Raw genomic sequence first — 56,836 nt, forward strand, 5'->3', positions numbered from 1 at the left:
CCACAAGCGTGAGCAGGGCCACCGCAGTGGCGGCCAGCGGCACCAGGAAGCCGGAGCTGGCGCCGAAGGAGTCGGCGAGTCGACCTGCCACGGTCACGGCCAGCGCCTGCCCGAAGGCGACGGCGCCGGTCAGCCAGGTGAAGGCCTCGGTCCGCGCGGTGGCCGGCACCAACTTCTCCACCAGCGTGTAGCCGGTGATCAGCGCCGGTGCGATGCACAGGCCGACCAGCAGGCCGAGTCCGCCCAGGAGCGGCGCCGAGTGCACGGCCCACAGCCCCGAGGCGGCCAACGTGAGCCCGGTGTACCCGAGGAGGAGACGCCGGCGGGGGCCGACCTTCCACGCGATGGCGCCACAGGCGATGCCGGCGAGCATGTTGCCGGCCGCGAAGACGCCGTAGAGCAGGCCGTTGACGCCGGGGTTGCCGATCTCCTCGGAGAAGGCGGTCAGCGAGACCTGCATGCCGCCGAAGACGGCGCCGATGCCGAGGAAGGCGACGATCAGGACGCGCACGCCGGGTACGGAGAGCGCGGAGGACCGCTTCTCGGCGGTGCTTCCGCGGCCGTGCGGCTTGGGCTGGGTGGTGCGCTGCGCGGCGAAGAGCAGGCCGCCCGCCAGGGTCAGGGCAGCTTCGGCGACGAGGCCGGCGGCCGGGTGCACCGAGGTGCAGAGGAAGGTCGCGAGCACCGGGCCGACGACGAAGGTGAACTCGTCGGTGACCGACTCGAAGGCCGCTGCCGTCTGCATCAGCGGGGAGCCTTCGAGGCGGGCTGCCCAGCGGGCCCGCACCATGGGGCCCACCTGCGGGACGGAGGCGCCGGCGGGGATCGCAGCGGCTGCCAGCGCCCACAGCGGGGCGTCGAGGAGGGCGAGCGCGGTCAGGGCGCTCACGGCCGCGGAGTGGGTCAGGACCACCGGGACCAGCACGGCGCTCTGGCCGAAGCGGTCGGCGAGCTTGCCCATCTGCGGGGCGAAGACCGCCATGGAGATGCCGGTGACGGCGGCGACCAGACCGGCGCTACCGAAGGAACCGGTGGTGTGCTGGACGAGCAGCACGATGCCGATGGTCAGCATCGCGAAGGGCTGGCGTGCGGCGAAGCCGGGGATCAGGAAGCTGAGTGCGCCAGGTGTGCGCAGCAGTTGTCCGTAGCCGGGGCGGGACTGCTTCTCGGTCGTGACCGCGGATGTCACGGCCTTGCCTTTCCGCTGCCTGGTAGTGCTCCCCGGCGGACGGGCGCCGGCTTCGTGGGCCGGGCCCGTTGGTGGGAGCCCCGAGAGCTGTCCTCATGCGCAGAACCGGGGTAGATACCTGGGCCATCCACTGCGGAAGGGGGCCACGGCCGCCGGGCGGTCGCGCCAGCTCTGCGTCAGACAGAGTTGGTCATCGATATGTGTGCCTTCATGGTACAGGCAATCCTCGAAGCCGGTCCTGTGATTCCACCTACAGGTCTCGTCTTCACCTGTGATTGGCGGGCGGTCGGCCTGATCAACCCCGACTTCTGGTGCTGCCGCCGTGGTTGCCGGTGCCGAGCCATCCGGCCAGCTTTCCGCCGTGCGCCACCGCACGCAGCCGGGCCTCGGCGGCGTCCCGCACCGGGTCGGTGCTGACCACCAGCAGTTCGTCCCGGCGCCGTAGCACCGTGGAGGGCAGGGGCACGAAGCTCCTCCCGTCCCGCACCACCAGGGTCACCGCCGCTCCGGCCGGCAGCCGGAGTTCGCTGACCTCGACTCCGTGCATGCGGGAGGACTCCGGGACGGAGAAGGACAGCAGGTGCCCGCGCAGCCGTTCCAGTGGGGCCGATTCGATGCCGAGGTCGGTGGTTCCCGCGTCGGGGCCGCCGAGCTTCAGCTTCCGCGCCACCCAGGGCAGGGTGGGGCCCTGGATGAGCGTGTAGACCACCACGAGCACGAAGACGATGTTGAAGACCCGGTCGCTGCCCTCGATCCCGTACACCATGGGGATGGTCGCCAGGATGATGGGGACGGCGCCGCGCAGGCCGGCCCAGGACATCAAGGCCTTCTCCCGCCAGGGCACCCGGAAGGGCAACAGGCTGAGGAAGACCTCCAGGGGGCGGGCCACCATGGTCAGCACCAGGCCGATGATCACGGCCGGCCAGAAGTCGTTGACCAGGTCAGACGGGGTCACCAGCAGTCCGAGGATGACGAACATGCCGATCTGCGCGATCCAGCCGAGGCCGTCTGCGAATCCGCGGGTGGCGGGCCAGTGCGGCAGTTTGGCGTTGCCGAGCACCATGGCGGCCAGGTACACCGCCAGGAAGCCGCTGCCGTGCACCAGGGCGCCGGCGGCGTAGGCGCTGACCGCGATGGCCATGACGGCGATCGGGTAGAGGCCGGAGGCAGGGAGCGCCACGTGGCGCAGGCCGAAGGCGCCGAGCCAGCCGACAGCCAGGCCGACGGCGGCACCGATCGCGAGCTCCAGCATGATCTTGCCGACGAGTACGTACCACTCGTCTACCGGGCCGACGGTGGAGAAGGCGACCACGAGGATCACCACGGGGGCGTCGTTGAAGCCCGACTCGGCTTCCAGGACGCCCGTCACGCGGGCCGGCAGCGGCACCTTGCGCAGCACAGAGAACACCGCTGCGGCGTCCGTTGAGGAGACCACCGCGCCGATGATCAGGGCCTGCCGCCACTCCAGTCCCACGAGGTAGTGGGCGCCGGCGGCGGTCACTCCCACGCTGATCGCCACACCCACCAAAGAGAGCACGACGGCAGCCGGCAGGGCGGGTCTGATCTCTTTCCACTTGGTGCCCAGCCCACCCTCGGCGAGGATCACGACCAGTGCTGCATAGCCGATGACCTGCGTGAGTTCGGCGTTGTCGAAGCCGACGTTGCCGATGCCGTCCTGACCGATCGCGACCCCGATGCCCAGGTAGATGAGCAGGCTGGGGAGGCCGCTGCGCGAGGAGATGCGCACCGCCGCGACGGCGATGAGCAGCACGACCGAGCAGATCAGTAGGAGCTCGTTGAGTTGGTGGACAGTCAGTGGGCGGCCCTTCCCTCGGATTGCCCGTCGGATCGTTACTCCGACGGACGGTACTTCGTTACCTTACCTAATCTTTGATGGGTTCTTAACGCTGCCCTTCTCAACCTAGACGCGTGTTCGAGGCAGTCCCTGACACCGCGTCCGAGCGCGGTGGACGCTGCGCCTATGGTTGCTCCCAGCACTCCAGGACCACCCTGCCCCTCGAAGGACAGCGATGCCCGCGAACGAATCCGTCCCTTCCCCCAAGAAGAAGGGGCGACGTGCCCGTCTGATCGTGCTCCTCCTGGTCCTGGCGCTCGTAGCGGGCCTCGGCTACGGCGTGTACTGGAGCGTCGACAGCGTGCGGGCCTCCGCTCCCCAGACGACGGGTGAGATCCAGCTCGCCGGGCTCAGCGGCCCCGTCGAGGTCAAAAGGGACGCCAAGGGCATCCCGCAGTTGTACGCGGACAGTGACGTAGATCTCTTTCGCGCACAGGGTTTCGTGCACGCGCAGGACCGCTTCTGGGAGATGGACGTCCGTCGCCACCTGACCTCCGGCCGCTTGTCGGAGATGTTCGGCAGCGGCCAGGTGGAGACCGACGCCTTCCTGCGTACCCTCGGCTGGCACCGGGTCGCGCAGGCCGAGTACGACTCCAAGCTCTCCCCGGAGACCAAGAAGTACCTCCAGGCCTACGCCGACGGGGTCAACGCCTACCTGAAGGACCGCTCGGGCAAGCAGCTGTCCGTGGAGCACGCGGCGCTGGACCTGGACAGCAACTACCGGCCCGAGAAGTGGACCCCGATCGATTCGGTGGCCTGGCTCAAGGCGATGGCCTGGGATCTGCGCGGCAACATCCAGGACGAGATCGACCGCTCCTTGATGTCCGAACGGCTCTCCTCGAAGCAGATCGACGAGCTCTACCCGCCCTACCCCTTCAACCGGAACCGGCCGATCGTGGTCGGCGGCTCGGTGGACTCCGCCACCGAGGAGTTCCAGCCGGACGGGGCGGAGTCTTCGGGTTCCTCCGGTGGTGGTTTCGACGGCGCCGCCGGGTCCGGCACGGCCGGCACGACCGTCCAGGGCGCCGCGCAGGGGGTCAGCGCCCAGCTCGGCGCCCTGGCCAAGACCCTCGACCAGATCCCGGCGCTGCTCGGCCCCAACGGCAGTGGCATCGGCTCGAACTCGTGGGTGGTCTCCGGCAAACACACCACCACCGGCAAGCCGCTGCTCGCCAATGATCCGCACCTGGCTCCGATGCTGCCCTCGCTCTGGTACCAGATGGGCCTGCACTGCCGCACGGCCTCTGCGCAGTGTCGCTACGACGTATCCGGTTTCACCTTCTCCGGCATGCCCGGCGTGATCATCGGCCACAACCAGGACATCGCCTGGGGCTTCACCAACAACGGGGCCGACGTCACCGACCTCTACCTGGAGCAGGTGTCGCCGGAGGGCTACCGCCTCGATGGCAAGACCGTGCCCTTCACCACCCGCGAAGAGGTCATCAAGGTGGCCGGCGGAGCCAGCAAGAAGATCACCGTCCGGTCCACCGGCAACGGTCCCCTGGTCTCCGACCGCAGCGACTCCCTGACTGCCGTCGGAGCCCGCGCGCCCGTCTCCAGTTCCGCTCCCGACCGCGGCGCCGGTTACGCCGTGGCGCTGCGCTGGACCGCACTGGACCCGGGCAACTCCATGGACGCCGTCTTCAAGATCAATCGCGCCACGGACTTCGAGTCCTTCCGCAAGGCCGCCCGGGACTTCGAGGTGCCCTCGCAGAACTTGGTCTATGCCGACGCCAAGGGCGCACAGGGCCACATCGGGTACCAGATGCCGGGCAAGGTGCCGGTCCGCGGCGCCGGTGACGGCCGGATGCCGGTGCCCGGCTGGGACCCCAAGTACAAGTGGAAGGGCTACATCCCCTTCGCTGAACTGCCGTACGCCCAAGACCCCGAGCGCGGTTTCATCGTCACCGCCAATCAGGCGGCGATCGAGGCCGGAGACGGCAAGTACCCGCACGTGCTGACCACCGACTGGGGCTATGGCGTGCGCAGCCAGCGCATCAACGACCTCCTGGAAGCGAAGATCGCGGACGGTGGCAAGGTCTCCACCGACGACATGCGCACCATGCAGATGGACAACAGCAGCGAGATCGCGACGCTGCTCGCCCCCATCCTCGCCAAACTCGACGTCGCGGATCCCGAGGTCCGCGAGGCCCAGCGGCTGCTCGACGGCTGGAACTACACCCAGGAGCCGGACTCCGCTGCCGCCGCGTACTTCAATGCGGTCTGGCGCAACATCCTCAAACTCGCCTTCGGGGACAAACTGCCCAAGGAGCTCAGGGTCGAGGACAGCTGTCTGAACGTACGGGCCTCCGGAACCGGCCCCGCCGACGACCTCGCCGAGGTGGTCCGCGAGTGCGGCGAGCGGTCCGCGGACAGTGCCCAGCCCGACGGCGGGGACCGCTGGTTCGAGGTGGTGCGCAAGCTGATCAAGAACGAGGACTCCGCCTGGTGGCAGTCTCCGCGCACCCGCCTGGATCCGGCTACCAAGACCCGCGACGAGCTCTTCGCCCGTGCCATGAAGGACGCCCGGTGGGAGCTGACGGCCAAGCTCGGCAAGGACATCAACACCTGGAGCTGGGGCCGACTGCACCGGCTGATGCTGAACAACCAGACCCTGGGCACCGAGGGCCCCGGCTTCCTCCAGTGGCTCCTCAACCGCGGCCCCTGGAACCTGGGCGGTGGTGAGGCGGCAGTCAACGCCACGGGCTGGAACGCGGCGTCCGGCTACGAGGTCAGCTGGGTCCCGTCGATGCGGATGGTCGTCAGCCTGGGCGCCCTGGACAAGTCCCGCTGGATCAACCTCAGTGGCGCCTCCGGGCACGCCTATGACGACCACTACACCGACCAGACACAGATGTGGGTCAAGGGTGAGCTACTGGACTGGGCGTTCACCAAGGAGGCCGTCGACAAGACGACCGTGGACACCTTGACGCTCAAGCCCTGAGGCCCTACGGCGCGAAGCGCCGGACTCCTGAGGGGGTCACCACCGCGTGCACGGGGTGGTCGTGCGGTTCCTGCGGGACCCGGGCGACCACCTCGTGGTCGTAGAGGAGCACCACCAGTGCCGGATGTGCGCCCGCCCGCTCCAGCCGCGCCAGTACCCGGTCGTAGGAACCACCGCCGCGCCCCAACCTCATCCCGCGGCCGTCCACGGCCAAGCCCGGCAACAACACGGCGTCGGCCTCCACCACCGCCTGCGGGCCCAGTGGCGTGGCGGACGGCTCCAGCAGGCGCATCTTGCCCGGGTGCCCGACGTTCATCAGTCGGCCCGCCCCTTCGTACACGGCCCAGTCGAGGTCGTTGTCCGGGAGCAGGAGGGGGAGCAGTACCCGGGTGCCACGCTCACGCAAGGCGTCGAGCAGCGACCGCGTCCCCGGTTCGGTCCCCACCGAGACGTAGGCGGCGACGGTACCCGCCCCGGCCAGCTCGGGAAGTTCCAGCGCGCGCCTGGCCAGCGAGTGGCCGGTGGCTGAGGCCTGGTCCGGGGTGAGTTGTCGCCGGGCGGCGAGCAGCTCGCGCCGGATGCCCGCCTTGTCGGTTCCGCCGGGGCCAACTGCTGTGCTCACGTGCTCCCCAAACCCTTCAAATCATCAGATTTTTATCTGAAAGCCAAATTTCATTGCAGGTGGTGCGGATATGGTGCCGCCATGACTGAGTCTGGAGCAGTGATCAGCAAGGCTGTCATTCCCGCGGCGGGCCTCGGCACGCGCTTCCTGCCGGCTACCAAGGCCACGCCCAAGGAGATGCTCCCCGTCGTGGACAAGCCGGCCATCCAGTATGTGGTGGAGGAAGCGGTCGCCGCGGGGCTTTCCGACGTACTCATGGTCACGGGGCGCAACAAGCGGCCCCTGGAGGACCACTTCGACCGCAACTACGAGCTGGAATCGGCCCTGGAGACCAAGGGCGACGAAGCGCGCCTGCAGCGAGTCCAGGAGTCCAGCGACCTCGCCACCATGCACTACGTCCGTCAGGGCGACCCGCGGGGGCTCGGCCACGCGGTGCTGTGCGCGGCGCCGCACGTGGGTGACCAGCCCTTCGCCGTACTGCTGGGCGACGACCTCATCGACCCGCGCGACCCGCTGCTCGCCCGCATGGTGCAGACCCGGGCCGAGCGCGGCGGCAGCGTGATCGCACTGATGGAGGTCGCGCCCGAGCAGATCCACCTGTACGGCTGCGCTGCGGTCAAGCCGGTCGAAGGCGGCGACGGTGACCTCGTGCGGGTCACCGACCTGGTGGAGAAGCCGGATCCAGCCGAGGCACCCAGCAACTACGCGATCATCGGCCGGTACGTCCTGGACCCCGCGGTCTTCGGCATACTGCGGGAGACCGAGCCGGGCCGCGGTGGGGAGATCCAGCTCACCGACGCCCTGCAGAAGCTGGCTGCCGACGAGAAGGTCGGTGGCCCGGTGTTCGGGGTGATCTTCAGGGGTCGCCGCTACGACACCGGCGACCGCGGGGACTATCTGCGGGCCATCGTCAGACTCGCGTGCGAACGTGAAGACCTGGGCCCGGAGTTCCGGGACTGGCTTCGCAGTTACGTCGACGAGGAGATGTAGCACGTTGAGCAGCACCGCAGTACCGGACACCGGCGAGGACGCCCAGCGACTGTGGTCGGTGGACGAGCACCTCGCCGACGTCCTCGAAGCCGTCCGCCCGCTGGAACCCATCGAACTCCAGCTGCTCGATGCCCAGGGCTGCGTCCTGGTCGAGGACGTGACCGTCCCCGTCGCCCTGCCTCCCTTCGACAACAGTTCGATGGACGGCTACGCAGTGCGCACGGCCGACGTGACGGGTGCGACCGAGGAGTTCCCCGCGGTGCTGAACGTCATCGGCGACATCGCCGCTGGAAGCGGTCCCCTGCCCACCGTGGGTCCCGGCGAATGCGCCCGGATCATGACCGGCGCGCCGCTGCCGCCGGGAGCGGAAGCCGTCGTGCCGGTCGAGTGGACCGACGGCGGCACCGGGGCGGGCACCGCCACTGGCATGACCGCCGCCAGCGCCGCCCCCGAGGGCGCCGGCGGCGAGGTTCGGGTCTACCGGTCCGCCCAGGCCCGAGCCCACGTACGGGCTCGCGGCAGCGATGTCGAGGCGGGCGACCTCGCACTCGCCGCCGGCACGGTTCTCGGCCCCCCTCAGATCGCGCTCCTCGCCGCGATCGGGCGGGGCACCGTGCGGGTGCGGCCACGCCCCAGGGTGGTGGTGCTCTCCACCGGTAGCGAACTCGTCCAACCCGGCGAACCGTTGACCGAAGGCCGGATCTACGATTCCAACAGCTTCGCGCTGGCCGCCGCGGCCCGGGACGCGGGAGCACTCGCCTACCGGGTCGGGGCGGTCGCGGACGAGGCCGACATCCTGCGCGCGACCATCGAGGACCAGCTGATCAGGGCCGATCTCGTGGTGACCACCGGAGGGGTGAGCGTGGGCGCCTACGACGTGGTCAAGGAGGCGCTGTCCTCAGTGGGTGACGCGGACGAGGAGGGTTCCGGGATCGACTTCCGCAAGTTGGCCATGCAGCCCGGAAAACCACAGGGGTTCGGTTCCATCGGTCCCGACCACACCCCGCTGATGGCCCTGCCGGGCAATCCGGTCTCCTGCTACGTGTCCTTCGAACTCTTTGTGCGGCCCGCTATCCGGGCGCTGATGGGACTCGCCGATCTGCATCGCCCTTCGGTGAGGGCCGTCGTGCGAGTCGATCAGGCGCTGAAGTCCCCGGCCGGGCGGCGCCAGTTCCTGCGCGGCAGCTATGAGCAGACGAGCGGCACCGTCACCCCGGTGGGTGGCTCCGGCTCGCACCTGATCGCCGCACTGGCTCACGCCGACTCGCTGATCGTCGTGCCCGAGGAGCTCACCTCGGTGGAGTCCGGCACCGAGCTGGAGGTGGTCCTGCTCGGCTGATCCACGTTCCGGCCGGGTACCGTGTGCCCCTACGCAGGCCCCGTGCAGATCCCCTGCGGGGCCCGGACCGGGAGCGGTACGTGAGCACGAACGACAAGCTGACCCACATCGACGAGGCCGGCGCTGCCCGGATGGTCGATGTGTCGGGGAAGGACGTCACCACCCGCACGGCCCGCGCCAGCGGCCGGGTGCGGGTGGCGCCGCGGGTGATCGAGCTGCTGCGCGGCGAGGGAGTGCCGAAGGGCGACGCACTCGCCACCGCGCGGATCGCCGGCATCATGGGCGCGAAGAAGACCCCTGAGCTGATCCCGCTGTGCCACCCGCTGGCCGTCTCCGGCGTCAAGGTCGACCTGACGGTGGTCGACGACGCCGTCGAGATCCGTGCCACCGTGAAGACCTCCGACCGCACCGGAGTGGAGATGGAGGCTCTCACGGCCGTCGCGGTCGCCGGGCTGACCGTGATCGACATGGTCAAGGCCGTGGACAAGGGCGCGGTGATCACGGACGTACGGGTGGAGGAGAAGACGGGCGGCAAGTCGGGCGACTGGAGCCGCTCATGAGCCCCTCTCCACGCGGCGGCGAGGCCCACAGCCACAGTCGGCCCGTCGAACCGGCCGAGGCGACCTCTCCGGTCGCATCCGGCGGCGAAGCCCCCCGCGCCTTGGTGGTGACCGCCTCCAACCGGGCCTCCGCCGGCGTGTACGCCGATCGCGGTGGACCGCTGCTCGCCGAGGCCCTCACCGGCCTGGGGTTCCTCGTGGACGGCCCCCGGGTGGTTCCGGATGGTGACCCGGTGGAGCAGGCGCTGCGCGAGGGCGTCGGCGCCGGCTACGCGGTCATCCTGACCACGGGCGGTACGGGCATCTCACCGACGGACCGCACTCCCGAGGCCACGGCCCGGGTGCTGGACTACCCGGTTCCGGGCATCCCGGAGGCGATCCGGGCCGAGGGGCTGGCCAAGGTCCCCACGGCAGCGCTCTCGCGCGGCCTCGCGGGAGTCGCCGGCCGCACCCTGATCGTCAACTTGCCCGGCTCCACGGGCGGGGTGCGCGACGGGATCGTGGTCCTCCGCCGCCTCCTCCTGCACGCCGTGGACCAGATCCGGGGTGGCGACCACCCCAGCCCCACGGGGGGCCCGAGCTGAACACCCGTTCCTGGCCCGTGGTCCTGGCGGACGGTCCGGTGCTCCTCCGCCCGATAAGGCTGCGCGACCAGAGCACGTGGCGTGAGGTGAACCGGCGCAACAGGGAATGGCTGCGGCCTTGGGAGGCGACCGTTCCGCCCCCAGGGCCGGGCGGACCGGCGACCCGGCGCCCGACCTACCGTCAAATGGTGCGCCATCTCAGGGCGGAGGCCGTCGCGGGCCGCATGCTCCCGTTCGTCATCGAGTACGAGGGTCGGCTGGTTGGCCAGCTCACGGTGGCGGGCATCACCTGGGGCTCGATGTGCGCGGGGCACATCGGCTACTGGGTGGACAGCCAGGTGGCCGGTCGTGGCGTGATGCCGACGGCGGTGGCCCTGGCCGTGGACCACTGCTTCCGGACGGTGGGGCTGCACCGAATCGAGGTGTGTATCCGCCCCGAGAACGGCCCGAGCCGACGGGTGGTGGAGAAGCTCGGATTCCGTGAGGAGGGGCTTCGGCCCCGATATCTGCACATCGACGGTGCTTGGCGTGACCATCTGGTGTTCGCGCTCACGGAGGAGGAGGTGCCTGAAGGAATGCTCCAGCGATGGCACCAGGTCAGACACTGAGCGCTCGCTTATCAAAGAAATAAAATAAGTGTTCGAATAAAGTGCTCATTTGGTCGTCTGCTGAGCCAATCAATCACAAAAAAACTCCGTGATATGAGCCAGATCGTGCGACACACCGGGCCAATTGGCGTATGCCCTCGCGCTGACCCCTCTACGGTGTGTTGTGTGAGCAGCAGCGGCCTCATCTATGCAGTCATCGTCGGGGCCTGGGCCGCCTACCTGGTGCCCATGTGGCTCCGGAGGCAGGACGAGCTGAACGAAGCCCGTCCGACGGAACGCTTCTCCACCGCCATCCGGCTGCTGTCCGGGCGGGCGGCCATGGAGCGCCGTTATGCCAAGGAGTTGCGAGAGCGCGGCAACGAGGAGGCCGGACCCCGAGCCGACCCGGACGCGAAGACGGAAGCGATCAGCCCCGTCGACGTCCGGGCCTCCAGCGCGCCCCGAGTCAAGAGTGAACAGCGGCCGGTAGACCCCTTGGCGAGAGCCGCAGAGGAGCGAGCCCGGCGCGCCAAACGTTCCAAGGTCCTGGCGCGGCGCCGGCGTACCACCGTCGTCCTCTTCCTCGCCTTCACCCTCGGCGCCGTCGTCGCCGCGGTCGGCGGCCTGCACTTCCTGTGGGCTCCTTCGATCCCGGCGGTGATGCTGAGCGCCTACATCGTGCACCTGAGGGTCCAAGAGCGTCGGCGCTTCGTGTTCACCATGGACCGCCGCCGGGCCGAAGTGGCCGCGCAGCAGTTGCGCGAGAGCCGACCGCGTCAGCGCCGCGAAGCGCCCCCGGTCGCCGAGACGAACTCGGAGCCCGAACCGGCTCCGCCGCTCTCTCCGCAGGAGGCGGGGCGCCGGGCCCTCGTCGAACAGACCGATCACGCCGAGTGGGTGGACCAGCAGCGAGACCGGGGCCCGACCCGCGGTGAGAGTTGGGAGCCGGTGCCCGTGCCGTTGCCGACCTATGTGACCGCGCCGGTCGCGCCCCGGGCCACCGGAGCCACCTCGGACGGCTGGAGCGCGTCGCGATCGAGCACCGCGGACACCAACCCCAAGCTCCGTACCACCCCCGCGGCTGCCGAGGGCGCCTCCCGGGCCGAGCCGACCGCGGACGGCGCTCGCCGCCAGCGCCCCGGTCAGCAGCGCCGTCCGCGGGAGCGGGGGCGTACACCGCTCTTCGACCAGTACGAGGGCGAGGACCGGCCGCGCGCGGCGAACGAGTGAGGCGTGACCTGCGGGGAGCGGATTTTTAGATCCTCCGACGGGGATGCTAATGTTTCACACGTCGCAGGGGCCTGTGGCGCAGTCTGGTAGCGCACCTCGTTCGCATCGAGGGGGTCTGGGGTTCAAATCCCCACAGGTCCACAGACGACTGTTCTTGAGTAGCTCTCAGGAACGTTGACGAGATCCCGTCCGATCGCACGATCGGGCGGGATCTTCGTCGTGTAGGGGGTCGATCGATGCCCGTCCGGGGTGGTGGAACGGCTGGTCAAGCCGGGGACGGCCATCTCCACGCAGGCGGTCACACCCCGTGCCGTCGTCGACGGGATCAAGTAGCTGCCCGCCCGGGCCCGGTGACCTCGTAGCCGCCCCGGGCCGGCCCGTCACGGGGCGGCTCCGGGCGGCTTGGTGAGGGCGGCTGGTTATCGCTCCTGGTTCGAGGGGGCCGGAGAATTTTCCGGTCCCCGCCCTGTACTTCCCACGCCCAAGGTGCTGGCATGTGCGCGTCAAGGAGAGTTACCCTCCGGTACTTGCTCCCGTTCCAACGGCCCACCCGTGAACGGATGTCCGCGGGTCCGGGAGTCGCACACCGGCCGGGTGCCTCCGATAGTCAGCGCGCACCGGTCGGTTGCCCGTGAACACCCGGGCCGGCCCGTGCATCCCCAGCGGTGTCCAAGGAGGAACGTCATGCGAGTGAAAGCTCTCGGCTCACGCGTCCCGACGGTGGTGGTGGCGAGCCTGGCCCTGGTCGGCCTCGCCCTGGGGCCGGCGTCGGCTGCCGAAACCCCGGTGGACTTCGACTGTCAGGCCAAACCGCCGATCGGCTCCGCCCAGACCCTGACGCTCGGTGCCGGGGTGGACGCGTCGGCGCCCGAAACGGTCGCGGCCGGCGGTTCCTTCGATGTCACCCTGTCCGCGGCGCCCATGACGGTGCCGGGATCCGTGGGCGGCTACACCGTGAAAACGATCAAGAACATCAAGCTCAGCGCCCCCGTCCCCGCCCATGCCACGTTGACGGGGCAGAGCCTGTCCGGCGGTTCCGGCATCGGATCGGGGACACCCAGCGTCAACGTGGTCGGTGACTCGATTGTGATGACGGTGCCCGGCCCGATCAGTGGAGGGCGCACCTTCACCCTGCCCACGCTCCGACTGGGCCTGCGGGCCGGTGCGGCCGGCGACACCGTACAGACCCGGCTGGCGGGATCCAGCTACGGCGACCCGGGTCTCACCTTCACCGCCACCGTGCCGATCGTCTTCGTCACCGTCAACGTGCCGACCTCCTGCTACCCGGATCCCAGCCCCGTTCTCAGCTCCACCAGCATCACCTGAGCGACGAGTCGTCCCACGCCCTTTGAGAGGGCGTCGCTTCCCGTTTCCCGGTGTGGGAGGCGACGGGTGATGTGCTTGCCCCATGCGACGTCTCCACCCACTTGCCCGGCTGCGCCGTCGGGCAGCCGCTCTGATCGCGGCCATCGCCGAGGCGCTGCGGGTTGCGAGCGGTGCGTCCCGAGCCGGTGGGGGCCCTTTGGGGGTCGGGGCGCCCGTCGGAGGGCGGGCGCCCCGACCGGGCGGCCTTCGCAGCGTCCCGCGGCGGCTACCCGAGAGGGTTCCTCAGCCTCGCTCGGCGCCGAGCGTCTTGGCGTAGCAGCGGCTGGAGTCGTAGTCCCGGTAGTGCCCGAACTTGGCGCAGGGGGTGTAGCCCGCAGAGCGGTACAGGGCGATCGCCTCGGGCTGCTTATCGCCCGTTTCCAAGGCCATGCGGATGCGGCCCGCATCCCTCGCGCTCGCTTCCAGTTCCGTCAGGAGCAGACGCGCCAGGCCCAGGCCCCGGGCCTCGGGCACCACGTACATGCGCTTGAGCTCCGCGTCGCCGTCCGTGTGCCCCAGCGGATTGTGGTCCATGGCCCGCCAGCCACCGCTGGCGACGGGTACGCCGGCGGCGTCGTAGACGAGCAGGTAGGTGCCGTTCGGTGGGGCGAACATGGCGGGATCCAGTGGAGTCGCGTCGCCGTCGCCTTCGTAGCGCTGGACGTATTCCAACTGCACCTGGTCGTTGAGTTTGACCGCGTCCGGGTGGTCGTACGGTGTTGTGCGGATCTCGAACCCGTTCAGCATTCGAACAGCCTACAAGCGCCCCGGTGGGCGCGTCGGCGGTGGCGGGGTGCGGGCGGGTATGGTGCCGGGATGCTCACCGTGACCTCCGTGAACGTGAACGGCCTGCGTGCCGCGGCCAAGAAGGGGTTCGTGCCCTGGCTGGCGGCCACCGAAGCCGATGTGATCTGCCTCCAGGAAGTGCGCGCCGAGCCCGGCCAGCTGCCCGAGGAGGTCCGCGAGCCCGACGGCTGGCACGTCGTGCACGCACCGGCCGCCACCAAGGGGCGGGCGGGTGTCTCGCTGTATGCGCGCCGCGCTCCCGAGCGGGTGCAGATCGGCTTCGGGAGTGCCGAGTTCGACGGCAGCGGTCGCTACCTGGAAGTCGACCTGCCCGGGGTGACGGTCGCCAGCCTGTACCTGCCCTCGGGTGAGGCGGGGACCGCCAAGCAGGACGAGAAGATGCGTTTCATGGGGGAGTTCCTGCCGTACCTGGCGCGGCTCAGGGAGCGGGCCGCGGCCGATGGTCGAGAGGTGCTGGTCTGCGGGGACTGGAACATCTGCCACCAGGAGGCGGACCTCAAGAACTGGAAGACCAACCGCAAGAGCGCCGGTTTCCTGCCCGAGGAGCGTGCCTGGCTCTCCCAGGTCTACGAGGAGGCGGGCTATGTGGACGTCGTCCGGGCGCAGCATCCGGAGCAGGCCGGGCCGTACTCGTGGTGGTCCTACCGGGGGCGGGCCTTCGACAACGACGCGGGGTGGCGCATCGATCTGCACGTGGCCACGCCGGGCTTGGCGCAGCGGGCCGTGAAGGCGTACGTGGAGCGGGCCGTGACCCATCCCGAGCGGTGGTCCGACCACGCTCCGGTGACGGTCCAGTACCTGTGAGGGGAGCGCGGCAGAAGGCGCCGTGCCGGGTCGTCCCCGTCGCTCAGGGCCCGCGCAGTTCGCGGTCCAGGGCCATCGACAGCTCGGCTTCCACCACGCTCTTCGCCAGCGGGCGTAGCCGGTCCACGGCGGCCGGGAGCCCGATGGCGTCCGGGTCGGTGTGGGTGCGGATGAGCTCGGTGAACAGGGCGGCCATGGCTTGTGCGTGCTCGCGGACCTGGCGGCCGGCCTGGAGGACCGCGGCCAGCGGGACGCCTTCGCGGACCAGTGCCGATGACGCCTCCAACAGGCGGCTGCTGACGTGGACGATCTCTTCGCCGTCAGTGGCGACGTAGCCCAGGGCCAGCGAGGCGGCGAGGTTCTCCGGGGTCACCTCGCCCTCGAAGTAGTCGGCGAGGGCCTGCGGGGTGAGGCGGACCGGCACTTCCTCCGACCAGCCGCGCCGCGGGGCACTGCCGTCCGGGGCCGTGGTGTTCTCGTCGAGGCCCAGCAGGGCGGCCACGTCCCGGCCGTTCTCCCGGCCGTCCTCGAAGGCGGCGGTGAGGTCGGCGATGCCGCCGAGGGTGTGGCCGCGTTCCAGGAGCGCCGCGATGGTGCGCAGCCGGGCGAGGTGGCGGTCGTCGTACCAGGCGATCCTGCCCTCGCGCCGCGGTGGTGGCAGGAGTCCGCGTTCGCGGTAGTAGCGCAGGGTGCGCAGCGGGATGCCGGCCTCCCCGGCCAGCTCCGCCATCCGGTACTCGCGTACGGTGCCCTTCCCGGGCCGTTCTTCCGCCGTTGGCTGCGATGGTTCCGACACAGGGCGCAGCCTATGCGCATCGGCGCGGGCCGGGGTGCGGGGAGTCGGGTCGGGATACCGCCGGTAACTTTCCGCGCGTGACCCCTACCCATGAGTACGGCACTGCTCTACTCTCCGAACCGTGCCAGTGATTGCTGGCAGAGTCGTGGGACTGTGGGAGGCGGCGGCATGGCCGAGCGCAAGCACGGACAGGGGCGCGGGCAAGGACGCAAGGAGCGGCCCGGGAACGGCGAACACGTGCGGGTCGCCGTGATCGGTTCCGGCTTCGGCGGGCTCGGAGCGGCCGTCCGGCTGCGGCGTGAGGGGATCACCGACTTCGTCGTGCTCGAACGGGCCGACTCCGTGGGCGGCACCTGGCGCGACAACAGTTACCCCGGGTGCGCCTGCGACGTGCCTTCACATCTGTACTCGTTCTCCTTCCACCCGCACCCCGACTGGCCGAGGACCTTCTCCGGCCAGGAACACATCCGTGCCTACCTGGAGCACGTGGCCGACACCTTCGGGCTGCGTCCCCACATCCGTCTGAACGCCGAAGTGCAAATGACGCGTTGGAACGCGGAGGAACTGCACTGGGAACTGGAGACGGCCGCCGGCAGGTTCACCGCCGACGTGGTGGTATCGGCCACCGGGCCGCTGTCCGACCCGAAGATGCCGCAGATCCCGGGGCTGGAGCAGTTTCCCGGCAAGGTCTTCCACTCGGCCCGCTGGGAGCACGATTGCGACGTGCGGGGCAAACGCGTCGCCGTGATCGGGACCGGGGCCTCGGCCATCCAGATCGTGCCCGCGATCGCCCCCGAGGTCGGTCGGCTCACCCTCTTCCAGCGGACCCCGCCGTGGGTGATGCCCCGCACGGACCGGGCCATCAGCCGGTTGGAGCGTTGGCTGCACCGCCAGCTCCCCGTCACCCAGGTCGCTCGACGGGGGCTGCTCTGGGGCATCCGGGAACTCCAGGTGGGTGCCTTCACCAAACACCCGAACCGACTGGGCCTGATCGAGTCCCTGGCCAAGGCCAACATGGCCCGCTCCATCAAGGACCCCGCGCTGCGCGCCAAGCTGACCCCCTCCTACCGCATCGGCTGCAAGCGCATCCTGCTGTCCAGTGAGTACTACCCGGCGTTGGCCCGGCCCGACGTCGACCTGGTCGCCTCCGGTCTCGCCGAGGTCCGCGGGTCGACGCTGGTGGCGGCGGACGGCACCGAGACCGAAGCCGACGTGATCATCTTCGGTACGGGCTTCCATGTGACCGACATGCCGATCGCCGACCGGGTGGTGGGCGCGGCCGGCACCACCCTCGCCGAGGAGTGGAAGGACGGCATGCAGGCGCTGCGCGGTGCCAGCGCGGCCGGGTTCCCCAACTGGATGACGATCATCGGCCCGAACACCGGTCTCGGAAACAGCTCGATGATCCTGATGATCGAGTCCCAGTTGAACTACATGGCCGACTATCTGCGCCAACTGGACCTGCTGGGCGGCCGGGTGGCGCTGGCCGCACGCCCCTCGGCCGTGGGTGCCTGGAACCGGCGGGTGCAGGACCGGATGAAGCGGACCGTGTGGAACACCGGCGGCTGCACCAGTTGGTACCTCGACGCCAGTGGCCGCAACACGACCGTCTGGCCGGGCACGACAGGGGAGTTCCGGCGAGAGACGCGGCAGGTCGACCTCACCGAGTACGAGGTGATCCGCCTGCGCGAACGGCCGACGGGGTCCGTGGTGGCCCAGCCCACCGCCGAGCGGGCCGAGGAGGCCCGCGCATGAGCCGCCCCGGGCGCCCCGCAGGGCGCCACGTCCCGCCCACGGCCCGCCATGAGTTGACCGCCGTATCCTCCGACGGCACCCGGATCCACGTCGAGGTGCACGGGCGCGAGGGAGCCCCGGTCGTGGTCCTCGCCCACGGATGGACCTGCTCGACGGCCTTCTGGGCCGAGCAGATCCGAGCCCTTGCCCCGACGCACCGCGTCATCGCCTACGACCAGCGCGGCCACGGCCGCAGCACGGCTCCGACCGGCCCGGACGGCTACAGCACCGGCGCCCTGTGCGAGGACCTCCTCGCAGTGCTGGCCCTCACCATGGAGCCCGGTGAGCGGGCCGTGTTCGGGGGCCATTCCATGGGCGGGATGACGTTGATGGCGGCTGCCGGGCGTAGTGAGTTCGCCGCCAGGGCGGCAGCCGTCCTGCTGTGCAGTACCGGCAGCTCGCGCCTGGTCGACGAAGCCCGGGTGGTGCCGCTGCGCGCCGGGCGCGCGCGTGCCCGCCTGACGCGGGCCCTGCTCGGCTCTCGTCTTCCGCTGGGGCCCATCACGCCGCCCGCCCGCCAGGTACTGAAGTACGCGACGATGGGCCCGGCTACCGACCCCTGCCTCGTGGAGGCCTGCGCCCGGATCGTGCACGCCTGTCCGCCCCGGGTGCGGCACGGCTGGTCCCGGGTGCTGGAGGGCCTCGACCTCGGCGCCGGGGTGCGGGCGTTGGACGTGCCGACCAGGGTGATCGGTGGAACCGTGGACCGTCTGACCCCGATCGTGCAGGCTCGCCACCTCGCGGCGACGCTTCCGCGGTGCGTGGGGCTCATCGAGCTGCCGGGAATGGGCCACATGACGCCGATGGAAGCCCCGGAGGCGATCAGTTCCGCCCTCGCCGACCTCGTCGAGGAGTACCTGAGTCCGTCCCCGCCCGCGGAGCCGTCCACCGGGGCGCAGCCCGCATCCGTACCCGCCGAGGAAGGTAGGACGCCGTGAACACGCACCGCAGCAACCTGGAGGGCCGGGTGGCCGTCGTGACCGGAGCCGCCCGTGGGGTGGGCGAGTTGCTGGCGCGCAAGCTCTCCGCCAGGGGGGCGCGTATCGCGCTGGTCGGTCTGGAACCGGATGCGATGAAGGCGGTTTCCGGGCGACTGCACACCGATAGCGAGGTCTGGCACGCGGATGTGAGCGATCACGCCGCGATGGGCTCCGTCGCCGAGGAGGTCGGGCAGCGGTTCGGGCAGGTGGACGTCGTGGTCGCCAACGCCGGGGTCGCCGCGGGCGGTCCCTTCGTCGACTCCGACCCGGACGCCTGGCGTCGGGTCATCGAGGTCAACCTCATCGGCGGTGCGGTCACCGCCCGAGCATTCCTCCCCCAACTCCTCTCCTCCCGTGGCTACTTCCTCCAGATCGCCTCGCTCGCCGCGATGACCCCGGCGCCGATGATGAGTGCCTACTGCGCCTCAAAGTCCGGAGTGGAGGCCTTCGCGCACAGCCTGCGTGCCGAGGTGGCGCACCGAGGGGTTGGAGTCGGTGTCGGCTATCTGTCTTGGACCGATACCGACATGGTGCGCGGAGCCGACCAGGACGAGGTCATGCGGGAGCTACGTCAGCGGCTGCCGTGGCCGGCGAACCGCACCTACCCGCTGGGCCCGGCCGTGGACCGGATCGTGGCGGGCGTGGAGCGACGTTCGCCACATGTCTACGCGCAGTGGTGGTTGCGCGGGATGCAGTCGGTGCGCGGATACCTGCCGGGGGCGATCGCAACCGTCGGACAGCGGGAGATGAAGCGGTTCGCCCCGCGGTTGGGCCGGGTTCCGACGGGGCTGGTGGGGGCCGGTGGGGCCGCGGACGAGAAGCAGCGTTCCCCAGGTGGGCACTCAGAGTAGTTGACCGAAATGCGCAGAGTGTCCTCCCGTGCCAATCTGGTCGAGGCCCGACCAACCACACCCCACGAGGAGTGAACAGCATGGGCATCAAGGACCAGTTCCAGAACAAGGCCGACGAGCTCAAGGAGCGCACGCAGGCCGCCATGGGCAGCGCGAAGGAGCAGGCTTCGGAGCGTGCCCCGCAGTCGAGCCGGCAGGCCAAGCAGCGCCCGCAGACCCCGCGGAGCAACGACCGCTCCCGGGAGGAGTTCGACCAGGACCTCGACGTCTGACGTCAGGTCCGCACGTCCGGCCTGACTGGACGGGGCGCGCGGTGCGCCCAAGGGGTGGGTCCGTTCCGGAACGGACCCACCCCTTTCACCTGTCCCGGCCCGGCGTCCGATCGCTGGCCGGGGAGAGGCCTCAGGATTCGCGTGGGGGGAGCTTCGGGCGGCGCCGGTCGGGCGCGTCCTCGTAGCCGGGCGGCCCCGAAGCGGGGCGCTGCCCGAGGAGGTCCAGGGCCAGCTCCACCGCGTCGACGAGCTGGGCGTGCCGTCCCTCGGCCCAGTCCAGCGGGGTGCGTTGGACGGCGAGGTCCGGTTCCACGCCGTGGTTCTCCACCGACCATCCGTACTCGTCGAACCAAGCCGCGTTCATCGGCACGGTGATGACCGTGCCGTCGCCCAGAGTGTGGCGCCCGGTCATGCCGACCACGCCGCCCCACGTGCGCTGCCCCACCACCGGTCCCAGCCCCAGCAGTTTGAAGGCCGCCGTGATCATGTCCCCGTCTGAAGAGGTGGCTTCGTCCGCCAGCGCGACGACCGGCCCGCGGGGTGCGCTGGAGGCATAGCTGACCGGCTGGGCGTCGCGCGTGAGGTCCCACCCCAGGATCCTCCGGGTCAGTTTCTCCACCACCAGCTCGCTGATGTGCCCGCCCGCATTGCCCCGCACGTCGACGATCAGAGCCGGTCGGGAGACCTCAAGGCGCAGGTCGCGGTTGAACTGCGCCCAGCCGGAGCCGCCCATGTCGGGGATGTGGAGGTAGCCGCACCGACCGCCGCTGGCCTCGCGCACCACCTCACGGCGTTTGGCCACCCAGTCCTGGTAGCGCAGGGGGCGTTCGTCGACGAGCGGCACCACGGCGACCCGGCGGGCGCGGCCCTCGCCGTCGGCCGGTTGGAAGGTGAGTTCCACCGTGGTTCCACCGGCGGCGGCGAGTAGCGGGTAGGGGCCGGTGACGGGATCGACGGGCCGGCCGTCCACATGGCTGAGTACAGCGCCCTCTCGGATGCCGGCCCCGGCCAGTGGGGAGCGGGCCTTGGAGTCTGAGGACTCGCCGGGCAGGATCCGCTTCACCACCCAACGCCCTTCCCGTAGGGCCAAGTTGGTGCCGAGTAGCCCCATGGGGCGCTGGTAGTGGGCCGGCCCTTCGTTGCGTCGTGCCGGGGCGACGTAGGCGTGGGAGGTGCCGAGTTCACCCAGCACTTCCCGCATCAGGTCGGCGAACTCGTCGGGTGAGGCGACCCGTTCGACCAGGGGGCGGTACTGGTCGAGCACGCCGTCCCAGTCGATGCCGCACATCCGGGGTTCCCAGAAGTACGCGCGGATCAGCCGGCCGGCCTCCTCGTACGCCTGGCGCCATTCGGCGGCGGGGTCCACTTCGTGCAGGATCCGTCGGAGGTCCAGGTAGACGGTCGAGTCTGTGTCCCCGGACTCGGTGGCGGGCACGGCGCGCAGTTCCCCGTCGTCGACCACCACCAGCCGGCTGCCGTCGCCGCTGACGGCGAAGGAGTCCAGGTCCGAGGCGAGCACGCTCTTGCGGGCCTTGGAGATGTCGAAGTACTCCAGGGTCGGTTTTCCTGAGGTGTCGGCGGGGTTGACGAAGGTCTCCCCGAGGGCGCCGGAGATCGGCCAGCGCAGCCAGACCAGCCCACCACCGCTGACCGGGTGCAGGGCCGAGTACTTCGAGGCGGTCACCGGAAAGGGGGTGACCCGACTCTCCAGGCCCTCCAGCTCGACCATGACCGCCGAGTCCCCCGAGCCGCCCTGGGTCGGGTCGAGACCCCCGGCGGCGGGGCGCCCGTCCGGGGAGAAGGCGAAGGGGGAGGGCGTGGCGGACGACAGCGGCACCAGGTAGGGCCGGCACCCGAGGGGGAACGACAGGTCGCCGGTGTGCACGTCGTACACCGGGTCGAAGCCGCGCCAGGAGAGGAACGCCAGGTAGCGGCCGTCTCGGGTGAACACCGGATTCTCGTCCTCGAAGCGCCCGTTGGTGACGTCGAAGATGATGCGCGGCCCGGAGATCCGGGCCATTTTGATCTTTCGCAGGGAGCGGCCGATGCCGGGGTGGGACCAGGTGAGCCAGTCGCCGTCGGGGGAGAAAGCGAGGTCGCGCACCGGGCCGTTGATCGACTGGATGAGTTCGGTGACCTCCCCGCTATCGGACCCGTCGCCCTCCTCGGCCGGCTCGGTGACGTCGACCAACAGGAGCCGGCCGTCGTGGGAGGCGATGGCCAGCCGCTCGCCCTCGGGGTCGCTCACCAGCTCCAGTACCCGGCCGAGTCGGCCCGCGGCGAGGCGGCGTGGGGGACGGTCACCGCTGGCGCGGGGCAGGTAGGCGATCTCGATGGCGTCCTCGCCCTCCGCGTCCGTGACGTAGGCGACCTGACCGCCGGTGCCGAGCATCTCCGGCAGGCGCACCCGCACCCCCGGGGTGTCGGCGATGGTGCGGGCCGGGCCGTCCCGGTGGGTGAGCCAGTACAGGCTGCCGCGGACCGTGAGGGCGCTGGCGCGCCCGGTGACGTCCACCGACAGACCGTCGAGGTGGTGGGCGGCGGGCACCTGGTAGCTGCGGCGGCCGGCGCGCGGGCCGCCCAGCCGCACGTCCAGTCGTCTCGGTGTCGCCTCCGGGGCCAGTGAGTCGACCAGCCACAGCTCGCCCGCGCACTGGTAGACGATGCGGCGGCCGTCGCTGGAGGCATGGCGGGCGTAGAAGTCCTCGTGGTCGGTGTGGCGCCGCAGGTCGGTGCCGTCGGTTCGGCAGGAGTAGATGTTGCCGATGCCCTCGTGGTCGGAGAGGAACGCGATGCGGGTGCCGTCCGTGTCCGAGGCGGTGCCGTCGAAGAGGAACATCGGGCAGTCCAGATGTCCGTCGAGGTCGGCCAGCAGCTGCCGGCCGTGCAGCCACAGTCGGCCGGTGGCACCCCCTCGGTAACGCTTCCAGGAGGCCGGCTCATGGGGTGGTTTCCCGGTCAGGAGCAGGGTGCGGCGTTCACCTTCGAGGTCGGCGACGGAGATGTCGGAGACCGGCCCCCAGGGCAGGCGCCCGCCCGGCCCCCCCTCGGTGGGCAGGCTGTAGGCCCAGGAGTAGTAGGAGAAGGGTTGGCCGTGCGAGGACACGGCCAGGATGTCGCTGTGCCCGTCTTCTGCGGGCGGGGTCCAGCCGCACACCCGGGTGTCGGGCGAGCCCCAGTAGCTGAGGCGGCGTGCCGGGCCCCCGTCGACGGGGGCGAGGTGGATCTCGGGGTCGAGGCTGCGCCAGGTGGTGAAGGCGATGTGGCGGCCGTCGGGCGAGAAGCGGGGGTGGCCCACTCGGGTGCGGTCCACCGTCAGCCGCCAGGCTCGCCCGACCGACCCTCCAGCGGGAATCAAGGGCGCTACCCACAGATCGTCCTCGGCGGCGAAGCACAGGAGGTCGTCGTGCAGGTGCGGGAACCGGAGATACGCGACGTCGTCACTCACCCCCCAATGCTTTCCGCGCCGGGTGGCGGTGGCAACTCGTGTATGTGAGCCAGAACACAAGGCGATGGGAACGAAACCGTTTCGTTTCGCTATCTGGAGGGGTAGGGTCGACGCGTACGAAACAGTTTCGTTCGAGTGAGACGAGAGCGGGAGCGCCGCCATGACAGTCACGGGAACGGCCCGTCGTAGTCGGATCAGCCCCGAACGGGAGGCCGAACTGCACGAGGCGGTACTCGAACTGTTGCGTGAGGTCGGATACGAGGCGCTCACCATGGACGCCGTGGCCGCTCGCACCAAGTCCAGCAAGGCCACCCTCTACCGCCAATGGGGGAGCAAGCCCGAACTGGTCGCCCGAGCCCTGCGCTGCGCCCAGCCGGTGAGTCTCCGCGACATCGACACCGGGTCGCTGCGCGGGGACCTGCGCCGCATGGTCGAGCTCTCCGACGACGGCCAGATGGCCAAGGACACCGCGCTCATGCGGGGTCTGGCCCAGGCGGTGCACTCCAGCCCCGAACTGCACCTGGCCTTGCGTCAGCTGCTGATGGAACCGGAGATCACCGGGCTCGGGGTGATGCTCCAAAGGGCCGTGGACCGGGGCGAGGTCGCCTCGGACAACCCCGCGGTCCGGTTCGTGCCGCACATGCTGATCGGCGCGTTCATCGCGCTGCCGCTGATGGAGGACCGCTCGGTCGACCGGGCGTTCCTCGGTGACTTCATCGACTCCGTGGTCTTCCCCGCCCTCGGCGTCTAGTCAACAGCCCGTCCCCGCCCGTTCCAGCACACCGCCGTTTCGCTCCCCCTTAACGGCACACACCAGGACCACCCGACACGCCGCTCTCGTCGTCTGGCCGGCTTCTGCACGCCCTGTCCGCACCCGACTGAACGGGAGTACGCCTCCGTGGCCACCTTCCTCTACAAACTCGGCCGCCTCGCCTTCCGGCGCCGTGGCATCGCCGCCCTGATATGGGTGGCGCTGCTGGTGCTAGCCGGCTTCGGGGCCGCGTCCGCAGCCACTCCGACGTCCAGCTCCTTCTCCATCCCCGGCACCGAGGCGCAGCGCGCCTTCGACCTCATGGAGCAGCGCTTCCCCGGTGACCGCGCCGACGGCGGCACCGCCCGGGTGGTCTTCAAGGCCCCCGAGGGGCAGAAGATCACCGACCCGGCCCACAAGGCCGAAGTCAAGAAGGTGGTCGCCGAACTCAAGGCCGGTTCCGACGAGGTCGCCTCCGTGGTCGACCCCTATGAGGGCCACGCCGTCAGCAAGGACGAGACGACCGCCTACGCCTCGGTCTCCTACAAGGTCAGCGGCATGGAATTGCGCGAGGAGACCCGCGAGGCGCTGACCGACTCCGGGAAGGAGGCCCAGCAGGCCGGCCTGACCGTGGAGATCGGCGGTGACGCGCTGATGGCCGCGCCCGAGACGGGCTCCGGTGAGATCGTCGGCATCGCCATCGCGGCGATCGTCCTGGTCATCACCTTCGGCTCGCTCGTCGCCGCCGGGTTGCCGCTGCTCACCGCCCTCATCGGCGTTGGCATCGGCGTCTCCTCCATCACGGCCCTCGCCAACGTGCTCGACCTGGGAACCACCACCTCGACACTGGCGATGATGATCGGCCTGGCGGTCGGCATCGACTACGCACTGTTCATCGTCTCGCGTTATCGGGCCGAGCTGGCCGAGGGCCGGGAGCGCGAGGAAGCGGCAGGTCGGGCCACCGGAACCGCCGGCTCGGCTGTGGTGTTCGCCGGGCTGACCGTGGTCATCGCCCTGGTGGGCCTGGCCGTGGTGAACATCCCGATGCTCAGCAAGATGGGCTTCGCAGCTGCCGCGACCGTGGTCATCGCGGTACTGGTGGCGCTCACCCTGGTGCCTGCGATGCTCGGCTTCGCCGGCAAGCGGGTGCTGCCGGCGGGCCGCAAGAGCCGGCTGTTCGGGGGCGGCAAGGAGAAGACCGCGCCGGATGAGGGCGCTTCCGCGGAGCAGAAGCCGAACGCCGGCACCCGCTGGGCGCGGTTCGTGCTGCGCCGTCCGATCGCCGTGCTGCTGATGGGCGTCGTCGGCCTGGGGCTGATCGCGGTGCCCGCGGGCTCCTTGGAGATGGGTCTGCCCGACGACGGGGCCCAGCCCACCTCCACCACTCAGCGCAGGGCCTACGACCTGCTCTCCGACGGCTTCGGTCCGGGCTTCAACGGCCCGTTGCTGATGGTCGTCGACGGCGAGGACAGCAAGGACCTCGACCAGGCGCTCAAGACGATCTCCAAGAAGGTCGAGACGATGGAGGGCGTCGCCGCGGTCATCTCCGGCAAGCCCAACGAGGCGGGCGACACGGCCACCATCACCGTGATTCCCAAGGACCGGCCGTCCTCGGTCGCCACGGAGGAACTGGTCCACGACATCAGGGGTGCGGCTCCGGGCCTGGCGAAGGACACCGGCGCCAAGGTGCTCGTCACCGGGGCCACCGCGATGAACATCGACTTCTCGCAGAAGATGAACGACGCGCTGCTGCCCTATCTGGCGCTCGTCGTGGGCCTGGCCTTCCTGCTGTTGATGCTGGTCTTCCGTTCCATCCTGGTTCCGCTCAAGGCCGCCCTGGGCTTCCTGCTCTCGGTGGTCGCCGCCCTCGGCGCCGTCGTCGCGGTCTTCCAGTGGGGCTGGCTCGGTTCGCTCTTCGGCGTGGAGCAGACCGGCCCGATCATGAGCATGATGCCGATCTTCATGGTGGGCGTCGTCTTCGGACTGGCGATGGACTACGAGGTCTTCCTGGTCACCCGGATGCGCGAGGCGTACGTGCACGGCGAGCGTCCCGGCCAGGCCATCGTGACGGGCTTCAAGTACGGGGCCCGGGTGGTCACCGCTGCCGCGGTGATCATGATCGCGGTCTTCTCGGGATTCATCGGCTCCAGTGAGCAGATGGTCAAGATGATCGGCTTCGGTCTCGCGGTCGCCGTCTTCTTCGACGCCTTCGTGGTCCGCATGGCGATCGTCCCGGCCGTGCTGGCCCTGCTGGGGCACCGCGCCTGGTGGCTGCCGGGCTGGCTGCAGCGGCTGCTGCCGAACGTCGACGTGGAGGGCGAGGGTCTGCGCAAGTACCTGGCCGGGGAGGACGGTACCGGCGATGACGACGCCAGCGGCCGGAAGCAGTTGATCAACGTCTGAGGTTCAGCGGGTCGCCTCCTCGGGCACCGCGAGCCCGGTCGCGCCGTTCTCGGCGGGGCCGGGCTCCTCGGTCATCCGGGGCCTGGCCGCATACGTGCGGCGGAGGAAGCGGCGTAGCCCGGAACAGTCGAACTGGACCACCGCCACACCGTCCAGGGCGTGCAGTTCCACGATCGCCTGCACCCGGCCACAGGGCCAGATGCGTACGTCGCCGCTGGTCGCAGGGGCCTGGAGGCCTGCCTCCAACAGCGTTCGGCTGAAGACCCACTCGTTTTCCGTGCCTTCCGGTGAGAGGCCCGGAGGGAAGACGATCCGAACCGCCGAGGGTTCCTCGGGGCGGAAGCGGAGGGCTACGGGGACGGAGCGGTAGAGGGGCTCGTCGGTCACGACCCGGGCGCGGACTCGCTCTTCGAGATAGGGGGACGACACGGCCTGCACTCCCTCACCCTCGCCTTATTTGCTATCCAATGTCGCATATTTTACGGATTTGCGACGAACGTATTTGTGATCTGAGCGCTCTTGCGACCTCTTTGCAGGTGACTCCACTATGGATTAGTTAAAGATTCCTTTAACCGCAGGAAGCGGAGCCACCCCATGCATGTCCCCGACGGATTCATCAACGCGCCGGTCTCCATCGCCGCCGGCGCCGTGGCGGCGGGCGCCATAGCCGTCTCCCTGCGTGGGGCGCGGCGCGAACTCGCCGGTGGCTCCCCCACGGCAGGCTTCGAGGACAACCGGACCGCCCCGCTCGGCGGGCTCGTCGCGGCCTTCATCTTCGCCGTGCAGATGCTGAACTTCCCCGTCGCGGCCGGGACCAGTGGCCACCTGCTCGGCGGCGCCCTCGCCGCGATCCTGGTGGGCCCCTACACCGGGGTCCTGTGCGTCTCGGTGGTGCTGCTGATGCAGGGCGTGCTCTTCGCCGACGGCGGTCTGACCGCACTCGGCGTCAACATCACCGTGATGGGCGTCGTCACGGTGGCCGTCGCCTACGGTCTCTTCCGCGGTCTGCTCGCGGTGCTCCCGCGCAGCCGCCGTTCGGTGACCGTGTCCGCCTTCCTCGCGGCGCTCGTCTCCGTCCCTGCAGCCGCCGCCGCGTTCACCCTGCTCTACGCGCTCGGCGGCACCACCGACGTGCCGGTGGGCAAGGTGCTCACCGCCATGGTCGGAGTGCACGTCCTGATCGGCCTCGGGGAGGCGGCGATCACGGCACTCACGGTCGGCGCGGTCATCGCCGTACGTCCCGACCTCGTCCACGGCGCCCGCGGCATCATCACCCCCCTCAAGCTCCGAGTGAACGGCGAACTGGTGGACGCCGAGGCCCCCGCCCCGGATCCCGTCCGGTCCGGGTCCCGCCGGGCCGTCTGGGCCACCGGACTCGCCACCACACTCGTGCTCGCCGGCGTCGTCTCCTACTACGCCTCCGCCAACCCCGACGGATTGGAGAAGGTCGCTGCCGACCAGGGCATCGACGCCAAGGCCGACCAGTACGAACACGCCACCGCCGACTCCCCGCTCGCCGACTACGGGGTCAAGGACGTCGAGGACGAACGCCTGGCCGGCGGCCTCGCCGGCGCTATCGGTGTCGGGGCGACCGTCGCCGCCGGGACGGGGGTGCTGTGGGTGGTGCGCCGTCGCCGCGAGGACCCCGCCGCCCCGACGCACCGGTCCGCGGGCACGGCCGTCTGACATGGGTTCGGGCCACAGCCACGCGCTCTACCGGCACGGTGACTCCCCCGTTCACCGGCTGCCGCCGCACTGCAAGATCGCCGCGGTCTTCGCCTTCGTCCTGGTGGTCGTCTGCACTCCGCGCGAGGCCGTCTGGGCCTTCGCGCTCTACGCCGTGCTCCTCGCCGCGGTGGCGGCCACCGCCAAGGTCTCGGCCGGCTACCTCTTGAAGCGGCTGCTGATCGAGATCCCCTTCGTCGCCTTCGCCGTGCTGCTGCCCTTCGTCGCCGGTGGCGAGCGCACCGAGTTCCTCGGGATCTCCCTGAGCGTGGCAGGCCTCTGGGGTGCCTGGAACATCCTGGCCAAGGGCACCCTCGGCGTCGCGGCCTCGGTGATCCTCGCCTCCACCACCGAACTACGTGCGCTGCTGCTCGGCCTGCAACGGCTGCGGCTGCCCTCCCTGCTGGTCCAGATCGCCTCCTTCATGATCCGCTACGGTGACGTGATCACCGACGAACTACGCCGCATGTCCATCGCCCGCCGCTCACGCGGCTTCGAGGCCCGCGGAGTAAGGCACTGGGGTGTGCTCGCCAAGACCGCGGGCGCCCTGTTCATCCGCTCCTACGAACGTGGCGAACGCGTCCACCTCGCGATGCTCAGCCGCGGCTACACCGGTTCGATGCCGGTCACCGAAGAGGCGACGGCCTCTCGTGCGCAGTGGGCGCACGCAGCCGCGCTGCCCACCGCGGCGCTCGCCGTCTGCCTGATGGGATGGCTCCTTTGACCCCGATGACCCCGATGACCCCGACCGCCCCGGCCCCCTCCCTGCGGGTCGCCGGCCTCGCCTACGCCTACCCTGACGGCCACCAGGCCCTGTTCGGTGTCGACCTCACCATCGGCCGTGGTGAGCGCGTGGCACTCCTCGGCCCCAACGGCGCCGGCAAGACCACGCTCGTGCTGCACCTCAACGGCATCCTGAGCGCCGGAGCGGGCACCGTCGAAGTCTCCGGCCTCCCCGTCGGGAAGCGGCACATGGCGGAGGTTCGGCGCAAGGTCGGCATCGTCTTCCAGGACCCCGACGACCAGCTGTTCATGCCCACTGTTCGAGAGGACGTGGCCTTCGGCCCCGCCGCCGCCGGACTGCGCGGCCCCGAGCTCGCGGCCCGGGTGCACGCCGCGCTGGACCGCGTCGGCATGGCCGAGTTCGCCGACCGGCCGCCCCACCACCTCTCCTTCGGCCAACGCCGGCGGGTCGCGGTGGCAACCGTCCTGGCCATGGAGCCGGAGATCCTGGTCCTCGACGAGCCCTCCTCCAACCTCGACCCGGCCTCCCGCCGCGAACTCGCCGACATCCTCCGCGGCCTCGACGTCACCGTGCTGATGGTCACCCACGACCTGCCCTACGCCATGGAACTGTGCCCCCGCTCCGTGGTGCTCAGCGACGGAGTCATCGCGGCCGACGGCCGCACCCGGGACCTGCTGTGTGACGGGGAGCTGATGCGCGCCCACCGCCTGGAACTGCCCTTCGGATTCGACCCGCGGGCCGTCCCGGCGCTCTGAGCGGGCCCGGAAGCCGGACGCCCCGACCGGCGTTGCACCATGGTGCGGGGCGTCATGCCGGCGCCGGAACAGAACTACAGGGAGAGCGGACGTGGACGTCCAGGGCACGGTGACAGCCGGCTTCGAGCCGGTCAAGGACGCCTTCGTACGGAACTTCGAGCAATTCGGCGAACGTGGCGCCGCCGTCGCCGTGTACCGGGACGGGCGCCAGGTCGTCCACCTGTGGGCCGGTGAAGCGGACGCCGACCGGGACGCAAGCGCCTGGACCGCGGACACCGCCCAGGTCATCCGCTCGGCCACCAAGGGGGTCGCCACCGCCGTACCCCTGCTCCTGCACCAGCGGGGCCTGCTGGATCTGGACGCACCAGTCGCCACCTACTGGCCCGAGTTCAAGGCGGGTGGCAAGGAGCGGGCGTTGGTCCGCCACCTCCTCGCGCACCGAGCCGGTGTCCCCGTGCTCGACGTACCGCTGACCCCGGCCGAGGCGGCCGACCAGATATCCGGGCCCCGCGCCCTCGCAGCCCAGTCGGCCCTCTGGGAACCGGGCACCTCACACGGCTACCACGCCCACACCTTCGGCCCGCTCCTGGCCGAACTCGTGCAACGCGTCACCGGCCGCAGCCTCGGCCAGTGGCTGGCCGCCGAAGTCGCCGGGCCGCTCGGCCTCGACCTGTGGATCGGCCTGCCCGCCACCGAGGCCCACCGGGTCGGGCGGATCGCCCCCGTCGAAACACCCGAAACGGGTCCCGGAGCGCTCAGACTGCGTCCCAAGCCGGCCGTCACCGCCGCCTACGCCGACCCCGACTCCCTCACTCGACGCGCCTTCGCCGCCATCAGTCCGCTGCCGGACGAGAACGCCCCGGCCTACCGGGCGGCCGAACTCCCCGCCTCGGGGGGTGTGGCCACCGCCGCCGCGCTGGCCCGCTTCTACGCGGCGACGATCGGAGAGGTGGAAGGCCGACCCGGCACCCGGCTCTTCGCCCCCGCAACCACGGCCCTGGCGCGTACCGAGGAGTCCGCCGGACCGGACCGGGTGCTGGTGGTCAACACCCGCTTCGGTCCCGGCTACATGCTCCACGGCCCGGCCTGCCCGCTGCTCTCCCCTGCCTCCTTCGGGCACCCGGGCCGCGGCGGTTCGCTCGGCTTCGCCGACCCCGACGCGGGTGTCTCCTTCGGCTACGTCACCAACGGGATGCAGCGGGGCGTCACCGCCGACCCGCGCGCCCAGGCCCTGGTCCGGGCACTGAAGCAGGCGCTCCAAGGCGCCTGAGAGGGGGCCTTGGGCGATCCCGGCTCGCGGGCGCCCTCAGCCCGCCCGGAGCACCTGGGCGACGAGGGGCCCAGCGGCGTCCCCGCCGTGCCCGCCGCCCTGGACCACGGCCGCCACGGCGAGGTCGTCACGGAAGCCGGTGAACCAGCTGTCCGGTCGATCACCGCTCCCGGTCTCCGCCGATCCGGTCTTGGCGCCCGTGTCGCCACGCACCGAGGCCATCGCCCGCGCACCCGTCCCCGAGGAGGCCGTCAGCCGCATCATCTTGCGCAACTGGCGTGCCACTGTGGGGCGGAGCCGGCGCTCGGCGTGGGCCCGCTCCCCATCGATCAGCGAGGGGGAGACGATGACCGGCTGACGGAACACGCCGGTCTTGGCGGTGGCCGTCACCGAGGCGATCGTCAGCGGGTTCATCTGGACCCGCCCCTGCCCGATGTACGCGGCGGCTGCCTCCGCGCCGGTGGCCGGGGGCACTCTGCCGTCGAATGTCGGTACCCCTGTCCGCCACTGCAGCCCGATCCCGAAGGCCTCCCGTGCTTCCGTGCTCAGTGCCGCCTCGTCCCCGGTGTCGTCGATCAGCTTGATGAACGCCGTGTTGCAGGAACGGGCGAAGCTACGGGCGAAGGTGGAGCCCTCCAGCGAGAAGCCGTTCAGGTTGTGGAAGGTGTAGCCGCCCCAGGACGCTTCCTTGGGGCACTCGGCGACCTTGTCGGCGGCCACCAAGCCCTTGTCCAGCAGCATCGCCGCTGTGACGATCTTCATCGTGGAGCCGGGCGCCAAGCGGCCCGAGAGTGCCGCGTCGAAACCGTCCTGCCGGTTGTTGGCCACGGCCAGGATGTCGCCGGTGCGCGGTTTGATCGCCACCACCGAGGACTCCGGGTAGCGGGAGACGGCACGCTCGGCCGCCGCCTGCACGTCGGCGTCCAGCCTGGTCCTGATCCGACCCGCCCGGCCCTCAGCCACGGTCAACAGAGTCCGAGGGGGAGCTTCGGCGAGGGCCGGCTGGATCCACAGCTCGACCCCGGGGCGCCCGCCGGCCTGCGCACCGTACTTCTCCCGCAAGGTGTCCAGCACCGGCCGCAGCGACGGGTACTGCTCGGGGCTCAGCTCGCGTCCGTTGCGATCCACCGCCATCACCGGCGGTTGCGTCGGTTGCCCCGCCCGCAGTGATTCGCCTTCCTTCAACTGTGGGTGCAGCACGTCCGGCTGCCAGTCCACCAGTGGTCGGCCGGTGGTCTTCCCGCGCACCACGACCAGTGATGACTCGTATGACCAGGGTTTGGTCTTTCCCTCGAAGGACACCTCGGCGCGCACCGTGAAGGGCACCTTGGTCCCGGTTGGTTCCCCCGGTGTGATCGCTGCCTTCGTCACATGGGCGCGGTCCCGGAAACCGGTCACCGCGCTCTGCGCCGCGACCGGGTTGTTGGTCAGGCTGGCCGCGGCGTGGCCGTCCAGCCTGGACCAGGCGGCCAGGAACTCCGAAGCCGCCTCGCTGACTTCGGACTTGCTCGGCGCCCCGGATCGTTCCCGCGCGACCCCGCCGGCGCGGTTGCCCACTTCCTCGTCCAAGAGCGTGGACACCCCGTAGCCCGCCCCCGCGACCATCGTTGCGAACACCCCGCCGACGATGAGTCCTTTTACTGCTCCCCGCACTACCCCGCCCCTTTGATCCCCCATGACTGACACGTGCAGCCTAAGGGCTGTCCCGTAATCCCCGGCGGGCGCACGGCGACAGCTACGGCACCTCGCTGCGTTGTCGGAACGCCCGAATACGCCCAGTATGGGGACGCCCCTCCGCCTTGCGATGCACCGCATCTGACGCCGTGCGCTGATCCACCGGGGATTACGGGACAGCCCTTAGGCAGATCTCATTGGCGACTGGATTAGTCGTTATCGGACCGAAACGATCGCGCATGCAAAGCATCTTGTTCCACACGAGCACCCCGCGACACCCGACGACGACCCCTAACGACCAGAAAGCCCCCGACGCCAATCGGCGTTGGGGGCTCCGTCCGGGCAGCTAGATCCAGGTGTCCAGCCACATGCGGCTGCGCCAGGAGTCCATGGGCAGAGTCTGGCCCGTGTAGATCGGATAGAAGTAGATGAAGTTCCGAAAGCCAGAGGCGCTGGGCCCCTGACCAGGGATTTCTGCGGAAGCGGGGGCCGCCTCATGCCGCCTGGGCCGTGTCGGGGCCGTGATCATGGTTCCCGGGGCCCTGGTAGAGGCGGTTCACGGCCTTCCGGGTCCGGCCCTCACTGCTCGGCATGAGGTGCGTATACGTCCGCAGTGTGAAGCCCGGATCGCTGTGCCCGAGATACTCCTTCAAGGCCCTGATGCTCTCGCCTGCGTCGAGTAGGACGGACGCGTAGAAGTGCCGCAGCGCGTGCATGCCGTGCTGCCGGGCGCACGCGTGCCGCTTCCCCTCCTCGGGCGGCGGGATGATCCCGGCCGCGACGAGAGCGGGCTTCCACATGAAGTCATCGAAGTAGCTCACGCGCACGTGCTCGCCCCGGGAGCCGCTGAAGATGAGCCGCTTGGTCACCGGCGGGCCGTCCGGGGTGCGCCACGGCAGCGTCACGTCGATCGACGGGTAGGCGTCGATGTGGGCCCGGAGTGCATCGGCCACCGCGCTGGGCAGGGGCACGTCCCGGACCTTGTCGCCCTTCGGCGGCGCGAAGACGAACTTGCCCCGGATGCGCTTGAGCTGGTGCTCCACAGCGATCCAACCGTTCTCAGTGTCGAGCTGCTCCGCCGTCAGTCCGAAGATCTCCCCCTGCCGCAGGCCGCAGCCGGCGCCCGCGTCCACCGTGGCTTGGAAGCGCTCCGGCAGGGCCGCCCGCACGGCGAAGACCTGCGCTTGAGTCCACGGAGTGACGCGGCCGTTGCTCGGCTTGGGGCGCTGGACGGACCGGGCCCGACAGGGGTTCTTCGACAGCAAGCCGTCGTCCACGGCCGCGCTGAAGGCGGCGGACACGGTGCCGAAGATGATCCGGCGGTGCGAGGACGCGGGAACGTTGCTTTCCAGCTCGCCCAGCCACGTACGGATGTGGCCGGGCTGGAAGGAGGACAACGGGCGGGTGCCGATGTACGGGTACACGTGCAGCCTGAGGCGGCGCTCCGTCGCGTCACGGCTGTTGATCTCGGTGGTGTGGGTCTTCGCCCAGCGCTCGGCGAACTGCTGGAACGTCAGACGGGCGACACGCGGGTCAACGTACTCCCCGCGTGACATGTCGGCCGCGGTCCGGGTGAGCCACTGCTCGGCGAGGCGCTTCTGCTTGTCGGGGAAGGACTTGGACTTCTCGGTGCCGTCGGGGCCGACGTACCGGGCGCGGTAACGCATCCCGATTCCGTACCGGTCGCTCTTCACCCGGCGGGGCTTTCCGTCGGGGCCTTCCTCGGTCTTGTACCAGCGGTCTTGGATGTGGCCTGCCAAGGTGGTGCCTTTCTGGGGTAGCGGTGAGGGCGGGCCCTTGTGGGCCCGCCCTCAGTGGTGGTGTCGGTGTTAGGCGGCTTGGCTGATGTCGGTGCGCTTGCGTTCGGTCATCCAGTCGTGCACGTCGGCGGGGTCGTAGCGGGTGTACTTGCCGACGCGGAAGCCGGGTGGTCCGGTGCGCTTCTTGCGCCACTGGTGGACGGTCTCCACGGGCACCTTGAAGAACACGGCCAGTTCTTCGGGGGTGAGCAGTTCGTCGGGGAGTTTGCGCCGCGGGACGGCGCTGGGGTCGCTGTGCGCGGGCATGTTCCTCCGGCTGAGGGGCTGGATTGGCTGACAGAACTGACAGAACCTCCCCGGGAGGCCGTTGACCTGCGGAAACGATGTGTTCGTGATCTCTGACAGAATCGAATTAAATCTCGACAGAACCTCCCGGCCGGGGGTTCTGTCGAGTTAAAACTCAGTTCTGTCAGAGCGGGGAAGGCCCCTGTATTCGCAGGTCAGGCGGCTGGGTGGGGGATTGTGTCAGTTCTGTCAGTGGGTTGGGGGTTCTGTCAGGCGCTGCGGCTGATGCGGGGGTGGGTTTCGTAGCGGGGGGAGGGGGGCCGGCCGCCGCGGCCCGTGCGCGGGGGCGGGGGTGTCTGCCGGATCCAGCCGTGTTCTTCGAGGAGGGTCAGGGCGGGGTCGAGGTCGGTGATGGTGGGGAAGTCGGCGCGGGGCAGGGAGCGGAACAGGTCCCGCTTGGAGAACGTGCCGCAGGGCCCGGTCTGAAGGTGGGTCAGGACGGTGTAGGCCGCGTCGTGGGCGGGGTCGGCGCTCATGGCGTCGAACACGTCGAGTGCGTGGGCGGTGAAGTAGTCGCCCAGCTCCGTGGCCGCGGCCATCGTCGGGGCGTCGATAGACCGGTGCCAGCCGTCCTCCGGGGGCGCGGCCAGGTGCAGGAGTCCCGCGATCCTGGCTACGGCTCCGTCGCGCTTGGAGGCCCATTTGACGATGGTGGCGAAGCTGGCGTTCTTTCCGAGTCGGGATTCGGTGACCTTCTGGTAGGCCAGCATCACCGCGTCCGCCTCGGGGGTCAGGGTGAGGATGGCGGGGTCCGTCCACCCGGCCAGGGCCAGCGTCAGGCCGGCGAGTTGCCGGGTGTAGGTGTCGGCGGTGTCCTGGTCGAGGAGGGCAGGGGCCAGGTTGCGGCTGCCGACCAGGGACAGGGGCTTGGAGTACAGGAACCTTGCCAAGAGTCCGCGTCCGTCGGCGCCGTCGATCCGGGATAGGGAGTCGAGGACTTCGGGCTGAATGGCGAGTCCGACGGTGACGGCGGGCGCGTCGATGTGCTGGGCCTCGCGGCCTTGCCGGTTGACGCGGAGCATGTCACCGGCGTGGCCCTTGAGGAACATGCCCATGTTCGGCTTGCCGGTGTAGCGGCCGGCGATGATGTCGAACAACTCGCCCTCGGCGGAGAGGCAGGAGATCCGGCCGCCCTGCTGGTCGAGGAGGGTGCCGACGTTCTCCGGGGTCACGTCGTCCGCCACCAGCTGCGGGATGGCCGGCACGGTCATGGCATCGGCGGCCTGCGTCAGCGCGACCGCCTCGGCGGTGAGTGCGTCTCGGGTGTCGGGTTCGGCCGCGGCGGCCTTGTGCGCGGCCTTGTCAGCCGCGGCCTTGGCCAGCCGGATCGTCGTCTCCGCTTCGGCCCGCACCGGGCCCGAGAGCTCGATCAGGGTCTTCTCCGCCGCGAGGAGGGGGCGAACCATGAGGTCGAAGACGGCGGACTTGCGGTTGCCGGGGTCCAGGGCGATGGCGGTGTAGATGTTGACCGGCTCCCGCCAGTGGCCCCGCACGCAGACCTTCGCCCGGCCGCCGGCGGCGGTGGCCAGGACGGCGAGCGCGAGGCACCCGGCGAGGTCCACCGGGGTCTGCGTCTCCTCCGCCACGCCGCTGACCATGTTCCCGAGCCAGGCGGGCAGGGTGTGGACGGGGAAGGTCGGTAGGGCGGGTCGGGCCTTGATGGGGACGGGTTCGTCCCAGGTGGGTCCGGTGATGTCTTGGGGGTCGAGGGCGTCGAAGCCTTCCCACAGATCGGCGCTGGCGGTCATGCGGCCTTCCTCCCTTCCTTGAGCGTGGCGGTGAGCGGGCAGACGGTGCGGTGGTGGTTGTAGGCGGCGATGAACTGCATGACCCCGGGGCGGCCCTTGGCGGTCCGCTCGATGCCGTCGCAGGCACACCAGGCACGCGCTTCCACCGGTGCGGCGAAGGACGGCGGAGCGACGATGCGGATCCACCGCACCGGCCGGCGCCCGTCGCTCGGGTGCGGGTCAGGACCAACAGCAGAAGGGACGCCTTCGGCGACGACCTTCAGCGCCCTTGTGCCGTCCGTGGCCGGGGCGGGTTCGGCGGGGCTGGGACCGGCACGGTGGGGGGTGGGGCCTTCCAAGGGGGGATGGGGTGGGGTGCTCATGCTGCGTCCCGGGTGCGGGCGGAGCTGTCGAGGGCGCTGCGAATAGTGGCGCGGCACTCGGCAGCGGTCAGTCCCCGCTCCTCTCCTGCCGCTTGGAAGGCCCCTTCGACCACGTCCCGGGGGAGGTCGCCCCACACGACGAAGCGCCCCACCTTGAACGCGGACCGGTTCAGCGTGTTGTTCGCCTGTCCGGCCGGGGCAGCCAGGACCGCCGCGCACTCCGCTCCCAGGGCGGCCCGGGCCGCACGCGTGCCGCTAACCGTCGTAGGTGCGATCCGGCGTCCCGGGACGGGGGCGGGCGGCTGGAGCAGCGGCAGGAGCCAACCGGGCAGGTCCGACACGGGGGACGGGTCCGTTACCTCGTACGGCCCGGCCGCGGTGAGGCTGCCGGGGGCGACGACGTACCCGCCCCACGCCCGGGTGTCGACCAGCGGCGCGAGCCTGCTCGCGGTGTTGCCGAGCTGGGTGCCGGGCGGGGCGGTGAAGTACAGGTGCTCACCGCCGCTGGCGGTCCGCACCCGGTAGGTGGTCGGGACGCTCTGCCCGGCACGCTCACACAGAGCCTCGAAGGCGGCCCGGCCTGACGGCGCCTCCTTGCCGCGCTTGGGCAGGTCTAGGTCGATGACGAGCAGGCCGGCCGGGCCGGTGGCAATGCCGATGTTGAACGGCGACCGGGCCCACGCGGCACAGATGCGCTCGGGGTCGGTGGTGGCGCGCTGCTCCCACTTGCGATGCCCGGCCGCGCAGTCCCCGAGACCGGGGCAGTGCTGGTCACCATGGAGGGCGGGGCGCTTGTCACCGGGCCGCAGCGGGAACACCGGCCAGCCGAGAGCAGCAAGGTTGAGCGCTGTGGACAGCAGCGTGGATGGGGGGTGATGAGTCATGCTGGAGACCTCCACAGGTCTGTTGAGGGCTTGGGATACGAGGGCGGCCCCGGACTTTGCCGAGACGGGGGCCGCCCTTGCTGCGTCTAGATCTTGGGGATGGCGTTGACGATGGCGGTGGTCATCTCGTTGATGGGGGCGGCGGCGCCGGTGGAGGCGAGGAAGAAGCCGAAGCCGATGGCGATGAAGGCGCTGCCGGCGCTGAGGCTGTTGGAGCGGAGCAGGAAGAAGAGGACGAGTCCGAAGAGGGCGACGAGCGAGACCGTGATGGCCATGGGGTGGGTCTCCGTTCGGGTCGGTTAGCGGGTGCCGGCGTGGTGTATCGCGCGGCTGTGGTTGAGGAGTCGGCGGCCGATGCGCAGGCGTTTGCCGTGGCCGCGGCAGCGGCAGCGGCGGCAGGGCTTGGCCTTTTTGAGGCGGCCGGCGCGGTTGGTCTTGAGGTGGGCGCCGATGCCGTCGCACTTGCGGCAGGTCCCGAAGGGGGACGCGGCGCACAGCACGGCGTAGGCGCCGGTGGCGAGGAGGGTGAGGGCACTAGCGATGAGCACGGGGGCTCCGAGGGGCTTCTAGGGCCGTTTCCGGGGGGTCTGTGCCTGGTGGTGCTAGGCGCTAAAGGCCAGGTCGCGGCGGTGTTGGGGTGCTAGCGGGGGTGCTAGACCTAGCGGCGCGGAGTGCTAGGTCTAGCGGGGGTGCTGGGGGTGTTCAGGCGGCCCGGTCGGCGTCTCGGCGGGCGATCGCGGCGACCAGATCGGCGCGCATGATGCCGCGGCGGTTCTTGCCCTCGCCGTCGTCGGTCTGGCCCCAGACCTGTTCGGACTTGATGCCCCAGGGCTTGAGTGCGGCGGTGACGTTCTCGGCCTTCCAGCCGGTGTAGGTCTCCGGTCGCAGCTCGGCCAGGCGGGTGGCGATCCGCTCGCACCACACGCCCTTCTCGCCGGCCGCCACGACCTTGAGGACGTCCGCGAGGATGTCTGTCCCGGCCGCGCTCTCGGGCCCGTGGCCGAGGGCGTGGCCGGTGACGTTGCCGTACTCCTCGCGTGCCTTCCGGGCCCGGACCACGACCTGTTCGGCGGCGACCGCGTCCACGAACGCTGAGGCGACGATGCGGGGGTCGTTGCCCTCGCCGGCCATCCAGCAGATGCCCCGGTCCTCGCGGGAGAACATGGTGGCCCGGTACCCCGAGCGGTACATCGAGGTGCCCAGGATCATGTCGTTGGCCGGCTGGCCCATCACCTTGAGGGCGAACCGCAGGACGGCGTTTGCGCTGATGCCGGTGGGCAGGGACTTGGCGTCGGGGCGCTGGGTGCCGAACATGCCGACCATCCCGAGGGCGGGGCCGCGCTTGGTGATGTCGGTGCAGATCGCTTCGATCTCGGCGCCGTGCTTCTCGTGCTCGAAGGGCACCTGGCACTCGTCGAACCCGAAGACGATCGGGTGCAGCCCGAGCGACTTGTCGGAGGCGAGTTCCGGGGTGACCTTCGACTCGGGGCAGCGCGAGCGCGGCAGGGACTTGATGACCTTCGCCCGCCGGCGCAGCTCCTCCTTGGCTTCACGCAGGGCTTGGACGACGTATTCGATGTCCTCGTCTTCCTCGCCGGCCCGGTAGCGGTGGCACACCGACTCCAGTGCGCCGAAGTCGCCGGTCCCCTTGAAGTCGTACGCGTGGATCTCCGCCCGCGGGTCGAGAGCTGCGATCAGGAGCAGCAGCCGCATCAGGAACGTCTTGCCCATGCGCGGGATGGAGCCGACCACGACGGAGGCGAACATGAGGGTGACGGTCATGTCCCGCATGCGCTGGTCGTTGCCGAACACCACCGGCTTGAACAGGTCCACGGTGCCCGACTTGGCCAGCGGCCATGGCGGCTTGGTCGTCTCGTTCATCGGCTTGTCCCCGACCCACAGGGTTAGGCGGCCCTCGTGCTCGGTCGGGTCCGGGGACGGCCACACGCACCCGACCTTCCGCCGCAGACCCGACGCAAGCGGCTTGCGGGACTCCATGATGTCCTCCGGAGTCACGCCGTAGGGCAGGTCGAGGTCGGCGCGGTAGCCGGGCCCGTCCCGCACGATCTCGGACGTGAAGCGGAGACCGTTCATATCCCCGCCCTTCTTCAGCGCGGCGGAGATCTTCGCGTTGCCGATGCTGTCCAGCCCGCGGAGCACGATGGAGCCGGTGAGCTTCTGGACCTCGGTCTTGAGGACGGCGGGGCCGATGACCTTCTCGTCCGGCTGCTGCCCGTAGGCGCCCAGCAGCAGCACCCCGCCGGCGGCGAACGCGTACAGGTAGCCGGGGGCCAGGACGTACAGCCACAGGGCGAACCCGAGACCGAACACGGCCGCCACCAGGGCAACCAGGCCGCGCAGCGTGACGCGGCCGGAGCGCAGCTTGGCCAGGCGCATGTACTCCTCGGCGTCCTCGTTGCGGACCGCAGCCGCCCGCAACGGGGCCGCTTCTCGGTCCCACACCCACCGGTTCGTCTCCACGACGAACCGGCAGGCGCCCATCGGGGCGCGGGCGGCCAGGCGGGCGGAGTAGACCGGCAGGCGCACCCCGTGGAAGAGGGCGGCGTAGCGGAAGTTGTCGGCGGTGTGGCGGGCGGTGGTGGCGAAGTCGCGCCGGTTGGTCAGCCACCCGGCCAGCACCGGCCGGCGCTTCTCCACGGTGACCTTCGGGTCGGGCAGGTTCGGGTTGTCGACCATCGTCGGCACCAGCGGTTCGGCGTCGGGGTCGGGGACGGCCCGCAGGTGCGGGCCCGTGGTCGGGGTTTCGGTCATGCTGGTGGTCCTGTCTCGTGATGAACGGGCAGGGGGACCCCGGAGCGGCCCGATTCCTTGGCCGGGACGGCCGCTCCGGGGGCACAGCTACTTGCGCTTCTTCTCGGCCTTCGCGGCGGCCCTGATGGCCTTGGCCTCGCGGTCGCGGGCGCCGTCCACGATCCGGCTGAACTTCTTCTCCAAGTCGCCCTGGTAGACGTTCTCGCCGGCCAGGCCGCGCTTGGACATGCGGGCGGTCAGCCACGCCATCTTGGTGATCTCACCCGCGGTGAACTTCGGGTCCTTCGCCATCGCTGGACTCCCTTCGGAGACCGGGGCTGTCCCGGCTCCCCTCACCACCCCGACCGCACGGGTCGGGGTGGATCGGGCAACCGTCAGCGCGAGCGGCGGCGCAGATCCCGCCGCCGGGCCTTGCGCAGGTTCTCCACGGCCGCGGCCCCCTCGGCGCTGCCGGTCGACTTCACGACCGTGCGCACCGCCCAGGCGAGGATCAGGGCGAGGAACGCGAGCATGGCCATGTCGGCCGCGATCGCGGTCAGCGCGCCGACGAGCAGGGGGCCGAAGTAGACCCCCGCCGTGACGACTCCACCGCCCATGCCGGCCCCCAGGGCGAGACGCTGCATGGTGCGGTCGGGCGGGGCCTGGTGGATGTGCTGGTGCACGACCTGAGGCCCGGCCGCCGGCATCACGGCGGCGGGGAGCTGGTCGCTATAGGCGTAGGTGCCGTTGGGGAGCTGCACGACTCCGTGGATGGGCTCAGGCAGGGAGTTCACGGATATGTCTCCTCTCAGCGGGCGGTGTCGTGGGCGGGGTGGTCAGCTGCGGTTTCCTGCCAGCGGCGGCGCTCCCCGGCGCTGACGCGCTGGGTGCGGACCGTGAACGCGCAGCCGGGGACCGTGCAGCGGTAGGTGGACGCGCTCCACAGGAACAGGGCGCGGTCGGTGGCCTTGAGCATCACGAACGCGCAGCACAGCGCACACGAGAGCAGCAAGGACACCGGCAGGTGGTAGGAGTGCAGGCGCCAGGCCGTCACCGACCCGAAGGCGATGCTGTTGCCGGCGCTGACCACGGAACCGATTCGAGCGGCGAGCGGGAGCATGAGCAGTCCTCTCAAAGCAGGTCAGGCGCTGGCGGGGCGGGGCAGGGCGCGGCACTTGTCGGCGTGGCGCTGGGCGGACTCGCGTAGGGCCCAGACCGGGCCCTGCGGGTGGTTAGTCGTCCAGTCGCAACCGCCGCAAAGGGCCGTGGCCGGGACGGTTCCGGGCACCTGCAGGACGTCGATGGTGGCGCCGGCCAGGTTCAGGTACCGGTACACCGCATCGGTGGGCCACGCGGTCGTGATCGGGGTGCTCACAGCAGCTCTCCTTGATGGGCTTGGGGTGTTCAGGCGGCGACGGGCGTGTTCGCGTCGCGCAGTTCCTGGTAGCGGGCGTTCGCCCAGCCGACGGACCAGCCGGTCAGCTCAGCAGCCACCCGCACGGCGAGGCCGGCCGTGAACGCTGCGCGCACGGTGGCCCGGGCCTGCTCCTCGGGGAGCTTCTCGGCCGGCGGACCGGCGGCCAGCAGCGCGGCGCGTTCACGCTCGATGCGCTGCTGTTCACGCTCACGCTCAAGGCGTTCACGCTCGGCCTGTTCGGCCCGGGCCCGCTGTTCACGCTCCGCCTGCTGCCGGGCAGCAAGCTCCCGCTGCTGCGCGGCCAGACGTTCAGCGTGTTCACGCTCGGCCTGCTGCTGTTCGCGCTCAAGGCGTTCACGAGCTTCACGCTCGGCTGCTGCGGCAGCGTCGGCTCGGGCCTGCTCCTCGCGCCGGATCCGCTCCTGTCGCTCGGCTTCCTCGCGGATCAGCCGGGCCTCGTGTTCACGCTGTTCACGGGCGAGCGCCGCCTCATGCTCACGCCGTTCACGGACCCGCTGCTGCCGGGCTTCCTCCCGCTCCTCAGCAGCCCGCGCGCGGGCCTGCCGGGCCGCTTCCTCGCGGGCTTCCATGGCGAGGACGGCGGCGGTCAGGGCCCGCCGGTAGGCGAGTCCGGCCTCAGCCGTGACGATCAGGAGCAGGGGCGCCACCGAGTGGATCGCGACCCCGACCAGGTCCCCGACCAGCGCTGATGCGCCGACGTTCAAGGCCAGCGTCATGGCGCCGGTCATCCAGCGCAGGGCCACCGGCCAACCGCCGGCCCGCCCGTCCAGGCGGGCCAGCGTGGCATCGAGCCGGACCACGATCACCACCGCCGCATCGACCACCAGCGGCAGGATCGGCGCCGTCCACACCCACGCCCGCGGCGTGTGGGCCGCCATCAAAGGTGTGACGGTCAGCACCGAGAACAGCACGGCCCCGCCCACGATCAGCCATGTACCGACCGACAGGGCACGCTCGGTTGAACGCAGTTGAACATCGTTCATGCCGCACCCCCGACGGCCGGGGCGACGTGGGCCACGGCGATCAGGACCACGGGCGAGGCCGGGTTGCCGTACTGCTCGGCGTCCTCCATCCAGTCCCACTCAGGCGGCCCCGTGAGCACGTAGCCCAGCGCCTCAAGCGCTTGTGCGCGCTCGGCCAGCGTCGGCACCGCGGCCCCCGTGAAGCGGTGCGTGGGCCATTTGGGGACGCCGAACTTGATCACGTACAGGTGCCACCGGCCGGACCGGCAGGCCATCTGCGCCCGCGCCATCACGCCACCGCCCCACCGGCCGCCGGCGCCAGGTTCGCCGCCTCCACCCGGGCCGCCAGCACCCGCCGGTAGGCGTGCCGGACCCGGCGGGCCTCGAACTGCGACGCCGGCCGGTCCAGCAGGACGATCAGCGCGTCCAGCAACTCGACCTCCGCCAGGACCAGCGGCATCTCCGCCTCGACCGCCTCCAGCTCCGCGGCCGTCGGCTCCAGATCGGCCGGCAGGCGGGTAACACCCACGTGACGTGCAACGATGGACTTCATTGGGTCTTGCTCCTCTCAGACAGGAACGGGCCCGAACCGCGCCCCCGGTGTTCGAGCACCGGGGGCGCACCTCGTTGTGAAGCGGGAAGGGCTCCGGCTCCCCTCAACCCCGCCCGGGGGGCGGCGGCGGGGGGGGGGGGGGGGGGGGGGGGCCCCCCCCCCCCCGGGGGGGGGGGGGGGGGGGGCGGGGGGGACCCCCACCCCCCCCGCGCCGCCCCCCCCCCCCCCCCCCCCCCCCCCCCCCCCCCCCCCCCCCCCCGCCGCCCCCCCCCCCCCCGGGGCGGGGGAGGCAACCGGCCGCAGCGCTGCTGCGGAGTGCAGGCTTCGCCGCACGCCGTTGCCGCGGCGGGCGGTCCCGAGCCTGTGAATCGGTGCGTCATGGTCTCTGCTCTGACGCCAGCAGGGCGGCCGTGCCAGGTGGCGCCCCAGGATCAGGGCGTTCTCCAGAGCTGACACGCGGATGAAGGTGTCGCCGCCGGCGAGTAACCCATCGCCCGGGGCCGGGACCCGCCCGACACGGATCGGGATCACGCCCGACTCGTCGTACTTCGCATCACTGTTCAGTTCTCAAGGTGCGGACGCTTCCTTCAGACCCCTTTCGAGGGCCCTCCGGGCGCCACCAAGCAGACCTTCAGGAGCCCCTTTCAGGGCCCATTTGGTGCGCACCAGAAGAATGGCATCTGGTGCGCACCAGATGCAACCCCTTCGCTCGATCGGGGCGCCTCGGTGCTGCCTGGCGTGATTCAAGGAAACGGCGGAAGCGGGGGTCGTCGGTAGCCAACTGGGGTTAACCTCAAGGGTGTTAACCCGCTCCCACCTGCGGCGATTCGGGTGACCGCCCGGGTGGACGGACTCGCTCGGAGGCGATGCAAGTGGGCAGGGGCTTACGGTCGATTCGGAAAGCGCGCGGTTGGTCGCAAGACCGCTTGATCTTCGAGATGGAGCGGTACTCGCGCGAACGGCTCGTGGACATCGCTGCCACGGCAAGCCTGAAGACGTACGTGTCGGAGTGGGAGAACGGCAAGCGTGCCATCAGCGCGCGGTATGCCGAGATCCTGCGCCCCCTGCTCGGCGTCACCGACGCCGAACTACGCGGCGAACCTGAGAAGCCAGCGGAGCAGCAGGCGGACGGGTACGAAGACCTGCTGAGCCGGATCGACTCCGCGCGGAGCATCAGCGATTCGATGGTGAAGACGTTCTTCGACCAGACGGAGCTGTTGCGCACGATGGACCGGGAGATGGGCGCGGCCAGCCTTGTTGACCAGATGGCCGGCCACCTGGGCCGGATGGAAGACGCGCTGACCTTCGCTGTGCTCCCCGGTACGCGTCGGCCGATCGCCACCGCGCTTGCCGGCGCGGCCACGCTCGCCGCGTGGCAGGCGCTGGATGCGGGGTCCGTCGAGCGGGCGTGGCGGCACTACGAACTTGCGAAGCGGGCCGCTCAGGACGCTGATTCCCCGCTCTACCTCGCGCACGCGATGGGTGAGCAGGCGTACGTGCTGCGGGACGCCGGGCGCCCCGGTATGGCCGTAGAGCTGATCCGGGACGCCCAGCGCACGCACACGGGCCGCCAGTCTCCCCGCCTCAAGGCGTGGCTCAGCGCGGCCGAAGCAGAGTTGTGTGCCGCAGCCGGCATGGGCGATGAGGCCCGGCGCGCTTTGGAGGATGCCGCGGCCACCCTTCCGGACGAACCGGAAGCGCGGGATGCCGACATGGCGAGCATCTTCCTCAACAGCGGCCATCTCGCACGGTGGCGGGGCAACGTGCTGGCCCTGCTCGGGGACGGCGCAGCGATGGAAGAGCTGTACGCCGCTCTGAACGCGGCCGATGGGTCCTTCGTCCGCGCGCGGTCCGGCCTACACAGCGACCTCGTTCAGGCGCATCTCGCCCGCGGTGAACTGGACGAAGCGCGCTCCCACCTTCAGCAGGCCCGATTGCTGGCGAACCGCACCGGGTCTGTGCGGTTCCGCCGGCGGGTGGAGATGCTTACCGGGAGGCTGTAGGCCGCGACGCGAGAAGGTGCAGCAGGGCGACGAGGGTCCCCGAGCCCATCAGCTTGCCCTCGGCCATCAGCCCCGGGATCTCGTCCAACGGGATCCAGGCGACTTGGCCGGCTTCCTCGGCGTCGGTGGGCTCGCCCACCTTCGTGGCCCCGTGAGCTACGAAGATCTCGTGTGGCGAGTCCACCATGCCGATCATCGGCTGGTAGGTGACCACGTGCTCAACGTTGGCAGGGCGCCAGCCGGTCTCTTCCTCGGTTTCCCGGGCCGCCGTGGTCGCGGCATCCTCGCCGGCGTCCACGATGCCGCCAGGCAGTTCCCAGCCTGACTGGTCCGGTACGAAGCGGTAGCGCCACAGCATGAGTACGCGGTCCTGGTCATCGACCACGGCGGTGATCGCCACACGGAAGAGCCGGACCACGTGGTGCTCGAAGCGCTCGACACCCGGCGGCTCCACGTCCACGAGGTCGAGGTTGACCCATCGGTTCTCGTAGATGTGCCGGGACCCGTGGATCGTCCACGGCTCCACCTCGTCGGGGGCGGGCACCCCCGACGGGCCGACGACACGGTACGAGCTGCGGTCGTACGCCTTGATGAAGCGTTCGCTCACGAGTCGCGCGAGCACCTGCCGCAGCGCGGTACGGCCGATCTCAAGCTCAGCGGTCAAGGTGCGCTCGGACGGCAGCTTGTCGCCGGGCGCGAACCGACCCTCCTCGATCCAGGTCCTGATCGTCTCGTAGACCCTCTGTGTCTTGGGTCCCATCCTCGGCGCACACTCCCGGATCGTCGGCTGGTGCTCGCCAGCGTAACGGGGGAGCGGAGCGGTTGACTCTGTCACTCAGATCTCTCTCTCCAGGCGGGGACAGGTGAGTACCAGCGGGGCCGTCTGTGGGCCGTCGGGGGACACCCCGCGACACCCGACGACGACCCCTAACGACCAGAAAGCCCCCGACGCCAATCGGCGTTGGGGGCTCCGTCCGGGCAGCTAGATCCAGGTGTCCAGCCACATGCGGCTGCGCCAGGAGTCCATGGGCAGAGTCTGGCCCGTGTAGATCGGATAGAAGTAGATGAAGTTCCACACGATGAGCAGGACGAGGACACCCGCGCCGATCGCTCCGGCCGCGCGGCGGCGCTCGGTGGATCCGGCCGGTCCGAGGAGGGCGCCGATCATCATCGCCAGGGCCAGGCAGAGGTAGGGAACGAAGACGACGGCGTAGAAGAGGAAGATCGTCCGCTCTTGGTAGTGGAACCAGGGTAGGTAGCCGGCGGCCACACCGCAGGCGATCGCTCCGGCTCGCCAGTCGCGGCGGAAGGCCCACCGCCACAGGACGTAGAGCAGGGCGAGGCTGGCGGCCCACCACAGGAGGGGGGTACCCAGTGCCAGCACCTCGCGGGCGCACTTGCCGGTCTCGGTGGCCGGGCAGCCGGCCTGGCCGGGGGCGGGGGATTCGTAGAAGTACGAGACGGGACGGCCCAGGACCAGCCAGCTCCACGGGTTCGAGTCGTAGGTGTGGCCCGAGGTGAGCCCCACGTGGAAGGAGTACACCTCGGTCTCGTAATGCCACAGACTGCGTAGCCATTCGGGGATCCAGGCCCAGTCGGTCGAGCCCTGTTTGGCGGCCCAGTCGCGGAAGTAGCCGCCCTTTCCGTTGTCGGGGCTGAGGATCCAACCCGTCCAGGACAGCAGGTACGTGCCGATCGCCACGGGCACGGTGGAGAGGAACGCGGGTAGTGCGTCCCGTCTGAGCACCGCCGGGTACGGGCTGCGGGCGCCGGCCACTCGGCGTGCGCCGACGTCCCACAGGACCGTCATGATCCCGAAGAAGGCGAGGACCACCAGGCCGTTCCACTTGGTGCCGAAGGCCAGTCCAAGGCACACGCCGGCGAGCAGGCGCCAGGGGCGCCAGCCCAGGCGGAGCGTGCGCGCCACGTCCGGATCGGGTCGGGACAGGCCCTCGGCGTCTACGGGCAGCGCGTTCGCCAGTCGTGCGCGGGTTCTGTCGCGGTCCACGACCAGCGCCCCGAAGGCAGCCAGCACGAAGAACATCAGCACCTGGTCAAGGAGAGCCGTGCGGCTCATGACGAAGTGCAGGCCGTCGACGGCGAGCAGCAGGCCAGCGAGACAGCCCAGGAAGGTGGAGCGCAGCAGCCGTCGTCCGATCCGGCAGAGCAGGAACACGGACAGGGTGCCGAGGAGTGCGGTCATGAACCGCCAGCCGTAGGGATCGAGGCCGAACAGCCATTCACCGGCGCCGATGATCCACTTTCCGACCGGCGGGTGCACCACGTAGCCGGGGTCGAGGGGCAGGGTGACCGAGGAGGGGTCCTTGATGATCGACTTGTCGATGTCCTTGGGCCAGTTGGCTTCGTAGCCCTGCTGGATAACCGCCCAGGAGTCCTTGGCGTAGTACGTCTCGTCGAATATCACGGCCTTGGGACTGCCGAGGTTCACGAAGCGCAGCAGCCCGGCGACCAGCGTCACCAGCAGCGGCCCCACCCATGCCGCCCAGCGCCAGACGACCGCTGCCGAGGCCGGATCCAGACCGAGGGCCGCCCACAGTCGGTCCGCGGGCCTGGCGTACGGCGGTACCAGTCGCTCCCGCACTCCGCTGTGCCCGGGGGCCACATAGCCGAAGCCGCGCAGCCTGCGCAGCCAGGCGGGCTGCTCCTCGCCGCGGGCCGGGCCGGGTGGCGAGGCTGCGGGGCCGTTCGGTGATGTCGCGGTACTGGTCACCGGGTCATCGTAGGGAAAGGATCTATGGATGTGGGGCCCGGCGCCCGTGCGGGCGGTGGACGTGCGGGGGCTGCGAGGATGGTGCAGTGACCACTGAACTGCCCTCCGGACCGTTTTCCTCCCACGACACCGACGCTCCCTCGGCGGGTGTGCTGGTGCTCGCCGGCACACCCATCGGCGATGTCGCCGATGCGCCGCCACGGCTCGCCGCGGAGTTGGCGAGGGCGGACGTGGTGGCCGCGGAGGACACCCGACGGCTGCGCGGGCTCACCCGCGCCCTGGGGGTGCACACCTCGGGCCGGGTGCTCTCGTACTTCGAGGGCAACGAATCGGCGCGCACCCCGGAGCTGGTCACGGCGCTGGAGGGCGGCGCCCGGGTGCTGCTGGTGACCGATGCCGGCATGCCCTCGGTGTCCGATCCGGGCTACCGCCTGGTCGCGGCGGCGGTGGAGAAGGACATCAAGGTGACCGCGGTGCCTGGTCCGTCCGCGGTGTTGACCGCGCTGGCGTTGTCCGGGTTGCCCGTCGACCGGTTCTGCTTCGAAGGCTTCCTGCCGCGCAAGGCGGGGGAGCGGTTGGGGCGGCTGCGCGAGGTGGCCGCGGAGCGCCGGACCCTCGTCTACTTCGAGGCTCCGCACCGTCTCGACGACACGCTCGCCGCGATGAGCGAGGTCTTCGGCGGGACCCGGCGCGCAGCGGTGTGCCGAGAGTTGACCAAGACCTATGAGGAGGTCAAGCGGGGGTCCCTGGCGGAGCTCGCGCAGTGGGCCGCCGAAGGGGTGCGGGGGGAGATCACGGTGGTGGTGGAGGGAGCCGCGGAGCCCGGCCCGGCGGAGCTCGACGCGGAGGAACTGGTGCGCAGGGTGCAGGTGCGCGAGGAGGCGGGGGAGCGACGCAAGGAAGCCATCGCGGCGGTTGCGGCGGGTGCCGGGCTACCCAAGCGAGAGGTGTTCGATGCGGTCGTGGCGGCAAAGAATGCGGCTCGAAATGTGCCCTAAGTCGCCAAAGAGCTAACCTGAAAGGCAAAGCTCAGACCGCGCACCGGGCAGTTGGGGCATGAATGAGCCAAGGCCCGTCCAATACTCGACAGGGCCTGATGCGCTCCCGCCGGAACAGGCGTCCACTGGCATGGACACCAGCGGACCAGAGGAGCTGGCATGAGTGAAATCGCAGACACCCCCGTCCCGGCTACCTCCGCCTCACCTGCCGCCAGTGGTGTGCGCACGGTGCACGAGGCGTACTCCTTTGCCTGTATGAAATGCGGCTACGGCTGGGAGCAGTCGTACGCCATCGAGCACCACGTCGACGGGCGCGGTGAGCCCTTCATCATCTACCTGGCAGACGGTGAGCGGGTGCCGTCTCCCCTGTCCAACCCGACGTGCATGAACTGCGGCGGTCACGTGGTGCGCATCATGCGCGAAGGGCAGGTGTCCTCCGTCCTCGGCATGATCGACCAGCTGTACCACCACCAGATCGCCCCCGGCATCGCGGGCCCCGTCCCGGCGGGGGCGAACACGCCCAAGGGGACCGGGGCGCCCAGGGGAGCCCGGCGCCGGAGCGCGCACGACGCACCCGGCCCAGTGGCCGTCCCGGCCGCCGAACGGACCGGACTGTTCGGCCGGATCTCCGCCCTGTTCCGCAAGGGGTGAGGCAGGGGGGCCGGGCCGGCCCCTCGTACCATCGGGCCCATGAGCCCCAAGGAAGCACCCGTACCGCTGCCCGCGCCGCTCCGGGTGGCGGTGGCCGACTCCCACACCCACCTCGACATGCAGGACGCCGAGGTCGAGGAGGCACTCGCCAAGGCCGCCTCGGTGGGCGTCACCACGGTGGTGCAGGTGGGCTGTGACCTGAAGGGATCCCGATGGGCGGCCGAGGTGGCCGCCGCCCACGAAAGCGTGCACGCGGCGGTCGCCCTGCATCCCAACGAGGCGCCCCGGATCGTCCACGGTGATCAGCCGGGCGGCGGTCCCCGCGCCAGCGCCCGCCAGCCCGGCGGGCAGGCGGCGCTGGACGAGGCCCTCCAGGAGATCGACCGCCTCGCGGGCCTGCCACACGTCAAGGCGGTGGGCGAGACCGGACTGGACTACTTCCGCACAGGCCCGCACGGCACGGCCGCCCAGGAACGGTCCTTCCGGGACCACATCGAAATCGCCAAGCGGCACGACAAGGCACTGGTCATCCACGACCGCGAGGCGCACGCCGACGTGCTGCGCATCCTGCGCGAGGAGGGCGCGCCCGAACGGACCGTCTTCCACTGCTACTCGGGCGACGCGGCGATGGCCCAAGAGTGCGCCGCCGCCGGCTACTTCCTTTCCTTCGCGGGAAACGTCACGTTCAAGAACGCCCAGCCGCTGCGGGACGCGCTCGCCGTGGCGCCGCTGGAACTCGTCCTGGTGGAGACCGACGCGCCCTTCCTGACTCCCGCGCCTTACCGCGGACGGCCCAACGCGCCGTACCTGATCCCCGTCACCGTGCGTGCGATGGCAGCCGTGCGGGGGATCGAGGAGGACGCCATGGCGGCGGCGCTCGGGGCGAACACAGCCCGGGCCTTCGGTTACTGACGGGCCCCAGTGCCCCTTCCGGCAACACCCCTCGACACGCTGGGTGACCGTCCGGCTTTGGTGGGTGACGGTCCGGCGCGCTAGTGTCCCGGCCCGCACCGGCCGCAGCCGGAGGGACCGGACCACGGGAGCGAGCGTCGTGAGCGAAACGCAGGGCAGCCACCGGGCAGGACACGGCGGCGGTCGCCGCAGGGGCCGCACGGCCCAGGCCGCGGCCCCTGTACCGTCCCCCGCCCGGCCGCCCGAGCTGCTGCCGGCCTCGGACGGCGCGCCCCACGTGCCCGCGCCCCGCGGTGGCGCGCGGCGCCGCAAGGCGGTCGGCGCAGGCGGCCCGGAGGGCTGGCGGCGCCTCATTCCGCAGGCCCTGGTGGTGGCCTTCCTGGCGGGCGGCACCTCCGCGTTCGTGGCCAGCGACAAGGCCGTCCGACTGACCGTCGACGGCCGGCCGCGCACCCTGCACACCTTCGCCGACGACGTCGGCGAGTTGCTCGCCGCCGAGGACGTCCCGGTCGGGGAACACGACCAGATCGTGCCCGCGCCCGGCGTCGCCTTGGACAGTGGCGACGAAGTCATCGTCCGCTACGGCCGCCCCCTGGCGCTCACCCTCGACGGTCGGCGGCGCACCCTGTGGACCACGGCCCGCACGGTCGAGGGCGCGCTGCGCCAACTCGGTGTACGCGCCGAAGGCGCCTATCTGTCCGTGTCGCGGTCCGCGGCGATCCCCCGCCGTGGACTGACCTTGAGCGTGCGCACCGAGCGCACCGTCACCTTCCTCGCAGACGGACGGGAACGGACCCTGCGCACCAATGCCGCGACCGTGGGCGAGGCGCTCGGGCAGGCGGGGATCAGCCTCCAGGGGCAGGACGCCACCTCCGTGGCCACCGCGTCCTTCCCGCGCGACGGCCAGACCATCACGGTCATGCGGATCACCGGCAGTCAACAGATCCGCGAGGAGCAGATCCCGTACGACATCGAGCGCACCAAGGACGACACCCTCTTCGCCGGCACCGAGGTGGTCGACCAGGCCGGCCGCCCCGGCACCCGCCGGGTCACCTTCGCCCTGCGCACCGTCAACGGTGTGGCGCAAAAGCCGCGGCGGGTCTACGAGGAGGTCCTCCGTCGGCCCGTGACCCAACGGGTCCGGGTCGGCACGCGCAAGCTGCCGCAGTCGGTGGCCGGGGCGGACGGACTGAACTGGCGTGCCCTCGCCGCCTGCGAGTCCGGCGGCCGGGCCTCGGTGGTCGACCCTTCGGGCACCTACGGGGGCCTCTACCAGTTCGACGTGCGTACCTGGCAGGGGCTCGGTGGCAGCGGTCGCCCACAGGACGCATCCGCGACGGAACAGACGTACCGGGCCAAGAAGCTCTACGTGCAGCGGGGGGCGAGTCCGTGGCCGCACTGCGGCCGTAGGCTTTACCGGTGAGCACCACTGAGCCCCACGAGACATCCGACGACGAGCAGCGCGGCAGCGGACCCTCCCAGGACGCGCTCCTCGGCCCTGCCGACATCCGCGAACTGGCCGCTGCGCTGGGCGTGCGCCCGACCAAGCAGAAGGGTCAGAACTTCGTCATCGACGCCAACACCGTGCGCCGTATCGTGCGGACCGCCGGGGTTCGGCCGCAGGACGTGGTCGTGGAGGTGGGCCCCGGGCTTGGTTCACTGACCCTCGCACTGCTGGACGCAGCCGCGCACGTCACCGCCGTCGAGATCGACGACGTCCTCGCGGCGGCGCTGCCCGCGACCATCGAGGCCCGGATGCCGCAGAAGGCCGGCAGCTTCGCGCTGGTCCACTCCGACGCCATGCTGGTGGAGGAACTGCCGGGGCCGGCGCCGACCGCGCTGGTCGCGAACCTGCCGTACAACGTGGCCGTACCGGTGCTGCTGCACATGTTGGAGCGTTTCCCCACCATCGAGCGGACCTTGGTGATGGTCCAGTCGGAGGTGGCCGACCGGCTCGCCGCCCGCCCGGGCAACAAGGTGTACGGCGTACCGTCGGTGAAGGCGAACTGGTATGCGGAGGTCAAGCGGGCCGGCGCCATCGGCCGCAATGTCTTCTGGCCGGCGCCCAACGTCGATTCGGGTCTGGTCTCCCTGGTGCGCCGCACCGAGCCGGTCAAGACCACCGCCGCGAGAGCGGACGTGTTCGCCGTGGTCGACGCGGCGTTCGCGCAGCGGCGCAAGACGCTGCGCGCGGCGCTGGCGGGCTGGGCGGGCTCGGCTGCCGCCGCCGAGGTGGCCCTGGTCGCCGCCGGGATCTCACCGCAGGCCCGCGGGGAGGCCCTGACGGTCGAGGAGTTCGCGAGGATTGCCGAGAACAAACCGCAGGGGGCGCGGGCATGAGCGTCACCGTTCGTGTTCCGGCGAAGGTCAACGTCCAGTTGGCGGTCGGTGCGGCCCGCCCGGACGGGTTCCACGACCTCGCCAACGTCTTCCTCGCCGTCTCCCTGTACGACGTGGTGACCGTCACCCCCGCCGATGCCCTGACCGTCACCTGCTCCGGCCCGGACGCCGACCGCGTCCCGTTGGACGGCACCAACCTGGCGGCTCGTGCCGCCGAGCTCCTCGCCTCCAGGCACGGTATCGAGCCCCGCGTCCACATCCACATCGAAAAGGACATTCCGGTCGCCGGTGGGATGGCCGGAGGCAGTGCCGACGGCGCCGGCGCACTGCTCGCCTGCGACCGGCTGTGGGGGACCGGCAGTTCCCCCTCCGACCTGCTGGAGCTCTGCGCCGAACTGGGCAGCGATGTTCCGTTCAGCCTCGCGGGTGGTGCCGCGCTGGGCATCGGACGGGGTGAGCAGCTGAGCTCGTTGGAGGTCGGCGGTGCCTTCCACTGGGTGTTCGCCGTCGCCGACGGCGGTCTGTCCACGCCGGCGGTGTACCGGGAGTTCGACCGGCTGGCAGCGGGCCGCGCCGTCCCCGAGCCGGCCGCCGACCCGGTCCTCATCGACGCCCTGCGCGCCGGTGACGTGAACGCCCTGGCCGCGTCCTTGGCCAACGGCCTCCAGCCGGCGGCCCTCTCGCTGCGCCCCGAGCTCGCCACCACCTTGGACGCCGGTCTGGCCGGCGGGGCGTTGGCGGCACTGGTCTCGGGCTCCGGCCCGACCACCGCCTTCCTCGTCGATTCCCAGGAGAGCGCCGACAAGGTCGCCGCCGGGCTGTTGGCCTCGGGCACCTGCCGCGCCGCCCGGGTGGCGAGCTCCCCGGCGCCCGGGGCCACGGTCCTGGGCGACTGACCGGCCGGCCGTTGCGGCGGGCGGACGGCGAGGGGCGGTCGGGCCGGCGCGGAGGGTTAGGCTGAGGGGCTGATCCATCCCCTTCCCTGGAGCGCGTTGATGGCCGTCAATCTGGTCAATGTCGAGGCCGTCGGCAAGGTGTACGGCACCCGTACCCTGCTCGACGGCATTTCCCTCGGCGTGTCCGAGGGGGACCGGATCGGTGTCGTCGGGCGCAACGGCGACGGCAAGACGACCCTCATCCGGATGCTCGCCCGGCTGGAGGAGCCCGACACCGGTCGGGTCACCCACAACGGTGGCCTGCGGCTGGGCGTGCTCACCCAGCACGACTCGCTGGACCCCACGGCCACCATCCGGCACGAGATCATCGGTGACATGGCCGACCACGAGTGGGCCGGCAGCTCCAAGGTCCGCGATGTGCTGATCGGTCTGTTCGGCGGGCTCGACCTGCCCGGCTTCGGGCAGGGGCTGGACACCGTCATCGGCCCGCTCTCCGGTGGCGAGCGGCGGCGCATCGCGCTCGCCAAGCTGCTCATCGCCGATCAGGACCTGCTGGTCCTCGACGAGCCGACCAACCACCTCGACGTCGAGGGCATCGCCTGGCTGGCCCAGCACCTCCAGCGGCGCCGTTCCGCGCTGGTGTGCGTCACCCACGACCGTTGGTTCCTCGACCAGGTCTGCACCCGCATGTGGGACGTGCAGCGCGGTGACGTCTTCGAGTACGAGGGTGGCTACAGCGACTACGTGTTCGCCCGGGCCGAACGGGAGCGGATCGCCGCCACCGAGGAAGCCAAACGACAGAACCTGGTCCGCAAGGAGCTCGCCTGGCTGCGCCGTGGGGCGCCGGCACGAACCAGTAAGCCCCGCTTCCGGGTGGAGGCCGCGAACGCCCTGATCGCGGACGTTCCGGAGCCGCGGGACAAGGCCGAGCTGATGAAGTTCGCCAACTCGCGCCTGGGAAAGACCGTCTTCGAACTGGAGGGCGTCACCGTCCAGGCCGGCCCCAAGACGCTGCTGAGGCAGCTGACCTGGCAGCTGGGCCCGGGCGACCGGATCGGCCTGGTCGGCGTCAACGGCGCCGGCAAGACATCGCTGTTGCGCGCCCTCGCCGAGGCGGCCCGCACCCAGGGCGAGGTACAGCCCGCCGCGGGCGCCATCACCGTGGGCAAGACGGTGCGTTTGGCCTACCTGTCCCAGGAGGTCGGTGAGCTCGACCCCTCGTTGCGCGTCCTGGAGGCCGTCCAGCGGGTCCGGGACCGGGTGGACCTCGGCAAGGGGCGCGAGATGACGGCCGGTCAACTCTGCGAGCAGTTCGGCTTCTCCAAGGAGAAGCAGTGGACGCCCGTCGGCGACCTCTCTGGTGGTGAGCGCCGCCGGTTGCAGATCCTGCGCCTTTTGATGGACGAGCCGAACGTCCTCTTCCTCGACGAGCCCACCAACGACCTCGACATCGAGACCCTCACCCAGTTGGAGGACCTCCTCGACGGGTGGCCGGGCTCGCTGATCGTCATCAGCCACGACCGCTTCTTCATCGAGCGCACCACGGACACCGTGATGGCGCTGCTCGGCGACGGCGCGCTGCGGATGCTGCCGCGGGGCATCGACGAGTACCTGGACCGGCGGTTGAAGATGGTCGAGGCGGCCGTACCGGCGCCGGCGCCCGCTGCCGCGCCGGCCAAGGAGAAGACGTCCGCGGACGCGCGCGCGTCGAAGAAGGAGCTCCAGAAGATCGAGCGTCAGCTCAACAAGATCTCGGACCGGGAGACCGTTCTGCACGCCGAGATCGCGGGCAACGCGACGGACTTCGAGAAGGTCGGCAAGCTCGACGCCGAACTGCGCCAGCTGATCGCCGAGCGCGACGAGTTGGAGATGCGCTGGTTGGAGCTGGCCGAGGACGTCTGACGGCCCTGGGTGACACGGCTCGTGGCGGACCGTCACGAGCCCTGAGCCATCGGGAACTAGGGCGGACTGCTCCGTTCCGCGGGGGGTGCGGGTGATAGAAATAAGCCCCGCCCGACTGAAACAGAGCTGTGGGTCCGGTGCCCGTGTCACTCCGTCCTGGCCGGCCGAAGCCACCCGGGGCAGCGGGGGAGACCGATCGGGCATCGGGTCCGCGTGAAGAGGTATGAGCCCATTGACTCATCCACCCCACCAGCCCCCCGAGGAACCAGGCAACGCTCCCAACCCGCACCTGCGGCCTCCGCGGCTGGAGGAGAACCCCTATGCGCAGGACCCGCCGGGTCCGGCCGGTGGCTTCGGCCCGCCGCCCCCCGGTTTCGGCCCGCCCGTTTCGCACCCGCCCCACGGCCAAGTGGCCCCGCCGTCCCGACCGGCCGGTCGGGACGGCGCGCGCAGGGGGCGGACCCTGGGCCTGGTGGGGGTGGTCGTGGTCGCGGTGCTCGCCGCCGGCGGCTACCTGCTGGGTGCGGGGCGGATCGAGACCTCCGCGCCGACTGCCGCTCCGCGTACGGGGAAGGACGGGGCCGCCGCTGCCACCGGTGAGGGCAAGGCGGCGGGCCCCCGCCCGGCGGAACGCGCGCTCGATCTCGACGCGGGCCGCCAACCCGGCGAGGACCGCGCACTCTTCCTCAAGGTCAACGAGGTGGACGTGCCCGCCAGCGGCGCCGACACCAGGGGCATATGGTTCGCCGGCGACACCGTCGTCAAGGCCGTGTACAAGTCCCTGAACGGCTACGGGGCGCGGGATGGCAAGCCGCGGTGGTCGGTGCTCTTCAAGGGGGCCGTATGCGCGGTACCGCCGCAGGGCACCGCGGACGGTCGACTCGTCGTCGCCTCCAAGGACGGCACCAGCAGCCGCGCCCGCTGTAACCAACTCACCATGGTCGACCTCAGGACCGGACACACGGGATGGACCAAGGAGGTCCCCAAGGAGGGCCCCTTCGACGTGATGGCCAGCCCCTCGATGGCGATCAGCGGCGATACCGTGACCTTCAGCCGCCTCGGACCGTCCAGCGGTTTTCGGGTCAGCGACGGCGAGAAGGTGTTCGCGCACTGGAAGGCGGATTGCCTGCCCGTCGCCTATGCCGGTGGCAGCAAGCTCGTCGCCCTCCTCGGCTGCCGGGACGGCTCCGAACGGATCCAGGGCACCGACCCCGGCACCGGCAGGGGAACCTGGACCTATCGGGTACCCGGCGGCTGGTC

53 protein-coding genes and 1 tRNA gene (2 of these 54 running past the window's edge) are annotated in these 56,836 nt (G+C 70.7%); 29 read left to right on the forward strand and 25 right to left on the reverse strand.

Translation table 11 applies throughout. The annotated features are described in order from the left end of the window. Positions 1-1,189, reverse strand: partial view of an MFS transporter gene (locus ACFYMC_RS13930; RefSeq protein ID WP_388523610.1) — the 5' portion only. 146 nt of this gene lie to the left of the window's left edge; only the first 1,189 of its 1,335 coding nucleotides appear in the window; its start codon is at positions 1,187-1,189; its stop codon lies beyond the left edge, outside the window. 295 nt (positions 1,190-1,484) lie between these two features. After that, entirely contained in the window at positions 1,485-3,038 is a 1,554-nt protein-coding gene (locus ACFYMC_RS13935; RefSeq protein WP_388523828.1) for a potassium/proton antiporter, read from the reverse strand. A gap of 181 nt (positions 3,039-3,219) precedes the next feature. Here ACFYMC_RS13935 and ACFYMC_RS13940 point away from each other — a divergent pair, with 181 nt between their 5' ends. Then, positions 3,220-5,988 carry a penicillin acylase family protein gene (locus tag ACFYMC_RS13940; protein ID WP_388523613.1) on the forward strand — a complete coding sequence of 923 codons (2,769 nt, stop codon included), beginning with the start codon at positions 3,220-3,222 and terminating at the stop codon, positions 5,986-5,988. A gap of 4 nt (positions 5,989-5,992) precedes the next feature. On the opposite strand, the gene ACFYMC_RS13945 is transcribed toward ACFYMC_RS13940, so the two are convergent. Beyond that, on the reverse strand, positions 5,993-6,610 hold the full coding sequence (locus ACFYMC_RS13945) for a 5-formyltetrahydrofolate cyclo-ligase (RefSeq protein ID WP_388523616.1): 618 nt from the start codon (positions 6,608-6,610) through the stop codon (positions 5,993-5,995). Positions 6,611-6,691: 81 nt separating this feature from the next. Here ACFYMC_RS13945 and galU point away from each other — a divergent pair, with 81 nt between their 5' ends. The 8 genes from galU to ACFYMC_RS13985 all read left to right on the forward strand — a co-directional run bounded on the left by galU (position 6,692) and on the right by ACFYMC_RS13985 (position 13,226). Then, positions 6,692-7,600 carry a UTP--glucose-1-phosphate uridylyltransferase GalU gene (gene galU / locus ACFYMC_RS13950; RefSeq protein WP_388523619.1) on the forward strand — a complete coding sequence of 303 codons (909 nt, stop codon included), beginning with the start codon at positions 6,692-6,694 and terminating at the stop codon, positions 7,598-7,600. Positions 7,601-7,604: 4 nt separating this feature from the next. Beyond that, positions 7,605-8,939 carry a gephyrin-like molybdotransferase Glp gene (gene glp, locus ACFYMC_RS13955; RefSeq protein ID WP_388523622.1) on the forward strand — a complete coding sequence of 445 codons (1,335 nt, stop codon included), beginning with the start codon at positions 7,605-7,607 and terminating at the stop codon, positions 8,937-8,939. Between the two features lie 80 nt (positions 8,940-9,019). Next, positions 9,020-9,499, forward strand: a complete 480-nt coding sequence (gene moaC, locus ACFYMC_RS13960; RefSeq protein WP_388523625.1) for a cyclic pyranopterin monophosphate synthase MoaC — start codon at positions 9,020-9,022, stop codon at positions 9,497-9,499. Continuing rightward, positions 9,496-10,083, forward strand: coding sequence for a molybdenum cofactor biosynthesis protein B (locus tag ACFYMC_RS13965; RefSeq protein WP_388523628.1), 588 nt, complete (start codon positions 9,496-9,498; stop codon positions 10,081-10,083). The genes moaC and ACFYMC_RS13965 overlap by 4 nt, the downstream gene beginning before the upstream one ends. Before the next feature lie 17 nt (positions 10,084-10,100). Then, positions 10,101-10,691, forward strand: coding sequence for a GNAT family N-acetyltransferase (locus tag ACFYMC_RS13970; RefSeq protein WP_388523631.1), 591 nt, complete (start codon positions 10,101-10,103; stop codon positions 10,689-10,691). Positions 10,692-10,856: 165 nt separating this feature from the next. After that, positions 10,857-11,900, forward strand: a complete 1,044-nt coding sequence (locus tag ACFYMC_RS13975; protein ID WP_388523634.1) for a hypothetical protein — start codon at positions 10,857-10,859, stop codon at positions 11,898-11,900. A 67-nt stretch (positions 11,901-11,967) separates the two neighbouring features. Continuing rightward, positions 11,968-12,041 (forward strand) — tRNA-Ala (locus ACFYMC_RS13980). 543 nt (positions 12,042-12,584) lie between these two features. Continuing rightward, positions 12,585-13,226: a cyclase gene (locus ACFYMC_RS13985; protein WP_388523637.1), complete on the forward strand. Its 642-nt coding sequence runs from the start codon at positions 12,585-12,587 to the stop codon at positions 13,224-13,226. 282 nt (positions 13,227-13,508) lie between these two features. Here the strand turns inward: ACFYMC_RS13985 and ACFYMC_RS13990 are convergent, their stop codons facing one another. After that, positions 13,509-14,012: a GNAT family N-acetyltransferase gene (locus ACFYMC_RS13990; protein WP_388523640.1), complete on the reverse strand. Its 504-nt coding sequence runs from the start codon at positions 14,010-14,012 to the stop codon at positions 13,509-13,511. Between the two features lie 69 nt (positions 14,013-14,081). Here ACFYMC_RS13990 and ACFYMC_RS13995 point away from each other — a divergent pair, with 69 nt between their 5' ends. Continuing rightward, the gene (locus ACFYMC_RS13995; protein WP_388523643.1) at positions 14,082-14,876 is read left to right on the forward strand and encodes an exodeoxyribonuclease III; all 795 of its coding nucleotides are present in this window, start codon (positions 14,082-14,084) and stop codon (positions 14,874-14,876) included. A 43-nt stretch (positions 14,877-14,919) separates the two neighbouring features. On the opposite strand, the gene ACFYMC_RS14000 is transcribed toward ACFYMC_RS13995, so the two are convergent. Beyond that, positions 14,920-15,606 (reverse strand): MerR family transcriptional regulator, encoded by a 687-nt coding sequence (locus tag ACFYMC_RS14000; RefSeq protein WP_388523831.1) that lies wholly within the window; start codon positions 15,604-15,606, stop codon positions 14,920-14,922. 234 nt (positions 15,607-15,840) lie between these two features. Here ACFYMC_RS14000 and ACFYMC_RS14005 point away from each other — a divergent pair, with 234 nt between their 5' ends. The 4 genes from ACFYMC_RS14005 (at position 15,841) to ACFYMC_RS14020 (ending at position 19,569) form a co-directional block, all read left to right on the forward strand. Continuing rightward, positions 15,841-17,427, forward strand: coding sequence for a flavin-containing monooxygenase (locus ACFYMC_RS14005; protein WP_388523646.1), 1,587 nt, complete (start codon positions 15,841-15,843; stop codon positions 17,425-17,427). Continuing rightward, positions 17,424-18,404 (forward strand): alpha/beta fold hydrolase, encoded by a 981-nt coding sequence (locus ACFYMC_RS14010; RefSeq protein ID WP_388523649.1) that lies wholly within the window; start codon positions 17,424-17,426, stop codon positions 18,402-18,404. Before ACFYMC_RS14005 ends, ACFYMC_RS14010 begins: the two co-directional genes overlap by 4 nt. Continuing rightward, entirely contained in the window at positions 18,401-19,297 is an 897-nt protein-coding gene (locus ACFYMC_RS14015; RefSeq protein WP_388523651.1) for an SDR family oxidoreductase, read from the forward strand. Before ACFYMC_RS14010 ends, ACFYMC_RS14015 begins: the two co-directional genes overlap by 4 nt. An 80-nt stretch (positions 19,298-19,377) precedes the next feature. Continuing rightward, positions 19,378-19,569 carry a hypothetical protein gene (locus ACFYMC_RS14020; RefSeq protein ID WP_388523654.1) on the forward strand — a complete coding sequence of 64 codons (192 nt, stop codon included), beginning with the start codon at positions 19,378-19,380 and terminating at the stop codon, positions 19,567-19,569. A 130-nt stretch (positions 19,570-19,699) separates the two neighbouring features. Here the strand turns inward: ACFYMC_RS14020 and ACFYMC_RS14025 are convergent, their stop codons facing one another. Further along, on the reverse strand, positions 19,700-23,017 hold the full coding sequence (locus ACFYMC_RS14025) for a S41 family peptidase (RefSeq protein WP_388523657.1): 3,318 nt from the start codon (positions 23,015-23,017) through the stop codon (positions 19,700-19,702). 160 nt (positions 23,018-23,177) lie between these two features. On the opposite strand from ACFYMC_RS14025, the gene ACFYMC_RS14030 reads away from it, so the two are divergent. Together ACFYMC_RS14030 and ACFYMC_RS14035 are read left to right on the forward strand one after the other, a co-directional pair. Continuing rightward, entirely contained in the window at positions 23,178-23,768 is a 591-nt protein-coding gene (locus tag ACFYMC_RS14030; RefSeq protein ID WP_388523660.1) for a TetR/AcrR family transcriptional regulator, read from the forward strand. Between the two features lie 147 nt (positions 23,769-23,915). Then, positions 23,916-26,171: an MMPL family transporter gene (locus ACFYMC_RS14035; protein ID WP_388523663.1), complete on the forward strand. Its 2,256-nt coding sequence runs from the start codon at positions 23,916-23,918 to the stop codon at positions 26,169-26,171. A gap of 3 nt (positions 26,172-26,174) precedes the next feature. On the opposite strand, the gene ACFYMC_RS14040 is transcribed toward ACFYMC_RS14035, so the two are convergent. Continuing rightward, entirely contained in the window at positions 26,175-26,600 is a 426-nt protein-coding gene (locus tag ACFYMC_RS14040) for an SsgA family sporulation/cell division regulator (RefSeq protein WP_388523666.1), read from the reverse strand. A 165-nt stretch (positions 26,601-26,765) separates the two neighbouring features. Between ACFYMC_RS14040 and ACFYMC_RS14045 the strand changes: the two genes are divergently transcribed. From ACFYMC_RS14045 to ACFYMC_RS14060, 4 genes are all read left to right on the forward strand, one after another. After that, positions 26,766-27,857: an energy-coupling factor ABC transporter permease gene (locus tag ACFYMC_RS14045; RefSeq protein ID WP_388523669.1), complete on the forward strand. Its 1,092-nt coding sequence runs from the start codon at positions 26,766-26,768 to the stop codon at positions 27,855-27,857. A gap of 1 nt (position 27,858) precedes the next feature. Then, complete coding sequence (gene cbiQ, locus ACFYMC_RS14050) at positions 27,859-28,620, forward strand: cobalt ECF transporter T component CbiQ (RefSeq protein WP_388523672.1); 762 nt, start codon at positions 27,859-27,861, stop codon at positions 28,618-28,620. Between the two features lie 14 nt (positions 28,621-28,634). Further along, the gene (locus ACFYMC_RS14055) at positions 28,635-29,396 is read left to right on the forward strand and encodes an energy-coupling factor ABC transporter ATP-binding protein (protein ID WP_388523834.1); all 762 of its coding nucleotides are present in this window, start codon (positions 28,635-28,637) and stop codon (positions 29,394-29,396) included. A 91-nt stretch (positions 29,397-29,487) separates the two neighbouring features. Then, positions 29,488-30,666 carry a serine hydrolase domain-containing protein gene (locus tag ACFYMC_RS14060; protein WP_388523675.1) on the forward strand — a complete coding sequence of 393 codons (1,179 nt, stop codon included), beginning with the start codon at positions 29,488-29,490 and terminating at the stop codon, positions 30,664-30,666. 36 nt (positions 30,667-30,702) lie between these two features. Here ACFYMC_RS14060 and ACFYMC_RS14065 read toward each other — a convergent pair whose 3' ends face one another. From ACFYMC_RS14065 to ACFYMC_RS14140, 16 genes are all read right to left on the reverse strand, one after another. Then, a complete protein-coding gene (locus ACFYMC_RS14065) occupies positions 30,703-32,319 on the reverse strand; it encodes a penicillin-binding transpeptidase domain-containing protein (RefSeq protein ID WP_388523678.1) in 1,617 nt (538 codons plus the stop codon). Positions 32,320-32,834: 515 nt separating this feature from the next. Beyond that, a complete protein-coding gene (locus tag ACFYMC_RS14070; protein WP_388523681.1) occupies positions 32,835-34,100 on the reverse strand; it encodes a tyrosine-type recombinase/integrase in 1,266 nt (421 codons plus the stop codon). 69 nt (positions 34,101-34,169) lie between these two features. Next, positions 34,170-34,406, reverse strand: a complete 237-nt coding sequence (locus ACFYMC_RS14075) for a helix-turn-helix domain-containing protein (RefSeq protein ID WP_388523684.1) — start codon at positions 34,404-34,406, stop codon at positions 34,170-34,172. A gap of 248 nt (positions 34,407-34,654) precedes the next feature. Then, positions 34,655-36,193: a YfjI family protein gene (locus ACFYMC_RS14080; protein WP_388523687.1), complete on the reverse strand. Its 1,539-nt coding sequence runs from the start codon at positions 36,191-36,193 to the stop codon at positions 34,655-34,657. Further along, positions 36,190-36,555 carry a hypothetical protein gene (locus ACFYMC_RS14085; protein WP_388523690.1) on the reverse strand — a complete coding sequence of 122 codons (366 nt, stop codon included), beginning with the start codon at positions 36,553-36,555 and terminating at the stop codon, positions 36,190-36,192. Before ACFYMC_RS14085 ends, ACFYMC_RS14080 begins: the two co-directional genes overlap by 4 nt. Next, complete coding sequence (locus ACFYMC_RS14090) at positions 36,552-37,439, reverse strand: bifunctional DNA primase/polymerase (RefSeq protein WP_388523693.1); 888 nt, start codon at positions 37,437-37,439, stop codon at positions 36,552-36,554. Before ACFYMC_RS14090 ends, ACFYMC_RS14085 begins: the two co-directional genes overlap by 4 nt. Positions 37,440-37,525: 86 nt before the next feature. After that, positions 37,526-37,714, reverse strand: a complete 189-nt coding sequence (locus ACFYMC_RS14095; protein ID WP_388523696.1) for a hypothetical protein — start codon at positions 37,712-37,714, stop codon at positions 37,526-37,528. A gap of 24 nt (positions 37,715-37,738) precedes the next feature. Then, entirely contained in the window at positions 37,739-37,987 is a 249-nt protein-coding gene (locus ACFYMC_RS14100) for a hypothetical protein (protein WP_388523699.1), read from the reverse strand. 154 nt (positions 37,988-38,141) lie between these two features. Then, positions 38,142-40,211, reverse strand: a complete 2,070-nt coding sequence (locus ACFYMC_RS14105) for a cell division protein FtsK (RefSeq protein WP_388523702.1) — start codon at positions 40,209-40,211, stop codon at positions 38,142-38,144. Positions 40,212-40,298: 87 nt separating this feature from the next. Then, positions 40,299-40,502: a DUF6257 family protein gene (locus tag ACFYMC_RS14110; RefSeq protein WP_388523705.1), complete on the reverse strand. Its 204-nt coding sequence runs from the start codon at positions 40,500-40,502 to the stop codon at positions 40,299-40,301. An 83-nt stretch (positions 40,503-40,585) separates the two neighbouring features. After that, complete coding sequence (locus tag ACFYMC_RS14115; RefSeq protein WP_388523708.1) at positions 40,586-40,984, reverse strand: DUF6251 family protein; 399 nt, start codon at positions 40,982-40,984, stop codon at positions 40,586-40,588. A 14-nt stretch (positions 40,985-40,998) separates the two neighbouring features. Further along, entirely contained in the window at positions 40,999-41,310 is a 312-nt protein-coding gene (locus ACFYMC_RS14120) for a hypothetical protein (RefSeq protein WP_388523711.1), read from the reverse strand. 21 nt (positions 41,311-41,331) lie between these two features. Then, on the reverse strand, positions 41,332-41,565 hold the full coding sequence (locus ACFYMC_RS14125) for a hypothetical protein (protein ID WP_388523714.1): 234 nt from the start codon (positions 41,563-41,565) through the stop codon (positions 41,332-41,334). 29 nt (positions 41,566-41,594) lie between these two features. Further along, entirely contained in the window at positions 41,595-42,611 is a 1,017-nt protein-coding gene (locus tag ACFYMC_RS14130) for a DUF2637 domain-containing protein (RefSeq protein ID WP_388523717.1), read from the reverse strand. Further along, positions 42,608-42,880, reverse strand: a complete 273-nt coding sequence (locus ACFYMC_RS14135; protein WP_388523720.1) for a DUF6303 family protein — start codon at positions 42,878-42,880, stop codon at positions 42,608-42,610. Before ACFYMC_RS14135 ends, ACFYMC_RS14130 begins: the two co-directional genes overlap by 4 nt. Continuing rightward, positions 42,880-43,143: a DUF6284 family protein gene (locus tag ACFYMC_RS14140; RefSeq protein ID WP_388523723.1), complete on the reverse strand. Its 264-nt coding sequence runs from the start codon at positions 43,141-43,143 to the stop codon at positions 42,880-42,882. The genes ACFYMC_RS14135 and ACFYMC_RS14140 overlap by 1 nt, the downstream gene beginning before the upstream one ends. Before the next feature lie 872 nt (positions 43,144-44,015). Here ACFYMC_RS14140 and ACFYMC_RS14145 point away from each other — a divergent pair. Then, positions 44,016-45,146 carry an XRE family transcriptional regulator gene (locus ACFYMC_RS14145; protein WP_388523726.1) on the forward strand — a complete coding sequence of 377 codons (1,131 nt, stop codon included), beginning with the start codon at positions 44,016-44,018 and terminating at the stop codon, positions 45,144-45,146. Here the strand turns inward: ACFYMC_RS14145 and ACFYMC_RS14150 are convergent. Both ACFYMC_RS14150 and ACFYMC_RS14155 read right to left on the reverse strand, forming a co-directional pair. After that, the gene (locus ACFYMC_RS14150; protein ID WP_388523729.1) at positions 45,130-45,906 is read right to left on the reverse strand and encodes an NUDIX domain-containing protein; all 777 of its coding nucleotides are present in this window, start codon (positions 45,904-45,906) and stop codon (positions 45,130-45,132) included. The two genes, ACFYMC_RS14145 and ACFYMC_RS14150, sit on opposite strands and share 17 nt — an antisense overlap. A gap of 222 nt (positions 45,907-46,128) precedes the next feature. Continuing rightward, a complete protein-coding gene (locus tag ACFYMC_RS14155; RefSeq protein WP_388523732.1) occupies positions 46,129-47,877 on the reverse strand; it encodes a dolichyl-phosphate-mannose--protein mannosyltransferase in 1,749 nt (582 codons plus the stop codon). 86 nt (positions 47,878-47,963) lie between these two features. On the opposite strand from ACFYMC_RS14155, the gene rsmI reads away from it, so the two are divergent. The 8 genes from rsmI to ACFYMC_RS14195 form a co-directional block, all read left to right on the forward strand. Next, positions 47,964-48,875 (forward strand): 16S rRNA (cytidine(1402)-2'-O)-methyltransferase, encoded by a 912-nt coding sequence (gene rsmI / locus ACFYMC_RS14160; RefSeq protein WP_388523734.1) that lies wholly within the window; start codon positions 47,964-47,966, stop codon positions 48,873-48,875. A 159-nt stretch (positions 48,876-49,034) separates the two neighbouring features. Beyond that, positions 49,035-49,526: a hypothetical protein gene (locus ACFYMC_RS14165; protein WP_388523737.1), complete on the forward strand. Its 492-nt coding sequence runs from the start codon at positions 49,035-49,037 to the stop codon at positions 49,524-49,526. Positions 49,527-49,565: 39 nt separating this feature from the next. Further along, complete coding sequence (locus ACFYMC_RS14170; protein WP_388523740.1) at positions 49,566-50,438, forward strand: TatD family hydrolase; 873 nt, start codon at positions 49,566-49,568, stop codon at positions 50,436-50,438. 139 nt (positions 50,439-50,577) lie between these two features. Continuing rightward, entirely contained in the window at positions 50,578-51,861 is a 1,284-nt protein-coding gene (locus ACFYMC_RS14175; protein ID WP_388523743.1) for a ubiquitin-like domain-containing protein, read from the forward strand. Beyond that, the gene (gene rsmA, locus ACFYMC_RS14180) at positions 51,858-52,778 is read left to right on the forward strand and encodes a 16S rRNA (adenine(1518)-N(6)/adenine(1519)-N(6))-dimethyltransferase RsmA (RefSeq protein WP_388523746.1); all 921 of its coding nucleotides are present in this window, start codon (positions 51,858-51,860) and stop codon (positions 52,776-52,778) included. The genes ACFYMC_RS14175 and rsmA overlap by 4 nt, the downstream gene beginning before the upstream one ends. Continuing rightward, a complete protein-coding gene (locus tag ACFYMC_RS14185; protein ID WP_388523749.1) occupies positions 52,775-53,674 on the forward strand; it encodes a 4-(cytidine 5'-diphospho)-2-C-methyl-D-erythritol kinase in 900 nt (299 codons plus the stop codon). The genes rsmA and ACFYMC_RS14185 overlap by 4 nt, the downstream gene beginning before the upstream one ends. A gap of 99 nt (positions 53,675-53,773) precedes the next feature. Further along, a complete protein-coding gene (locus tag ACFYMC_RS14190; RefSeq protein ID WP_388523752.1) occupies positions 53,774-55,576 on the forward strand; it encodes an ABC-F family ATP-binding cassette domain-containing protein in 1,803 nt (600 codons plus the stop codon). Between the two features lie 223 nt (positions 55,577-55,799). Beyond that, a protein-coding gene (locus tag ACFYMC_RS14195; RefSeq protein ID WP_388523754.1) for a PQQ-binding-like beta-propeller repeat protein crosses the window boundary here: on the forward strand, positions 55,800-56,836 show its 5' portion. It continues 592 nt past the right edge of the window; only the first 1,037 of its 1,629 coding nucleotides appear in the window; the start codon lies at positions 55,800-55,802; the stop codon falls past the right edge of the window.

It is taken from the genome of Streptomyces sp. NPDC006879 (genome assembly GCF_042869595.1).
Classification (GTDB): Bacteria; Actinomycetota; Actinomycetes; order Streptomycetales; family Streptomycetaceae; genus Streptomyces.

Bases quoted from the DNA above. Each gene is read 5' to 3' on its own strand.
- ACFYMC_RS13940 (WP_388523613.1), top strand. From the start codon at position 3,220: ATGCCCGCGAACGAATCCGTCCCTTCCCCCAAGAAGAAGGGGCGACGT.
- galU (WP_388523619.1), top strand. From the start codon at position 6,692: ATGACTGAGTCTGGAGCAGTGATCAGCAAGGCTGTCATTCCCGCGGCG.
- ACFYMC_RS13965 (WP_388523628.1), top strand. From the start codon at position 9,496: ATGAGCCCCTCTCCACGCGGCGGCGAGGCCCACAGCCACAGTCGGCCC.
- ACFYMC_RS13985 (WP_388523637.1), top strand. From the start codon at position 12,585: ATGCGAGTGAAAGCTCTCGGCTCACGCGTCCCGACGGTGGTGGTGGCG.
- ACFYMC_RS13990 (WP_388523640.1), bottom strand. From the start codon at position 14,012: ATGCTGAACGGGTTCGAGATCCGCACAACACCGTACGACCACCCGGAC.
- ACFYMC_RS13995 (WP_388523643.1), top strand. From the start codon at position 14,082: ATGCTCACCGTGACCTCCGTGAACGTGAACGGCCTGCGTGCCGCGGCC.
- ACFYMC_RS14000 (WP_388523831.1), bottom strand. From the start codon at position 15,606: ATGGCGGAGCTGGCCGGGGAGGCCGGCATCCCGCTGCGCACCCTGCGC.
- ACFYMC_RS14005 (WP_388523646.1), top strand. From the start codon at position 15,841: ATGGCCGAGCGCAAGCACGGACAGGGGCGCGGGCAAGGACGCAAGGAG.
- ACFYMC_RS14010 (WP_388523649.1), top strand. From the start codon at position 17,424: ATGAGCCGCCCCGGGCGCCCCGCAGGGCGCCACGTCCCGCCCACGGCC.
- ACFYMC_RS14020 (WP_388523654.1), top strand. From the start codon at position 19,378: ATGGGCATCAAGGACCAGTTCCAGAACAAGGCCGACGAGCTCAAGGAG.
- ACFYMC_RS14030 (WP_388523660.1), top strand. From the start codon at position 23,178: ATGACAGTCACGGGAACGGCCCGTCGTAGTCGGATCAGCCCCGAACGG.
- ACFYMC_RS14045 (WP_388523669.1), top strand. From the start codon at position 26,766: ATGCATGTCCCCGACGGATTCATCAACGCGCCGGTCTCCATCGCCGCC.
- cbiQ (WP_388523672.1), top strand. From the start codon at position 27,859: ATGGGTTCGGGCCACAGCCACGCGCTCTACCGGCACGGTGACTCCCCC.
- ACFYMC_RS14055 (WP_388523834.1), top strand. From the start codon at position 28,635: ATGACCCCGACCGCCCCGGCCCCCTCCCTGCGGGTCGCCGGCCTCGCC.
- ACFYMC_RS14075 (WP_388523684.1), bottom strand. From the start codon at position 34,406: ATGCCCGCGCACAGCGACCCCAGCGCCGTCCCGCGGCGCAAACTCCCC.
- ACFYMC_RS14080 (WP_388523687.1), bottom strand. From the start codon at position 36,193: ATGACCGCCAGCGCCGATCTGTGGGAAGGCTTCGACGCCCTCGACCCC.
- ACFYMC_RS14085 (WP_388523690.1), bottom strand. From the start codon at position 36,555: ATGAGCACCCCACCCCATCCCCCCTTGGAAGGCCCCACCCCCCACCGT.
- ACFYMC_RS14090 (WP_388523693.1), bottom strand. From the start codon at position 37,439: ATGACTCATCACCCCCCATCCACGCTGCTGTCCACAGCGCTCAACCTT.
- ACFYMC_RS14095 (WP_388523696.1), bottom strand. From the start codon at position 37,714: ATGGCCATCACGGTCTCGCTCGTCGCCCTCTTCGGACTCGTCCTCTTC.
- ACFYMC_RS14105 (WP_388523702.1), bottom strand. From the start codon at position 40,211: ATGACCGAAACCCCGACCACGGGCCCGCACCTGCGGGCCGTCCCCGAC.
- ACFYMC_RS14110 (WP_388523705.1), bottom strand. From the start codon at position 40,502: ATGGCGAAGGACCCGAAGTTCACCGCGGGTGAGATCACCAAGATGGCG.
- ACFYMC_RS14120 (WP_388523711.1), bottom strand. From the start codon at position 41,310: ATGCTCCCGCTCGCCGCTCGAATCGGTTCCGTGGTCAGCGCCGGCAAC.
- ACFYMC_RS14130 (WP_388523717.1), bottom strand. From the start codon at position 42,611: ATGAACGATGTTCAACTGCGTTCAACCGAGCGTGCCCTGTCGGTCGGT.
- ACFYMC_RS14135 (WP_388523720.1), bottom strand. From the start codon at position 42,880: ATGGCGCGGGCGCAGATGGCCTGCCGGTCCGGCCGGTGGCACCTGTAC.
- ACFYMC_RS14140 (WP_388523723.1), bottom strand. From the start codon at position 43,143: ATGAAGTCCATCGTTGCACGTCACGTGGGTGTTACCCGCCTGCCGGCC.
- ACFYMC_RS14150 (WP_388523729.1), bottom strand. From the start codon at position 45,906: ATGGGACCCAAGACACAGAGGGTCTACGAGACGATCAGGACCTGGATC.
- ACFYMC_RS14165 (WP_388523737.1), top strand. From the start codon at position 49,035: ATGAGTGAAATCGCAGACACCCCCGTCCCGGCTACCTCCGCCTCACCT.
- ACFYMC_RS14170 (WP_388523740.1), top strand. From the start codon at position 49,566: ATGAGCCCCAAGGAAGCACCCGTACCGCTGCCCGCGCCGCTCCGGGTG.
- ACFYMC_RS14185 (WP_388523749.1), top strand. From the start codon at position 52,775: ATGAGCGTCACCGTTCGTGTTCCGGCGAAGGTCAACGTCCAGTTGGCG.
- ACFYMC_RS14190 (WP_388523752.1), top strand. From the start codon at position 53,774: ATGGCCGTCAATCTGGTCAATGTCGAGGCCGTCGGCAAGGTGTACGGC.